Below are 56,495 nucleotides of genomic sequence, written 5' to 3'. Positions count from 1 at the left end.
ACCGCCCGCGTGCACGTCGACCTGGTCCGGCACGCGAGCGCGCTCTGTTGAGCTGACGCCCGTCCGCGTCCCGTCACCTTCTTCACCCGCACCGCCGCACCGACCGGCCCGGCCCACGACGGCCCGACGCCGGGCGCTGCGGCGTACCTCCGCGCGCCGCGCGGCCCCTACCGTGCACCAGATCAGGAGACTTCCATGTCCCCACTTCGTCGTACCCTCGCCGCCGTCGCGGCCCTGCTCACCCTGACCGCCGCCACCGCCTGCGGCACCGACGCCGAGGCGGCCGGACAGACCACGACCCTGCGCTACCAGGGCTCCGTCGGCCAGGTCACCCTCCCCGAACTCGCCGCCGACCTCGGCTACCTCGGCGACGTACGCCTCGACTGGATCGGCAACGTCACAGGAGGTCCGGCCGACATCCAGGCCACCGCCACCGGGCAGAGCGACTTCGGTGGCGCGTTCAACGGCGCGATCGTCAAGCTCGCCACCGCGGGCGCCCCGATCACCGCCGTGGTCAGCTACTACGGCTCCGACGCGCAGACCTTCCAGGGCTACTACGTCCTCTCCGACAGCCCGATCAAGGGCCCGCGCGACCTGATCGGCCGCAAGGTCGGCATGAACACCCTTGGCGCGCACGCCGAGGCGGTGCTCAAGACCTGGCTGGTCAAGGGGGGCCTGACCGCCCCCGAGATCGCCAGGGTCGAGCTTGTCGCATTGCCCCCCGTCAACACCGAGCAGTCGCTGCGCGCCCGGCAGATCGACGTCGCGGTGCTCGGTGGCGTCATCCGCGACAAGGCCGTCGCCAACGGCGGAATCCGTACCGTCTTCACCGACTACGAACTGCTCGGTGCGTTCAGCGCCGGCGCCTACGTGTTCCGCGACGACTTCATCAGGCGCAACCCGGAGACCGTCAAGGCGTTCGTCGGCGGGGTCGGCCGGGCCGTCGAGTGGGCCCGGACCCAGCCCCGGGAGACCGTGGTGACCCGGCTCGAACAGATCATCGCCAAGCGGGGCCGCAACGAGGACCCGTCCCTGGTGCGCCTCTGGAAGAGCAGCGGCGTCGCCGGCAGGGGCGGTGTGATCACCGACCGGGAGTTCACCACCTGGATCGACTGGCTCGCCGACGCCGGTGAGCTCAAGGGCGACCGGCCGAAGCCCGGTGACATCTACACCAACGACTACAACCCGTTCGCCTCCGGTGGGGGTGCCGCGTGAGCACCGACAAGGTCCTCTTCGACCGGGTCACCAAGACCTTCGACGTCCGTGCCGGGCGGCGTGCGCCCACCGGCGCGGTCACCGCCCTGGACCAGCTCACCCTCGGGGTACGCCCCGGCGAGTTCCTGGTCGTCGTCGGCCCCAGCGGCTGCGGCAAGTCCACCCTGCTCGACCTGCTCGGCGGCCTGTCCCGGCCCACCTCCGGTCAGGTCCTCGTCGACGGCCGGCCGGTCACCGGCCCCGGCCTCGACCGGGGCATCGTCTTCCAGCAGTACGCCCTGCTGCCCTGGCGCACCGCCGCCGGCAACGTCGCCTTCGGACTGGAGGCCAAGGGGGTGCCCCGCGCCGAACGCGCCGACCTGGTCGCCCACCACCTGGAACTGGTCGGGCTGAGCGGGTTCGCCGCGCACTACCCGCACGAGCTGTCCGGGGGCATGAAGCAGCGGGTGGCGATCGCCCGCAGTCTCGCGTACGACCCGGACATCCTGCTGATGGACGAGCCGTTCGCCGCCCTGGACGCGCAGACCCGCGACTCGCTCCAGGACGAGCTGGTGCGGATCTGGCAGGCCACCGGCAAGACGATCGTCTTCATCACCCACGGCATCGACGAGGCCGTCTACCTCGGCCGACGGGTCGCCGTGATGACCTCCCGCCCGGGGCGGATCAAGCAGGTCGTCGAGATCGAGCTGGGTGACCGGGGCGCGGTCGACGACGTGCGCTCCTCCGACGCCTTCCGGCACCACAGGCACCACATCTGGACGTCGTTGCGCGACGAGGTACGCGCCGCCCAGTCCACCGAACGCCGCCCCGACCGCCCCACCCGGCCCACCCGCCGCCGGTGGCCCGGCCGCTCCGCCGCCCCCGTCGCGGCGTCCACCGCCACCTCGGCCGGGGCGTCCACTGCCGTCCCGGTCGGGACGTCCACCGTCGACACCGAGGAGGCCCGCGTTGGTTGACATCGCCGACCGTCCCGTCCGACTGGCCCCGCCGGCCGTCGTACCCCCGGCGGTGCCCACCGTCGCCCGGTCCGGTCCGTTCGCCCGGCTCGCCGGCCTCTCTGGGCGGGTGCTGCACCGCACCGCCGCGCTGCTGGCGCTGGCCGCGATCTGGGAGACCGCACCCCGGGCCGGGCTGGTCGACCGGGTCTTCCTGCCGCCGCTGTCGGAGGTGCTCGTCGCCTGGTGGGCGCTGCTGACCAGCGGGCAACTCGCCGACCACGTCGGTGCCAGCCTGACCCGGTCGCTGACCGGGCTCGGCCTGGCGGTGCTCACCGCCATCCCGCTCGGCCTGCTGATCGGCTGGTACCGCCCCCTCGCGGAGCTGCTCAGTCCGCTGCTGGAGGTGTTCCGCAACACCGCCGCGCTGGCCCTGCTGCCGGTCTTCGTGCTGATCCTCGGGCTGGGGGAGACCTCCAAGATCGCCCTGGTCGTCTACGCCTGCTCCTGGCCGATCCTGCTGAACACCATCGCCGGGGTGAAGGGCGTCGACCCGCTGCTGGTGCGCTCGGCCCGGTCGATGGGCCTGGACCACCTGCGGCTGTTCCAGAAGGTGATCCTGCCGGCGGCCGTGCCGACCGTCTTCACCGGCGTCCGGCTCGCCGGGGCCTACTCGATCCTGGTGCTCGTCGCCGCCGAGATGGTCGGCGCCAAGGCCGGGCTGGGCTACCTGATCAACTACGCCCAGTACAACTTCGCCATCCCCGACATGTACGCCGGGATCATCACCATCTCCGCCATCGGACTGGTCGTGAACCAGCTTCTCGTCATCGTCGAACGCCGCTTCTCCACCTGGCGCGTCGACGTCACCGCCGGATAGGACGGACACCCATGACCCGCACCCTGCACCTCAACGCCTTCCTGCTCGGCGTCGGCCACCACGAGGCGGCCTGGCGGCACCCGCGTACCGACCCGCGTCGGGTCACCGACCTGCGACACTTCCAGGAGCTGGCCCGTACCGCCGAGCGGGGCACCCTCGACTCGGTTTTCCTCGCCGACTCGCTCGCCGTCGGCCCGGCCGTCCGGCACAACATCCAGGCCGTCTTCGAGCCGCTGACCCTGCTCGCCGCGCTGGCCACCGTCACCACCCACGTCGGCCTGATCGCCACGGTCTCCACCAGCTACAACGAGCCGTACAACCTGGCCCGCAAGTTCGCCTCGCTGGACCATCTCAGCGGCGGCCGGGCCGGCTGGAACATCGTCACCTCCGCCCAGGCGCGGGAGGCCTGGAACTTCAACCTGGACGACCACCCGGCGCACGCCGACCGGTACCGGCGGGCCGCCGAGTTCGTCGACGTGGCGGTGAAGCTCTGGGACAGCTGGGAGGACGACGCGCTGGTCCTCGACCCGGCCGCCGGGATCTTCGCCGACACCGACCGGGTGCACGAGGTCGGCCACGTCGGTGAGCGGTTCCGGGTACGCGGCCCGCTGAACACCCCGCGTCCGCCGCAGGGTCGACCCCTGCTGGTGCAGGCCGGCTCCTCCCCGGACGGGGTCACCTTCGCAGGCCGGTACGCCGAGGCGGTCTTCACCGCCCAGCAGACCCTCGCCGACGGGCAGCGGTTCTACGCCGCACTGAAGCAGGCGGCGGTCGCCGCCGGCCGCGACCCGGAACTGGTGAAGGTGCTGCCCGGGATCGCCCCGGTGCTCGGCGGCACCGAGGCCGAGGCGCGGAGGCTCGCCGACGAGCTGGAGGCGCTGATCGTCCCCGAGCACGCCCTGGCGCAACTGTCCGGGATGACCGGCGTCGACCTCACCGGTCTGCCGTTGGACGGCCCGCTGCCGGAGTTGCCCGACGCGACAAGCGTGCAGTCGCACCAGAGCCGCTACCAGCTCGTCGTCGACCTGGCCCGGCGGGAGCGGCTGACCATCCGGCAGCTGATCGGCCGGCTCGGCGGCGGACGCGGGCACCGGGTGGTGGCCGGCACCCCCGAACAGGTCGCCGACCAGATCGAACTGTGGTTCACCGAGGGCGCCGCCGACGGCTTCAACATCATGCCGCCGCTACTGCCCAGCGGACTCGACGACTTCGTCGACCACGTGGTGCCGTTGCTGCGCGCCAGGGGCCTGTTCCGCCACGAGTACACCGGCCGGACGCTGCGCGAGCACTACGGGCTGCCCCGACCGGCCTCCCGCTACGCCACCGACCGGGAGCTGGTGACCGCATGACCACCCTGGACCGTCCGGTCGACCCGCTCCGGCTCGACCCCGACCTGCGCGAGCGCCCCGGCCACCGGCCCGTCGACGCCGACCTGTTGCCGCCCGCCCCACCGACCCGCCCCACCGACCTGCTGCCCGTCGACGCCGACCTGTTCCGCAGCCTGCTGCGCCGGCAGGCCAGCACGGTCACCGTGGTCACCGCCGTGGCCCGCCGACCCGACCCGACCGGCCGCGGCCGGGACCTCGTGCCGATCCGGGCCGGCTTCACCGCCACCTCGTTCACCTCGGTGTCGCTGGATCCGCCGCTTGTGTCGTTCTGCCTCGGCGTCACCTCGTCGAGCTGGCCGGTGTTGGACCGCGCCGAGCACGTCGGCGTGCACCTGCTCGGCACCGGGCAGACCGGGGTGGCCCGGATCTTCGCCACCAGCGGCATCGACCGGTTCGCCGCGCACCGGGCCTGGACGCCCGGCCCGTTCGGGGTGCCGCTGCTCGACGGCGTGCTGGTCAGGTTGCTGTGCCGGGTGGTGCACCGGGTGCCGGCCGGCGATCACACCCTGGTCATCGCCGAACCGCTCGCGCTCGGTCCGGGCATCGACGGCGACCCGCTGGTCCACCACCGGGGCGGCTACACCACCCCCGGCACGCCGGTGCCGGCGTGACCACCGTCGAACCCCCGCTCGCGCTCGACCGGGCCGCCCAGGACCTGCTGTTCCGGGCGGCCCGGACGGCGAACACGTTCACCGCCGAACCGGTCGACGACGCGCAGGTCGCCGCGATCCACGAGCTGATCAGGTACGGCCCGACCGCGCTCAACGGCCAACCGCTGCGGGTGCTGCTGCTCCGGTCGACGGCGGCCCGGACCCGGCTGCTGCCGTACGTGTCGAGTGGCAACCGGGTCAAGACGGCCGATGCGCCGCTGGTGGCGGTGCTCGCCGCCGACGTCGACTTCCACGAGCGGCTGCCGGAGCTGTTCCCGCACCGGCCCCAGGCGCGGGAGTGGCTGGCCGACCGGGCGGACCGGGTCGCCCAGGCCCGGTTCAACGCCACCCTCCAGATCGGCTACTTCCTGATCGGGGTGCGGGCTGCCGGCCTGGCCGCCGGGCCGATGGCCGGCTTCGACGCCGGCGGGGTACAGCGGGAGTTCTTCCCCGACGGCCGGCACGAGGTGCTGCTGCTGGTCAACATCGGCCACCCCGGGCCGGACGCCTGGCAGGACCGGCTGCCCCGGCTCACCGCCGAGGAGGTGATCCAGACGCTCTGAACGCAGCGAATGTCCGCACGCGGTGGGATCAGCGTGGCTCCCACGCGTCGGGCAGGGTGGTCAGCCTCCGCACGTGCGTCGGGAGTCGGCCGCTGACCACCTCGGCGAGGCTCACCTCGTCCAACACCTGCCGGACGGCGGCGCGGACGGCCACCCAGAGCCGGGGGAGGTTCTCCGCCGAGCCCTCGTACCTGGTCTCCTCGGGGCGCATTCCGCGTACCCCGGCCAGTGGACCCTCGACGGCGCGCAGGATCGCCCCGACGGTGACCTCGCGCGGCGGTCGGGCCAGGGTGTAACCGCCCTCCGCGCCGCGCTGCGCGCGGACCACGCCGGCCCGCCGCAGGTCGGCCAGGACGGCTTCGAGGAACTTGCGCGGCATGTCCTGCTCGCTGGCGATCGACTGGGTGGAGAGCAGGGAGGGGTAGGCGGTGGCCAGGCTCAGGGCCGCTCGGACCGCATAGTCGCCGCGCGCGGAGATCTGCACCATGCCATCATGCCTGCCGGTCGGGGGTGGCGGGGTCGGCGGGTCGACGTGGCCGGGCGATCCGCGACGGCGGACGGCCCCGGGCGGCCCGGAACGCACCCGGGCTCACCCCCACCTCCCGGGTGAAGAACCGGCCGAAGTTCGTCGGCTCGGGGAAGCCGAGCTGCCGACCGATCCGGGCCACCGGCTCGTCGGTGGCGGCGAGCAACCGGCGGGCCTGGAGCGCGACCCGCTCGTCCACCACCTGCTTGGCGCTGCGCCCGGTCACCGCCAGACAGGCCCTGGTCAGGGTACGCACCGAGCAGCCCAACCGGGCCGCGTAGTCCTCCACCCGGCGGGTGCCCTGGTAACCCGACTCCACCTCGCGGCAGAACCGGTGGAACGTGACCACCTCGGCGCGCTGCGGATCGGCGTCGTCGGGCGTCCGCCCGGAGTCCCGGGCACCGGGCAGCAGGGCCAGCCGGATGAGCAGCACCGCGAGCTGGTGCCGGAGCAGGGCGCGGGCGGCCGGATCGTCCCGGTGCCGGCGGTGGTCCACCACGAGCTGGGAGACCTCGTTGATGACGGCGTCCTCGTCCTCACCTGTCAGCTGGTGGTGTTGCGGCACGGCGTCGGGGTCGACGTCCAGGCCGCGCAGCGCTTCGACGTGCCAGCGGAGCACGATCGCGTCGAGACGCGCGGGGCAGCGCAGCACCTGACCGGGAGCGGCCCGCAGCAGGGTGCCGGGCCGGCAGGGCAGCGCCCGGAAGTCCAGCTCGATGATGCCGTGCCCGCCGGTGACCAGCACGAGCAGGTCGGTGTCGAGCAGGGACGGCCGGGGTGGACCGGTGGTGGGGGTGAGGTCGCCCAGCTCCAGGATGTCGATCTCGGCGCGGGGCAGGTCGGGACGGGTTGCCGGGGAGAGCTGACCGGAAGGGACCATCGCCTTCGACCGTAACCGCGGACGCCTCAGGCCGCATCCCGGCGACGGGACTCTGTCGCGCTCGCGGCGACGGGGCTCTGTCGCGCTCGTGCCGTGGCGGCGGGATGCTGTCGTGAGCGCGGCGGGTCCGCGTGGTGCCGGCCGGGGTGGCGGGGTTGTCCGGTCGCCGGGGCCGGGCTACGTTACCGCTCGGTAAGGGCGGCGGCACGCGAGGGGATGCACATGACGGACCTGTTCTCAGTCGACGGCAAGACGGTCCTGGTCACCGGTGGTTCCCGGGGGATCGGGCTGATGATCGCCCGAGGCTTCGTCCGGGCCGGGGCCACCGTGATCATCTCGTCCCGCAAAGCGGACGTGTGCGCGGCGGTCGCCGAGGAGCTGTCCGCCGAGGGGCGCTGCGAGGCGATCCCCGCCGACCTGGGCGACGACGCGGGCGCCGAGGCCCTCGCCGCCGCCGTCCGCGAGCGGTACGAACGGCTCGACGTGCTGGTCAACAACGCGGGCGCGACCTGGGGCGCGCCGCTGGAGTCGTACCCGGGGGCGGCGTTCGACAAGCTCTGGGCGGTCAACGTGAAGGCGGTGTTCCGACTCACCACCGCGTTGCTGCCGGTGCTGCGCGCGGCGGCCAGCGACGACGACCCGGCCCGCGTGATCAACATCGGCTCGGTCGACGGCCTCCGGGTGCCGATGATGGAGGTGTACGCGTACTCCGCCACCAAGGCGGCCGTGCACATGCTCACCCGCAGCCTCGCCCACCAGCTCGCCGCCGAGCGGATCACTGTCAACGCGATCGCCCCCGGCCCGTTCGAGAGCAGGATGATGGCCTTCGCCCTGGACGACCCGGCATCCCGGGCGGCGGTCGAGCAGCAGGTGCCGCTCGGCCGGATCGGTCGTCCCGAGGACATGGCCGGCGCGGCGATCTACCTGTCGTCGCGGGCCGGGGCGTACCTGACCGGCGCGGTGATCCCGGTGGACGGCGGCATCACCACGCACGGCTGACCGGCGTACCCGGTGGTGGACGGCCGGAGCCGCGCGGACTCGGCAGATCCGCGCGGCTCCGGTGCAGGCTGGTCAGCGACCGGCGAGCAGCCGGGTCACCGCCGTGTCGACGTCCAGGTGCTCGGCCTCCCGGCCGCGTGGGACGACGACGTAGGTCCGGCGCAGGAAGCGCACCAGCACGCTGCGCGGGACCTCGAACAGGGCGTTGCCGTCGGGTGACGACAGGGCCAGCGCGACGAAGTCGCCGCGCGGGGTGGCCCAGGGCCAGACCCGCACGTCGCCGATGCCGGCCGGCTCGTCCAGGCCGGTGACGAGCAGTTCGCGGGCGAAGGACCAGCTCACCGCCTCGCCACCGGCCGATTCGGCGTGGAACAGGACATGGACCGCATACGGGTCAGCAGGGTCGTAACGCAGACTGGCACGCACCGGCAAGGCGGTGGCGTCAGGCGCGACGAGCCTTAGCGACGTCTCGACCTCTACGGTCGTCGGTCGGATGACACTCATGGACGTTCTCCCCCCGGCACCGCTGCGGAACGCGCGTGTCCCGCTTTTCCCATCCTCAGGTGCTACTGCTGGCTACGCTCCGCCATACGCTGACTTCACCCAGTGGTGGGAAGGAGGTCCGAATCGCCGCGAGAATGTGAGAATTCTTGTAGGATTTCCGGTTCTGCCCAGTCGGGAGCCCGTCCGAAGTCGGGTGGTTCAGTCGTCGACTTACTCCGGTAACGTCCAGTGGTCTGCGCAAGTGACGGGCCGGGACGACACTGGGGGGTGAAATGGCCACGAAGCGTTCCTCAATGGATGCGGGGAGTACTGCCGAGTCACCGAAAGTAGGGGCCCGAGCAGCCAAAAGGCGGGGTGACAGGGTGCCGATCAACCCACCGGACCGAGACGGTCGGACGACCTCCGACGCCGGTCGCGCCTCCCGGGCTGTCCGTGACCGGTCCCGGCCTGTGGCCAACGGCGGCCGACGTCGATCCGGCGGCACCGCCCTGGCCGCCCGGCCCACCGGCTGGCGGTGGCGGCTGCGCACCACCCTCGACCTGATCCGGGCCAACCCCACCGGCCGGGTCGCCCTCAAGATCTTCATCGCCGTCGCCGGGGCGCTCGTGGTGACCGTCGGCATCGCCCTCATCCCGTTGCCCGGCCCCGGCTGGCTGATCGTCATCGCCGGGCTCGCCATCTGGGCCGTCGAGTTCCACTGGGCCCGCCGGCTGCTCGGCTTCACCCGCCGACACGTGCACGCCTGGACCCGGTGGGCCACCACCCGCTCGCTGGCCATGCGGTTCCTGCTCGGCTCCGTCGGCCTGGTCTTCGTCGCCGTGGTGCTCTGGCTCTCGCTCAAGTACAGCCTCGGCATCGACCTGGTCGCCCAACTGCTGCACTACCTCGCCACGACCTGACCCACCCCCCGGGTTTTTGGCTCCGTCGCACGATCGGGTAGAGTCAACAGCGCTGAGGGCGATTAGCTCAGTGGGAGAGCGCTTCGTTCACACCGAAGAGGTCGCTGGTTCGATACCAGCATCGCCCACTCTCAGTTCCGCAGGTCAGAGGCCGCTTCCCGATTTCGGGAGGTGGCCCTTCTGCTGTCGTGCGGCAGCCCGTCAGTCCCGCGTGAGTCGCCGGGGCGCTTGAGCGCCTCCCGGGTCACCGTGGACGAGACCTGGGTGTAGATCTCCGTCGTCACCGAGAATCGGGCGTGCCGGAGGATCCGCATGGCGACCCGTGGATGCACATCGAGGTCGGTCAGGAGGGTGGCGCAGGTCCGCCGGGCATCGTGGATGGTGACCGGCCTGACGTTGGCTCTCTGGCACCTCGTCTGCCAGGAGCGTGGGAAGTTGCGTGGCTGGACGGGGTGCCGTAGCGGGTGGTGAACACGAGGTCGTTCAGAGGGCGACCTCATCCACCCGGCTGCCGGCGTCCATCAGCGCATCCTGACCTGGCCAGTACGACTGCCCCGGTGCGGATCACCGCATGGACCCATCACCCGCAGCACCGTCCCATCGGCCGGCGACCGCAGTGCCTTCGGGCCTCGTTCACGTCCGTGTCCCGGGCGCGTAGGGTCAGCGACGTGAGCGTCGCCCTCGACACCCTGCCGAAGATCGGTGCGCCGGCGACGCGTGCGCTGACCGAAGCCGGCTACCCGACGTTGCGCGACCTCGCGGGTGTGCCGCGCGCAGAACTGGCCGTACTGCACGGGGTGGGACCGAAGGCACTCGGGATCATTCAGAGCGCTCTGGAGCAGCACGATCTGAGTCTCGGTTAGGGATTCCTCGGCAGCAGTGCCAGTCGGGCACATAGGCGGAGGCCTCCCGTCGCCGGGCTGTACCGGGTCTGCTGGCGATGTGAGCCCGACCGGGGTGTCCACTCAGGCTCCGAGATCAAGGACGAGCGGCCCATGGTGAGGCCGGCGACGTCGCCGGTAGCGTGAGGCGAATTCGTGCCAGGACCGCGAGGAGCAGCCCGGAAGTAGCGAGGAATCCTGACCGAGCAGGTCGTACGCGTGAATGGGGGCCTGCTGTAGGGAAACCGGAGCCAGCGCCGTTGCCAATAGCGCCAGGACCCGATCGGCAACGCGGAGCAGGCGCGGCAGCTCATCGTCACCCACCTGCTCGACCCGCCCCGTTCGGACGTCGCCGCCTGGCACGGTCTGCTCGGCGAGCTGCTGATCGCCGGCGGGGAGACCGGTGCCGCCGCGACCGCGCTCGACCAGGTCGATGCGGGCGGCGTTCCTGCGCACCCGCCGGGCCGAGCGGTTCCTCGCCGAGCTGGCGACCCGGCCCACGCGATAGCGACGGTGGGTCCGGTGTGCGTCGTACCGGCATGACCGGTACGTGCCGTACGACGCCGGCACCTGACGGCCGCGCGGGTTCGGCCCGGCCCCGGCGGCGAGGGGGTTGCCGGGGCGGTGCCGGGAGAGCATGGCTTGACAATCCGCCGGGTGCGGTGTGGACGATGAGACGTGAAAATTCTTGTGCTGGGTGGCAGTGGCCTGATCGGCACCCATGTCGTCGACGTGCTGCGCGACAGGGGCCACACCGTGACCACGGTGGCCCGTACCGCCCGCCCGGGCGTCGATCACCTGCTCGATCTCGGGTCCGCCTCGACCGACGACCTCCGGCCGCTGCTCGCCGGCCAGGACGGGGTCGTCGTCGCCACCCGCGCCGACGAACAGCGGGTGCTGCCCAAGCCGATCCGGCCGGTCCTGCACCGCGAGCTGGTCGACCCGGTGGTACGCCTGCTCACCGCCGCCCGCGACGAAGGGCTCAGCCGTGCGGTCGTGTTGGGCTCCTACTACACCTACTTCGACCGGCTACATCCACAGTGGCGGCTCGCGGAGCGGCACCCGTACATCGGATGCCGTCGGGAGCAGGCCCGGCAGGGACGGCTGGCCGCCGGCCCGGAGCTGCCGGTCGCCGTGCTGGAGTTGCCGTTCGTCTTCGGCGGGGCCGGTGACCCGCTCCCCAACTGGGCCGGTCCGCTCTACCGGTGGGCGCGGTCGCGGGGACCGCTGGTGGCCCCCGACGGGGGGACCGCCACCGTCGCGGCGCGCAGCGTGGCCGAGATCGCGGCCGACGCGCTCGCACAGGCACGCGGCGGGGACATCCCGGTCGCCGACGAGAACCTGAGCTGGGCAGAGATGATCACCCGGATCGCCGAGGAGGTCGGCCGCCCCCGCCGGGTCCGTCGGCTGCCCACCGGCGTCGTACGGGTCGCGCTGCGAGGCGTTGGCATGCGGCACGACCGCACGGGCCGGGAAGCGGGCCTCCACCCCACCCACCTCGCCGACCTCCTGCTCACCGAACTGTTCATCACCGAGGCGGACCGGGAGAGCGGAGATCGCTAGGCCACGGGTGTGCCTGGGAGTGCAGCCGGCGAGGGTGCCGGCTGCCCTCCCGTCTGGTGTGCCGCTCAGTGCGTCGGCTTGGTGGACCGGACGAAGGTGGTCCAGGCGGTGGGGCTGAAGGTGAGGGCTCACGGGTTGCCCCGTACAGCTCGCACATGAACCGGGCGTCGATGGGGCGCACCGGACCGGGGCCCGCCTCGATGCGCCACATCTTCTGCCGGCTGCAGTGCAGCGCCTCGGCCACACCGTCGAGCGTCATGCACGCCTCGGTGCGCAGGTCGCGCAGCGCCCGCCCGAGCTGCCGTCGGGGGACTGTCGAGCCCATGTCCTCGGCCATCCGCCACTCCTGTCCACGTTGCATTTTGTTACATGCTTCTCGGTGTCGGTGAGACATCGAAATGGCACCCGGGGAATTGTCGGGACGTGGGATGCCATTCCATCGGAACGCGTTTTCGACCCTACAAGAAAGGTGTGACAACAGCCATCACCGCGCAATTCCCATGCAATGGCCGTCGCATTGTGGGCACCTGTTGCCGCAGGGCCTCGCGGGGCGGCGGCAGCCACTACGCTCCAGGCGTGATTCGCATCGTCGCCACCGTGTCCCTGCTCCTCGTCGCCGGTTGCGCGCCCACCGAACCGGCCGCCCCCGCAGCCGCCAGCCCGACCGAGCCCTCGGACCGGTTCGCCGCCGGCGCGTGCCTGTCGGTGGCCCGGGCGATCGAGGAGAACGACCTGAGCTTCAGCGCGGCCACCGGTCCCGCCTCGCGGGCCGTCCTGTCGACCGACCCGGGCATCCAGCAGGCCGGTCGGCGACTGGCCGTGGTCGGTAAGGAGGCCGGGGACCTCTTCGTCGAGGACGATCCGAAGGTCGACCCGGGGCCTACCAACGCCCGGGTGGCCGAGGCGCAGCGTCAGTTGCTCTCGGCGTGCACCGACCTGTTCGGCCCGCAGCCGTGGAAGTTCGACAGGTAGCCGAAAACCGGTTACCCGACCGCCGGCAAGCGGCGATCGGGTAACCGGTCTCACGGTGCCCCGGCTACCGGGGCCGACGGTTCAGCTGCGGCTCCACCGCTGGCCGGCGGCGCCGTTGCAGTCCCAGATCTGGGTACGGGTGCCGTTCGCCGTGCCGTTGGACACCAGATCCAGGCAGCGCCCCGAGCCGACCGCCGTGATCGTGCCGTCGGTGTTGAAGCGCCACTTCTGGTTCTGCTGGCCGTTGCAGTCCCAGATGATCACCGAGGTGCCGTTGGTGGTGCCGGCGTTGTTCACGTCCAGACACTTCGTGCCGTAGACCCGCAGCTCCTGGCTGCCTGTCGACGTCCACGACTGGTTGGTCTGGCCGTGGCAGTCCCAGATGATGGCCGTGGCCCCGTTGGTCTGGGTCGCGCCGTTGACGTCCAGGCAGCGGCCGGCGGCGACGTTGCGGACGGCCGTCGTGGTGCCCGGAGGGGGAGTGGTCGGCGGCGGGGTGGTCGGGGGCGCGGTGGTCGGCGGGGCGGTGGTCGGGGGCGCGGTGGTGGGCGGGGGAGTGCCGCCGCCGGTCACCAGGAACATGGCCGCGCCGTGCGCCGGCACCGAGGCGCTGATCGTGCCGGTCGACGTCGAGTTGCTGTGCGCCCACAGGTCGCGCACCGCGTAGGACGACGCGCTGCCGAGGCCGAGCGCACTGGCCGTGGTGGAGACCGTGGCCGTGCCGCCGCTCCGGTTGAGCAGCACGGTGGCCACCGCGCCGGTGGACATCGGCTTGCGCCAGACCTCCAGGTCGCCGGAGTCGCTGATCTTGTAACCCTGCCGGCCGCCCCAGTCCTGGTTGACCGCGATGACGTCGGTGTTGGTCAGGATCGTCCGGGTGGCCGCCGACATGGTGCGCAGGTCGTTGCCGGCCAGCAGCGGGGCGTTCAACAGCGCCCAGAGGCTGAAGTGTGCCCGCGACTCGGTCTCGGTGGGGCCGTTGCCGACCTCCAGCATGTCCGGGTCGTTCCACGAGCCCGGCCGGGCGTACGAATCCTTGCCGACCTGCTGGTCGAGGATGCCCATGATGGAGTTCCAGTTGCCACCGATGTCCCCGGTGTTGCGCCAGGAGTTGCCCACCGACGCGCCCCAGGTCCAGACGCTGTCCTGACCCCAGTTGCACAGGCTGTAGAGGATGTTGCGGCCGGTGGCCGCCAGCGCGTCCCGCATCGCGGTGTAGCGCTGCTGCCCGCTGCGACCGAGGTGGTCGCCGCAGTTGTCGTACTTGAGGTAGTCGATGCCCCAGGACGCCCAGAGGTTGGCGTCGCGCTGCTCGTAGTTGATGCTGGCCGGGTAGCCGGCGCAGGTGGTCGTCCCGGCCGACGAGTAGATGCCCAGCTTGAGGCCCTTGCCGTGCACGTAGTCGGCGAGCGCCTTCATGCCGCTGGGGAACTTCGCCGGGTCGGCGACCAGGTCACCGCTGGCGTTGCGCTGCTTGGTCGACCAGCAGTCGTCGATGTTGACGTACTCGTACCCGGCCGCCGCCATGCCGCTGGAGACCAGCGTGTCGGCGGTCTGCCGGATCAGCGTCTCGTTGACGTTGCAGCCGAACGAGTTCCAGTCGTTCCAGCCCATCTGCGGGGTCCGGGCCAGGCCGTTCTCCAGCGCCTGCGCGGGCGGGGCGTTGCTGAGCACCGCCGCGCCGGTGACGACCGCGGTGCCGAGGCTCGCCGCCAGCAGTACCGGGAACAGCAGGGCGACTCTACGTCTGGACATGTGCACGCTCCTCGTCGGAGTGCAGGCCACGATAGGAAATATATCGACGACCGCCAACGTAATTCGTCTGACATCTGCCGTCAATACGCGCCCGTCGACCGCACCCGGTGCCGGCTCCCGTCTCCCGCGCCCTGCGTCCGGGCCGTACCGCCCGCGCCCGCCCGTCCAGGGGCCGGTCACCGTACGTCCGGGCTGCACACCTTCCAGTCGCCGTCCTGCTGCTCGACGTTCAGCTGCACCGTCCGGGGTGCCTGGTCCGAATAGGTGACCTCGGCGGTCGCCCAACGCAGGGTCGGTGTCTCGCTCGGGCGCTCGATCGTCACGTCGGTGATCCGGAACCCGGTCACCCCGTAGCCGGCCGCCGGGCGGTCCAGCCAGTCCGCCCGTGACTCCCGGCGTCGGTCGGCCGCGCACAACATGTCGTACGCGCCGTTGTAGTCATGCCTGACCACGGCGGACAGGTAGGCGTCGGCGGCGGCGCGGATGCCGGGCTCGTCCCGGGTGTCCTTGCGGTAGAGGTAGACGCTGCCGGCCGGCACGCCGCAACAGAGCAGCACGCCGACGCCCAACATCATGATCACGAAACCACGGCTGGAGAGCTCTGTCTCGGTGGCCACAGCACGACGGTACGGTCTCCCGGCAACCCCGGTCATCGGCGGCCCTCGGCGGGACCGGTGACCTGCGGCCTTCGGTGGGACCGGTCACCGGCGGCCCCCGGCGGGACGGACGCGCAGAGCGCGACGGGGGCGTCCGGTGCGGACGCCCCCGTCGACGAGCCGTGCGGTCAGGAGACCGAGGCGGGGAAGCGTTCCCAGACCCGGTGCGCGGCCATCAGGGTCTGCGCGTCGGCGAGCACGCCGGCCCCGGAGTCACCGGTCACCACGCCCACCGCGCCGACCACCCCGGCCAGCTCCAGCACCCGTACGCCGTCGCCCCAGGCGCCGATCACCTTGGCGTGCCGCCAGCACTCCTGCACCAGCAGCAGCACCCGCGGGTCGACGACAGTGGCGTCCGCCGCACCCGCCTTGGCGTCCCGGGCCGGCAGCGCGTCCGGTGCCGGCGCGGGTGCCCCGGCCAGCAGCAACGCGTCCAGTTCGACCGAGCGGCCGGTGGCGAACGTACGCTGCACAGTCAGGCCGCCCACAGTGCCGCCGTGCGCGGCGATCACCAGCGGCACCATGCCGGCGGCGAACACCTCGCGGCGGACCTGCTCGACACCGTCGGCGTCGGCCCCGGCGTCGACCACGATGCCGACCGTCCGGCCGTCGGCGGGCCAGGTGCGGCCGAGCTGGGACAGCGCCGGGCTGGGCGCGACGTCGGCAAGCGGCACGGTCGGCTGCGGTGCCGGCAGGCCCAGGCCGGTGGCCACCTCGGCGCAGAGCACCGGGTCGATGTTGGCCAGGCACTGCAACTGCCGTTCCCGGATCGCCTGGTGGTAGCACTTGCCCAGCTCGAAGGTGTAGGCCCGGACGATGTGCTCCCGCTCCACCGGCGACATGCTCAGCCAGAACAACCGGGCCTGGCTGAAGTGGTCGTCGAAGGAGGCCGGGTTGGCGCGTACCTTCGGGGCCTCGGCCACGGTGACCGGCACGTCGAGGAACGCGTGCTCGGCGTCCCCGGCCGGGAACGGGTTGCCCCCGTCGAGCGAGTTCGGCCGGTAGGGCGCGACACCCGCGTGTACGGCGTGCTGGTGGAACCCGTCGCGGAGCATGTCGTTGACCGGGGCGTGCGGCCGGTTGATCGGAATCTGCGAGAAGTTCGGGCCGCCCAGCCGGGTGAGCTGGGTGTCGACGTAGGAGAAGAGCCGGCCCTGCAACAGCGGGTCGTTGGTGACGTCGATGCCCGGGACCAGGTGGCCGAGGTGGAAGGCGACCTGCTCGGTCTCGGCGAAGAAGTTCGTCGGCGTCCGGTTGAGCACCAGCCGCCCGACCGGTTGCACCGGGGCCAGCTCCTCCGGGACGATCTTGGTGGGGTCGAGCAGGTCGATGCCGGCGAAGGTCTCCTCCGGGGTGTCCGGGAAGACCTGGAGGCCGAGCTCCCACTCCGGGTACGCGCCGGCCTCGATGGCGTCGTAGAGGTCGCGCCGGTGGAAGTCCGGGTCCATGCCGCTGAGCATCTGCGCCTCCTCCCACTCCAGGGAGTGCACGCCCAGCTTCGGCTTCCAGTGGAACTTCGCCAGCACCGTCGCCCCGGCCGCGTCGACCAGCCGGAAGGTGTGCACCCCGAACCCCTCCATGGTCCGGTACGAGCGCGGAATGCCCCGGTCGGACATGTTCCACATGGCGTGGTGCTGCGCCTCGGTGTGCAGCGAGACGAAGTCCCAGAAGGTGTCGTGCGCGCTCTGCGCCTGCGGGATCTCCCGGTCCGGGTGCGGCTTGCCGGCGTGGATGATGTCGGGGAACTTGATCGCGTCCTGGATGAAGAAGACAGGCATGTTGTTGCCGACCAGGTCGAAGGTCCCCTCGTCGGTGTAGAACTTGGTGGCGAACCCACGGGTGTCCCGGACGGTGTCCGCCGAGCCCCGGGAGCCCAGCACGGTGGAGAACCGGACGAAGACCGGGGTCTCCTTGCCCTTGCGCAGGAAACCGGCCCGGGTGACCTCGTCGGCGCCGTACCCGGTGAAGACGCCGTGCGCGCCGGCGCCCCGGGCGTGCACCACCCGCTCGGGGATGCGTTCGTGGTCGAAGTGGGTGATCTTCTCGCGGAAGTGGTGGTCCTGGAGCAGCGTCGGGCCGCGCGAACCGGCCTTCAGCGAGTGGTCGGTGTCGCGCAGCCTGGCCCCCTGCGAGGTGGTCAGGTATTCACCCTGCTGACCGTTGGCCACCGTCGGTGCGCCGGTTTCGGCACCGGTCGGGGTACGGGTCTCCGGTGCGCCCTGCTCCTTCTTGGGCGGCAGCGGGTCGTGCGGGGTGGTGGGCTCGTCGACGGTCGGCGGAGCGCTACCCGGCGCACCAGGCACGTCGGGGGTCATCAGGTCGGACACCTTCTCGGCTGCGGCGTCCACCACGTCCTTGACGACCTCGGTCGGCTTGCGGGATTCCATCTGGGCGGCACCTCGATGTGTGGAGCGGGGAACAGGTCGTCTCCCCCTACCCGGGCATCCCCCCGCAAAACACGCCGATGCCACCCGGTGTTTCCACCGTCGGACCGGGTCGCCGGCGCTTGGCGAGGGCCTCAGCGCAGGGCGGTCGAGTGGCTCAGCGCAGGGCGGTCGAGTGGCTCAGCGCAGGGCGGTCGAGTGGCTCAGCGCAGCGCCCTGAGGGTGACGGCGGTCACCGCGCCGTACGCCAGGTGCGGCACCAGGTCGGTGATCCAGTCGGTGGCGGACCAGGTCCGTGGATCGGTGACCCGCAGGACGGTCAGCGGGCCGTTGGACCCGATCATCGCCAAGCCGGTCAGCGCCAGGACGGACACGACTGTGGGGAGCCGGCGACCGCCCGCCGCCGCGTAGCCGGCGGCGGTGGCCACCGAGGTGACGTAGCCGAGCAGTGGCCCGAGCCCGGACCGCCGGTTCGGGGCGGTCCGCTGATCACCGAGGTCGACGTGGGCCAGTTCGGCCAGCCGGCCGGCGCTGTCCTCGGCGGCGCTGCTGGCCGGGCGGGCCCGGATCGCCATGTCGAGGTAGGTGACGGCGTTGAGGGCGGACGCACCGGCCGCGCCGGCGATCAGGGCTCTGCTGGTCGGCGTCATCCTCGCCGGGTACCCGCCGGGGTGGCGATGACACCCGCCGGTGCCGCTGTGCCGGGGCGGGCCGGCGGCGGGCCGCCCCGGCACGGATCAGGAGATCGCCGCCGTCACCAGTTCCCGGACCCGCTTCTCCACCGTGGGGCTCCAGGCCAGCAGCGCGTACGACACCGGCCAGAGATCACCGTCGTCGAGCTGCGCCGCCTCCTGGAAACCCAGTGTCGAGTACCGGTAGTTGAACTTGCCGGCGTCCTGGAAGAAGACGACGATCTTGCCGTCCTCGTTCGCGTACGCGGGCATCCCGTACCAGGTCTTCGGGGACAGCTGCGGAGCCGCCGTGATCACCGTCAGGTGCACGCGCTCGGCGAGCGCCCGGTCCGCCGGGGCCATCTGGGCGATCCGGTCCAGCACCGCCTGCATCCCGTCGGCCTTCCTGGCGCCCTTCTTCCCCTCGGCGCGCAACTCGGCGGCGCGTTCCTGCATCGCGGCCCGCTCCTCCGCGCTGAACCCGGTGGCATCGGCCCCGGCGGCCTTCCCGGCGGTGTCGCCGCCGGACGTGGTGGTCGGACTCTTCGTGGGCACGCGGGCTCCCTCACTGGGTGGGACGAGGCGCGGCGTCCTGCCGGCCACCTGGACAAAGGCTATGACCAGGTGACGGCGGTGGCTTCTCGATTCCTGACCGGCCGGGGCCGACTGTCACACCGGATTCCGCCGTACCACCCGGGCGGGACGGCTGACCGGCCGATTCACCGTGGCGACGGCAACCGGCCCGGTGCGCCCGGTGCCGTCGGTCGGCCCGGTCGTGGACACGTCGCCGTCGATGCGTCTATGGTCACCGCATCCTCCGCCCGTGCACGCCGTACGAGGAGCGCCATGGGTTTCTCCGTATCCCTCGACGACCTGCTCGGCGACGAGGTGCGCCGCGATCCGTACCCGTACTACGCCCGGCTGCACGAGCTGGGGGAGGCTGTCGCGCTCCCCCCGACGGCCCCGTACGCCGTGCTGGTCCACGGCCACGACGCCGCCCACCGGGTCCTGCGGGATCCGGTCTTCCGGGTGCTCGACGCGGACCACCTGGACCGGTCCGGCCTGCGCTGGCGCGAGCACGCGGTGATCCGGACCCTGCAGGCCAGCATGTTCAACGCCCCGGCCGACGACCACGCCCGGGTGCGCCAACTGTTCGGCCAGGCGCTGACCGCCCGCCGGGTCGCCGCGCTGGAGCCGACGATCCTGCGGATCGCCGACGGGTTGCTCGACGGGCTCGCCGAGGCGGGCGCGGGCGGGCGACCTGTGGACTTCATGGCCGCGTTCGCCCTGCCGCTGCCCAGCGCGGTCGTCGGCGAGCTGCTGGGGGTGCCGCAGCGGGACCGGGACTGGTTCCCGTCCCGGGTGCGGGCGTTCGACGCGGTGCTGGAGATCGGGCCGCGCTCGTTCCGGGAGATCCGGGCCGCCAACGCCGCCGCCGAGGAGCTGACCGGCTACTTCGCCGCGCTGCTTGCCGCCCGGCGGGCGGAGCCCCGCGACGACCTCGTCTCGGCCCTCGCCCGTAGCCGCGACGAGCACCCCGACCAGTTGTCGGAGGCGGAGCTGCTGGCCAACCTGATCGTCACGTACAACGCGGGGTTCCGGACCACCGCGAACCTGTTCGGCAACGGGTTGACCCTGTTGCTGGCGCGGCCCGACGCGCTTGCCGCGTTGCGCGCCGACCCGTCCCTCGCCCCGGCGTACGTCGAGGAGATCCTGCGGTACGAGCCGCCTGTGCACTTCGCGGTGCGCTACGCCGCCGAGGACACCGAGATCGCCGGGCTGACCGTCGGCAAAGGACGGTCGGTGCTGGTGCTGACCGGGGCGGCCAACCGCGACCCCCGCCGGTTCACCGATCCGGACTCCTTCGACCCGTCCCGCCCGGACAACCGGCACCTGGCGTTCAGCGCCGGGCCGCACTACTGCCTCGGCGCGGCGCTCGGCCGGGCGGAGGGCCGACTCGTGCTGCCCCGGCTGCTGGACAGGTTCCCGGCGCTGGCGCTCGCGGCGGCACCCGGCGAACGGCGTGAACTCATGCTGCGCGGCCACGACCGGCTGCTGGTGCGCCTGGCCGATCCGCGCGCCGATCGGCTCGTCGGCACGGCCCAAGTGGACCTTGCGAAACCGGCTTGATTGAGTAAGGTCGATTCAAACGGAGCGGCTGCTCCGGTGGCCAATCGGCGACGGTCACGCAGACGTCGCACCTGGTTCCCGGCCGCGTCCCCGGCCACCTGCCACGCCTCACGCGTCCCACCGGCCGCCGGGTCCGCCGACGCCGACCTCCGGAAAGGAGACCCACGGACATGACCGACGAGATCCGCGCCTTCCTCTTCGCCGCGCTGACCGAGATGAAGTACGACATCGAGGACGCCGACGACGACACCGTGTTCGGTCCGGCCGGCCTCGACGTGGACTCCCTCGGCCTCGCCGAGCTGGCAGTCCGGGTGGAGGACCGGTTCGGGGTGGCATTCGACGACGACGAGGCCGAGGCCCTGGCGATGATGACCGTCGGAGAGTTCTGCCGCGCGGTGGCGCTGCGCATCCAGCCCGCCTCGGCGCACTGACCGTGCCCGCCGCGCCACCCCGCAGCCAGGTCCCCGACCGGTCAGTGGCCCGGGGCGTCGCCGTGGCCGGGCGGGAGGGACGCGCGTGCGGGCCGGCGTGACGGTGACCGGGATCGGGCTGGTGAGCCCGGTCGGCAGCTCCGCCGCCGAGGTGTTCGACGCGGTCTGTGCGGGCCGCTCCGGCCTGCGCAGACCGCCCGAGGGGCACCCGGTCGACGGGGTCGTCGACGTCGCGGCGTTCAGCCCGGAGATCGACCCGGCCAGTGTGCTGCCCGGCCCCGAGTCCCGGGTGGTGGACCGCTCGATCGTGATGGCGCTGCGGGCGGCCGGGGACGCGTTGGCCGACGCCGGTGTCGAGGTGGGCCGGGACGTCGACCCGTACCGCATCGCCGTGATCGTCTCCGGCGTCGGCGGGCTGTCGACGCTGGCGAGCCAGGTGCTCGCGCGGGCCGAGCGGGGCCGGTTCGGGGTCAGCCCGTACCTGCTGCCCGGGACGCTGCCGAACATGGGCGCGGCGCGGATCGCCATCAGATACGGCATCCGGGGCTACACCTCGTCGATCGGCACGGCGTGCGCCGCCGGGGCCCAGTCGCTGGGTGAGGCGGTGCGGATCCTCCGCGCCGACGAGGCCGACCTGGTGGTCTGCGGGTGCAGCGAGGCACCGCTCTTCCCGACCTTCGTCGACGCGTTCGGCAACGCCCGCGCGCTCGCCCGGGGCTGGTCCGACCCGACGGCCGCGAGCCGCCCGTTCGACAGTCGGCGCAACGGCCTCGTCCTCGGTGAGGGCGCCGGGGTGTTCGTCCTGGAGCGCACCGCGCACGCCGAGGCGCGCGGTGCGCGACGGCACGCCGACCTGCTCGGCTGGGGCGCGAACAACGACGCCTACCACCCCACCACCCCCCGCCCCGACGGGTCCGGTGCCGCACACTGCATGCGGACGGCCCTGCGCGACGCCGGCCTGGCCCCCGCCGACATCGGCTACCTCAACGCCCACGGCACCAGCACCAGGGCCGGTGACGCGGCCGAGGTGGCCGCGATGCGGGACGTCTACGCTGCGGCCGGCCCGCCGGTGAGCTCCACCAAGGGGGTCACCGGGCACCTGCTCGGCGTCTCCGGGGTGATCGAGGCGGCCATCGGCGTCGAGGCGCTGCGACGCGGGGTGCTGCCGCCTACCCACAACCTCGACGACCCGGACCCGGCCGACGGGGTCGACCACATCCGCAAGCAGCCCCGGACCGGCCCGGTGGCCACCGTCATGTCCAACTCGTTCGGCTTCGGCGGCCACAACGTCAGCCTGATCCTCGGCCCTCCCGGGGCGTGACCGGCCGCCGACCGCCGGCACGGGTCGGGGTGTCTGCCGTCCGGCGGCCCCGCGTCGGGGTGCCTGCCCTCCGGCGGCCTCGCGTCGGGTGACTCAGCGGATGGTGAGCAGGGTCGCGGTGTCGTGCCGGTCGACAGTGACGTCGAAGTGCTGGTGCAGCATGTCGGTCAGGTAGTCGAGATCCGCCACCAGGGGCACCGGCAGCATCGCCCGCTGGTCGACCGGGCCGTGGGTGGCGACCAGTTCGAGCCGGTCGGCCTTGAGCAGCCCCCGGGTCAGGAAGGCCGGCAGGTCCTCGGGGAGGAGGCAGCGCCACAGGTCGACGTTGACGATCAGATCCAGCGCGCCGGCCTTGAACTGCTGGAACACGGTGCCGAGCAGGTGCGAGTTGGTCGGGCCGGGTGGCGCGTCGTGGTCGTAGGTGTGCGACCCGGGGCCGAGATCCAGGGCGGACACCCCGTTGCCGACGACCAGCGCCGCGCTGGTGGCCAGCTCCGCGCGGAGCGCGGCGGGCAGCGCCGCCGGTCGCCCCAGCCCCTGCCGCCGGTACGCCTCGATGGCCTCGCCGTAGAGCCGGATCCGGCCCAGGTGCCGGCCGAACGTGTTGATCGCGTACAGCACCTCGACGTCGTAGCGCAGGTGCTTGCGCAGCAGGTACTTCATGTTGTCCATCGAGGCGAGCCCGTTGGACGTCTTGCGGAAGTGCGGCAGATGGTAGGACAGCGCCTCGACGTCCAACCGGAACAGGTCGGGCCGGGCCCCGTGCAGGTGGAACACCCGGTAGAAGAACTCCAGATCCTCGAAGCCCCACTTGACCATCGCCTCGTCGAAGCCGCCCACCCGCAGGAACGAGTCACGGTCCACCGAGGCGTTGTGGGTCAGCCCGAGCACCCAGGGGGCGGCGGGGAAGTCCCGGATCCGCTGCGGGTGGGAGATGTCCTCCAGCCGGGGGTCGCCGCGCTCGGCGTCCAGCATCTCCGACCCGATCGGTTCACCCCGGCGCAGCGCGTCCGCGCCGGCCCAGTCGAGGTCGTAGCGCTGACCCAGCAGGACCCCGGGCCGACCGTCGAGGGCGGCGTGGTGATCCCGGTGCCGGGCCAGCAGGGTGGGGTGCGCCACCGTGTCGGCGTCCAGGAACAGCAGGGTGTCCGCGCCGGCACGCGCCGCCGCCGCGTTGCGGTTGGCACTGCGGCCCCGGTTGGCTTCGCTGCGTACGCAGCTGATCCGCAACCGGTCGGCGTAGCGCTTGACGACCGGGGTCAGCGGGACGGCCGAACCGTCGTCGCCGACGACGACCTCGAACTCCTCCGCCGGCAGGGTCTGCCGGGTGAGCGACGCCAGCGTCGTGTCGAGCGCCGAACCGTTGTTGTGGGCGGGGATCACCACGCTCAGGCGGGGCTGGTCCATGGTCGGCACACGACTCCTTCGGAAACGCCGGCCAGGCCCCGTCGCGGGCCGTCAGCGGGGGGTGCAGTGCTCGGTGATGTAGTCGGCCAGGTCGCCGACGGTGGTCATCCGGTCCTCGTCGAGGTCTTCCACGTCGATCTGGATCTCCAGCTCGTCCTCCAGCTCGAGCAGCAGCTCGAGCGCGAGGGACGAGCTGAGGCCCAGATCGTCCATGAGCTGGGTCTGCTCGGTGACCGGCGCACCGGGTTTGAGCATCCGGGTCAGCAGCGTGGTCATGCTGTCGACGACCTGCGCACGCAGCTGCGGCGCGGTGACCGTGTCGGGCTCTGTCACTGGACCCTGCGCTCCACCATGGAGTCATCAGAGCAAACCGGATCGGCGGGTGTCAACGGGTGCGCCGATCTTCGTCCGCGGTGCCGATCCGCCTCACCCGACTGGCCCCCGGTAGGACTCGACGACGTACCGTGCCTCACCCGCCAGGGCCACCGCGACCCGGTACCCGGCCGGGGTCACCACGTCGGTGACCCGGTGTACGCCCACGGGGTCACCGCACTCCACCACGTCGCCCTGGTGCACCGGCATCGCCAGATGGGGCCAGAGCCGGTCGCCGGCGGCCTTGACCACCGCCTCCTTGCGCGCCCACAACCTGGCGAACCGGTCGGCCCGGGTCGCCGGGGTGGACCCCGAAGCGACCTGCCGCGCCTCTTCGGCGGCGAAGAACCGGGTGGCCAGGGCCACCGGGTCCAGCCCCGGCGACGGATGCTGGATGTCGACCCCGATCGCCCGGTCACCGCCCACCGCCACCGCGACGAGGTCGGCGGAGTAGGACAGGCTCGTCTGCGGCCCGCCCTCGGGGTCGACCAACGTCGGCTTGCCGTGCCGACCCCGCCGCCAGGTGAGCCGTTCGGGTGGCGCGTCCAGGGCCCGGCCCACCAGGAGGCGCAGCGCGCCGTGCGCCACCGTGAACCGGTCCCGGACGGTCGCCTGGGTGAGCGCCGCCGCCCGGGTCCGCTCCCCGGCGTCGAGCACCGCGCGGTACCGGGCCAACTCGTCCGGGCCCACCCGGGCCGACCCGATCCAGATCCGGACGGTGTCGGGCATGGGCCGTACTCTAGCTCCGTCGTCGCCGGGTCGACGGGCGGCGATTTGTGGCGTTGACACGCGCCGATCCACGTTGCTCTGATTGACCGATGTTCGCGCAGACCGCCGAGGCACAGGTGCTCGTCCCGTTCGCCGGCCCGGGGGCCGGGACCGCGCCGCTGACCTGGGGTCAACTGGCGATCATGCAGGACATGCGGGAGACCGGGTGGACGCACAACGTCAGCGGCGCGCACCCGGTGCCGGCGGGGGTCACCGTGGCGCAGGTGGCGGCGCAGCTCGGCGACCTGATGAGCCGGCATCCGGCGCTGCGGATGCGGCTGGGCACCGACGAGCGGGGCGAACCCTGCCAGGTGGTGTCCGCCGCCGGGGAGATCGCCCTCGACGTGCTCGACGTCCCCGACGACGCCGACCCGGCCGACGTGGCGAAGTTCGCCTACGAACTGGGCCACGCCCGGCTGCTGGCCCACTACGACCTCTACCGGGACTGGTCGGTGCGGATGGCGGTGGTCCGGCACCGGGGCGCCCTGGTGCACCGGGTGCTGACCCTCGACCACCTGGTGGTCGACGGCACCGCGACGGCCCTGCTGATGGCCGACCTCGGGCTGGTCGACCTGGCGGCCCGTCGCAACTACGACCCGCGTACGGTGCAGCTGCTCGACCTCGGCCGGCGGGAACGCACGCCGGCGCTGCAACGGGTCAGCGACCGGGCGGTCCGCCACTGGGAGGCGCACCTGCGCACCATCGCGCCGACGACCTTCGGTGAGGTCACCAACCCGGCCGGACGGCACGGCCGGCGGTTCTGGCACGGCCGGTTCAGCTCACCCGCCGCCTACCTGGCGGTGCAGGCCATCGCCCGACGGACCAGGACGGACACCTCCCGGGTGCTGCTCGCGGTCATCGCCGTGGCGGTCGGCCGCGCCACCGGGGTCAGCCCGTTGACCGCCAAACTCATCGTGGGCAACCGGTTCCGGCCGGGCTTCGCCGAGGCGATCGCCCCGCTGAGCCAGAACGGCGTGCTCACCGTGGACGCCATCGACACCACAGTGGACGAGGTGGTGACCCGGGCCCGGCGCGCCTCGGTCGCCGCCGGGATGTACGCCTACTACGACCCGGAGCAGCTCGCCGAGGCCAGCGCCCGGCTGGACGACGAGCGTGGCCATCCGGCCCGGGTCACCCTGCGGATCAACGACCGGCGGGTGGTGACCCGGCAGGCGGCCGAGGACGCCGCCCGCGCCGGGGAGGTGACCCCGGAGCAGATCCGGCGCAAGGCGGGCGAGACGTTCCTGGTCTGGGACGGCACCCTGGACCACCTGCCCGAGCAGGCGTTCATCACCGTCGAGGACCACCCGGACACCATCTTCCTCCAGGTCATCTTCGACCTGGGCTGTTTCACCGAGGCCCAGGCCGAGGCGCTGCTGCGCGGGGTGGAGGAGGTGGCCGTCGAGGCGGCCTTCGACCCGGCCGCCCCGACCCGGGTCACCCCCGGCCCGGCCACCGGCTGACCGCCGGCTGGCGCGGCGCAGCCCGGCCGGACCGACACCCCGGGCCCGCCAGGGTCACCGGCCGCCGGGTCACCGGCCCCAGGTCACCGGCAGCGACTCCAGGCTGCGGACCACCAGGCCGGGCTTGAACCGCAGCTCCTCCTCGGGCACGGCCAGGCGCAGGCCGGGCAGCCGGCGCAGCAGCGCGCCCAGCGCCTCCTGCAACTCCATCCGGGCCAGCGCCGCGCCGAGGCAGTGGTGCGGGCCCGCACCGAACGCCAGGTGCGGGTTGTCGACCCGGGTCAGGTCGAGGGTGTCCGCCCCGGCGAACACCGACGCGTCACGGTTGGCCGAGGCGATCGCCGGGAGCACCGGGGTGCCCGCCGGCAGGCGTACCCCGCCGAGCTCCACCTCCTCGGTGGTCACCCGGGGCAGCAGTACGCCGTTGTCACCGAGCTGGATGAACCGGGACAGCTCCTCGACCGCGCGGGCCACCGCGACCGGGTCGTCACCACGCAACCCGGCCAGCTGCTCGGGGTGCCGGGCCAGCACCAGCAGGAACAGGTTGAGCTGGTTGGTGGTGGTCTCGTGCCCGCCGACGAAGATGCCGGCGGTGACCGAGACGAGCTCCCGTTCGGTGAGGTCGTCGTGGGTGTCCCAGGCGTTGATCAGCGCGCTCATCAGGTCGTCGCCGGGGTTGCGGCGACGCTCCACGATCATCTCGCCGAACGCGTCCAGGGCGGCCTGCGGGGCCGCCGGGTCGGCGTCCCAGTCACCGACGAGCGCGTCGGACCACTGGCGTACCCGGTCCTGGTCCTGCTCGGGAATGCCGAACAGCTTGCTGATCACGTAGATCGGCAGCGGCGCGGACAGGTGGGGGATCAGGTCGGCCGGCGGGCCCGCCGCCATCATCTCGTCGATCGACCTGTCGACGAGCGCGGCCACCGTCGGGCGCAGCGCCTCCACCCGGCGGACGGTGAACGCGTGCGACACCGCCCGGCGCATCTTCGTGTGCCGGGGCGGGTCCATCCCGATCAGCGAGTCCTCGGCGAGTGAACCCAGCTCCCGGGTCGGGCGGTCCGGGCCGGCAGCGGCGGCCCGGCTGAACCGGAGGTCGGTGAAGACCCGGCGGACGTCCGCGTGCCGGGTGGCGAGATAGGCCGACGCCCCGTCGGGCAGCGCGATGGGCGCCACCGGGCAGGTCTCCCGCAGCCTGGTGTAGTCCGGCGACGGGTGGTAGATCGTGGGCGCCGGAGCGAGCGGATACGGGATGGGCGACGGCTGGGTCATCTGTGACTCCTCAGGGTGGTCCGACAGGGTGGTCCGACAGGCCGGTGGATCAGCTCCGGGTGCGCGCGGCGAGGGCCACCAGCGCCGGCACCACCTCGGCGGGGGCGGGCATCGCGTGGACCCGGTCCCGCATCAGCGCCGCGGACTCCCGCCAGTGGCCGTCGCCGATCAGCTCGCCGACCAGCTCGCGGAGGGTGTCGTCGTCGGCCTCCGTCGGGGACAACCAGGTCCCCGCGCCGGTGACCGCCAGCCGCTCGCCGTTGAAGTGCTGGTCGCTGACCTGCGGCAGGATCAGCTGCGGGACCCCGAAGCCGAGCGCCGTCATGGTGCTGCCGGCGCCGCCCTGTTGCACCAGCGCGGCGCAGGTCGGCAGCACCAGCCGCAGCGCCAGCGGGGCGTCGACCAGCCGGACGTTACCCGGCAGCGGGCCGAGCCCGGCCTGCTGGGACCGCTCGACAAGCACCACGACCTCGACGTCCAACCCGGCGACCGCCCGGATGACCCGGGGGAGGCCCAGCCGGTCGTCGAGCCCGACCCCGGCCATCATGGTGCCCGCCGTGACGCAGACCCGGGGCCGGTCCGCCGGGCCGTGCAGCCAGGACGGCAGCACGGCCGGTCCGTTGTACGGGACGAACCGGACCGGCCGACCGGGGCGGGCCGACGGCACCTGCATCGGCGGCGGTACCGGGTCGAGCGTCAGCACGCCGGTGAGGTCCACGTCGGAGGCGGTGAGCCCGAACCGGCCGGCGAGCGGGCCGAGTACCGACTCCGGGTCGAGCCGGAGGGTGACCGAGGAGTCCGGCCCCCACAGGTGCAGCACGCCGGGCACGTCCAGCGCGGCGGCGGCCACCGGGGCGGCGAGGTTGAACGGCTCCCAGACCATCAGGTCCGGTCGCCAGGACCGGCCGAAGTCGACCAGGTCGTCGAGGAGGGCGTCGGCGAACCGGACCACGCCCCCGTCGGCGGTGATCGCCGGTTCGAGCGTGTCGGTCGGCTCCGGGGCGGCGGACACGGCCGGGTCGAGGGCGCCGACCGCACCGATCCGACCCGCGAACGCCTCGGCGAAGTCGAGATCACGGCCCAACGGCACCGCCGCCAGCCCGGCCGAACTGATCGCCGGCACCAGCGAGGGATGGCTGGCCACCCGCACCTCGTGCCCGGCCGCCTGGAGCGCCCAGGCGAGCGGGACCAGGCCGTAGAAATGCGACCGCCAGCCCCACGTGCACAACAGAATCCGTAAAGCCGCAGTCAAGTCCGCCCCATCCGCGCACCAACCGGCAGTCCTGGTGCACAGATGCTAGGCGATGGACGTCCGTACCCGGAAGGTCGCCGGTCGTACCAATGGATATTGACGGCGGCCGTCCCCATGGCCGAGTCTTACCCGGTGCCCGATGTGGACCGCCGACCGGCGGGTGGTGGCCCGTCATGACCGTCGTCTCCGAGCTGCGGGGCTACCCGTTCGAGCCGTTCACCGGTGACCTGCCGGGCGAGCTGCTCGACATGGTGGTGTCCGACCCGGTCAGCCGGGTGCGGTTGCCCGATGGCCGCCCGGCCTGGCTGGTGCTCGGCTACCAGGACTGCTGCACCGTCCTGGCCGATCCCCGGTTCTCCCGGCTCCCACTGGGTGCGACCGGGGCTCCCGACGGCGACGGCCCCCGCGAGCTGAACATGGACGGTCCGGCGCACGCGGTCGTCCGCCGGGTGGCCAGCCGGGCGTTCACCGCCCGTCGCATCGACACCTTTCGCCCCCGGGTGCAGCGGCTCGTCGCCACGCTGATCGACGACCTGCTGGCCGGCCCGCGCCCGGCCGACCTGGTCGCCGCGCTCGTCGCGCCCCTGCCCGTGTACGTGGTCTGCGACGTGTTGGGGGTTCCGGTGGCCGACCGGCCCCGGTTCTACGGGTGGATCGAGGGGCTGAACTCGGTCACCGCGTACGGCTCGGCCGACGCCGCCGTCGCGCAGGCGGAGCTGCGGGAGTACCTGGCCGGGCAGTTGGCGCACAAGCGGGTGACCCCCGGCGACGACCTGCTCTCGGCCTGGGTGATCGGCCGGGACGCGCACGAGCTGGTCGACGCCGAGCTGGTCGAGCTGGCGATGGGGGTGCTGCTCGGCGGGCTGGAGATCAACTCCACGAGCGCCGGGCTGCGCGCGCTGTTCCAACACCCCGAGCAGTTGGCGAAGCTGCGGGCCGACCCGGGGAAGCTGTCCTCGGCGACCGACGAGATCCTCCGTTACACCTCGGTGAGCAGCATGTTCCGGGTCCAGGTGGTGCGCGAGGACCTGACCCTCGGCCCGGTGGCGATGCGCGCCGGGGACTGCGTGATGGCGATCCCGTGGGCGGGCAACCGGGACCCGCGGGTCTTCCCCGACCCCAACGTCTTCGACATCGACCGGGTGCCGGGCGCGCCGCACCTCACCTTCGGCTTCGGACCGCACTTCTGCCTGGGCACCGCGCTGGGCCGGATGCAGGTGGAGCTGTCGATCGGCGAACTGCTGCGCCGCCTGCCGGGGCTGACGCCCGCGGTGCCGGTCGAGGAGATCCCGTGGCGGCACGACCGGATGAACGGCGGCATCGCGTCGTTCCCGGTCACCTGGTGACCGGGAAGCCGCTCACCGCCCGCCGACTCCGGCGTTCCGCCGCCGGACCGGCCGGGAGCCCGCCCCACCGACGTCGCCGCGCCGGCGGGGCGGTCAGTAGTTGTCCACCGCGTTGACCCGGTCCGGCCAGTAGCGCTGGCCGGGGGCGGCGACGTAGTGGTCCCACCGGGGCGCGTCGCCGGTCGGGTGGTCGCCGAGCACGGTGATCCGCTGCCCGCGCCGTACCCCCTCGTAGTCGTTGATCGCGTAGTGCTGGGTGACCCGGTTGTCCCAGATCGCCACGTCGCCGACCCGCCAGCGGTAGCGGCAGGTGAACTGCGGCCCCTCGGAGAACGCGAACAGGTATTCCAGCAGCGCGTCGCTCTCGTTGCGGCTGAGCTGCGGGATGTGCGAGGTGAACAGCCGGTTGACGTAGAGCGAGCGGCGGCCGGTCTCCGGGTGCACCCGGACCACCGGGTGCTCGGCCCGGCTGGTGAACTCGTTGCCGATCCGGATGACGTGGATGGCGGTCAACCCGTCGAGCAGGTCCCGCAGCGGCGCGGAGAGCGCCTCGTACACCCGGCACTGGTTGGTCCACATGGTGTCGCCGCCGGTCTCGGGGAGCTGGACCAGGTGCAGGATGGAGGCGATCGGCGGGCTCTGGTGGAAGGTCATGTCGGTGTGCCAGACGTCGACCTTCCCGCCGTTCTCGGAGTCGATGACGACGATCTCCGGGTGCCCCTCCAACCGGGGCAGGTACGGGTGCAGCTCGACCTCGCCGAAGCGCCTGCCGAAGGCGACGTGCGCCTGCGGCGTCAACCCGGTCTGGCCGGCGACGAAGACCACCTGATGGGCGAGTAGCAGCCGGTGCAGGTGGGCGAAGCCCTCGTCGGTCAGGGTGTTCAGGTCGATGCCGTGGACCTCGGCGCCCAGGGCGCCCGCGACGAGCCGTACCTCCGGCACGAGGGAAGTGGTCATCGGTGGTTCCTCCGGTCTGGGCGGGGGGCCGTCGGCGCATTCTTCCACGGCGGTGAATGGGTTCTCCACCGTCGATGTTGACGCCGTCGCGCCGACCCTGAGAGCATTCGGGGCCGATGGACGACGGCCAGGGCCCCGGGCGCGACCATTGTGGACGCGGGGTGCGACGGGGAGGCTGTCCGGGTGACGATCGATACCTCGACCGAGAACGACCCGGCCACCCGGCTCGCCCGGCTGACCGACCTGGCCACCCCGTTCGCCGTACGCACGGCGGTGACCCTGCGGGTGCCGGAGCGGATCGCGGCCGGGGTGACCCGCCTCGACGAGCTGGCCACCGCGTGCGACGTCGACCCGGACGCACTGGGCCGGCTGCTGCGCTACCTGGTGCACCGGGGGGTGTTCGTCGAGTCGTCGCCTGACGAGTTCGCGCTGACCGACGTCGGCGAACTGCTCCGCGACCGCGACGGCGGCGGGCACGGCGGCTACCTGGATCTCGACGGTCTGGGGGCACGGATGGACCTCGCCTACACCGGGCTGCCGCACGCCATCCGCACCGGTGGGCCCGGCTACCGGGCGGTGCACGGGCGCGACTTCTGGGCGGATCTCGACGCGCACCCGTCCTACCGGGCCTACTTCGACGCGTTGATGCTCAGCCAGCAGCGGTTCACCGCGCCCCAGGTGGCGGCGCTCTATCCGTGGCACCGGGTCGGCCATGTCGTGGACGTCGCCGGAGGTGCCGGCGGGTTGCTGCGGGAACTGCTCGGCACCCACCCGCACCTGCGGGGCACCCTGGTCGACCGGAGCGAGCCGGTGGCGACGGCGGCCCGGACGTTCGCCGCGCACGGGCTGGCGGACCGGGTCGACACGGTGGTCGGGGACTTCTTCGCCGAGTTGCCGGCCGGCGCCGACGTCTACGTGGTGTCCCGGGCGCTCACCGACTGGAGCGACGCCCACGCGACGGCGATCCTGCGCCGGTGCGCCGAGGCGGCCGGGGGCACCGGTCGGGTGCTGGTGGTGGAGGTGCTGCCGACCGACCCGTACGTGCCGCACCGGTCCCCGTACGACCTCCAGATGCTGGTGCTGGTGGGTGGGCGCGAGCGGGGTGAACCCGAGCACGTGGCGTTGGCCGCGGCGGCGGGCCTGGCGCCGGTCGGGGCCTATCACGGCACCGGTGGACTGACCCTGTTGGAGTTCGCCGCGGATGCCCGATCCGACGGCCGGTGATCAGACGTTCGTACCTAATCTCATCGATCGGTGTGACGCACGGTGAGCAGGTCGGCAGATTTCTCTGCGCATCGACCGATTTGATGGCGAACATGTTCGCGGCATTCGTGTCCCTCCATCGTGGGCCCATTTTTCCCATGGTTGTTCGGGGCGGGGTCGGCAGGTAACGTCTCGCGTGCCGGCTGGGCCGAGCCTTTGCGAAAGGGTCGACACGCTATGACGGTTACTGGTTTCACGCGCTTTCCGCCCTTCATCGACGACCTTGCCCGCAGCGAATCGGGGCGGCTGCTGCACGCGGAACTCGAACGCCGGTGGCCGGAGACGACCGACCCGTTGGTCACGATCGCCCGCTACGCTCTGCTGCCGGCGGGCAAACTGCTCCGGCCGATGATGACGCTGCACGCGGCGGAGGCGGTGGGCGGGTCGCCGTCCGACGTCCTGCCCGCCGCGCTGGGGATGGAATACCTGCACGTCGCCACGCTCGTGCACGACGACATCATCGACGCCGACACGCTGCGGCGGGGCCGCCCCGCAGTGCCTGTCGCCTTCGGGATCCCCGACGCCATCGTCGTGGGTGACCACCTCATCTTCACGGCTTTTCAGTCCATTGTGGAAGCAGGTGCGGCGGCACCTCCCGGGCACGTCGCGGCCGCCGTCGCGGCGTTGGCCGAGGCGGGGCGGGACCTGTGCCGGGGCCAGATGCTCGAAACCCAGCTCGTCGGCGACCTGGACGCGGGCGCCCGGTGGTACCCGGAGATGATCCGGTTGAAGACCGGCGCGTTGTTCCGCGCCGTGTGCCACGTCGGCGCATTGCTCGGTGGTGCCGACCCGCAGGTCGCGGCCGGGCTGGCCCGCTACGGCGAACACCTGGGCATCGCCTTCCAGATCCGCGACGACCTGCTGTCCTACGTGGCCACCCCGGAACAGACAGGTAAGCCGGCGACCAGCGACCTCAACAACGGCCGGCCGACCCTGCCACTGCTGCTCGCCTACGACGCGGCCACCGACGAGTCCCGGGTCGAGCTGATGGCGGTGCTGCACCGGCGGGGGGCCGGCCCGGGTGACGTCGAGTGGGTCGCCGGCCTGCTCGACGAGGTCGACGCGGTGCGGGGTGCCCGTCGGCAGATGGTGGAGCACGCCGAACGGGCACTGGCCGAGCTGGTCGCGCTCACCCCCTCCGCCAGCGCCGACGTGCTCGCCGGCATCGCGCACTGGATGACGAGCGAGGCGGCGTGAGCACGACCGGCGCGGTACGGGCGCTGCGGGCACACGTCGAGACCTGGCGGCCGTACACCCTCTGGTATGTCGGGCTGGTCGGCCTCGCCGGGGCGGCCCTGGCCGACGGCCCGCACCACCCGTGGCTGCTGGCGTCGGCGTGGGCCGCGCCGACCGCCGGCTGGCTCGGCGGCCACTACCTCGGCGACTACTTCGACAGGGAACTCGACGCCGGCAGCAAACCACACCGACCGATCCCGTCCGGCCGGCTGCCCGCCCGCACGGCACTGTGGTGCGGCGGTGCCTGCTTCGCCCTCCTCGCGCTGCTGGCGGTGCTCGGCGGGTGGGGCACCACCTCGGCCGCGCTGCTCGCCGCGTTCGGCATCGTCGCCTACAGCCGCTGGGGCAAGGCGCGCGGTATCGCCGGCAATCTCGTCCGGGGTGCGCTCGGTGCGATCGCGCTGCTCTACGGCGCGCTGACCGTCGGGCTGTCCCCGGACGTCCCCTCGACGGTGCCGGTGCTGCTCGCGTCGACCGTCGTGTTCTGGTCGCACGACACGATGTCCAACCTGGTCGGGGCGTTACGCGACATCGACGGCGACCGGGCCGGCGGCTACCTGACGCTGCCGGTGCGCCGGGGCGTGCCGTTCGCGGTGCACACCGTGCTGGCCCTCGCCGCCGTCACCGTCACCGCCGCGGTCACCGCCGGCCTGCTGGCCGGGCCGGACCGGCGGGTCGGCTACCTGGCGACGCTGGTCGTCGTCGTGGCGCTGGGGGTCGCCGCCCTCGCCCCGCTCGTCGCGCACCGCGCCGGGATGCCCGTCCTGGTGGCGCTGCGGGCACACGCCGTCCTGGTCGTCGAGCGGGTGGTGCTGGCCTCCGCCCTGGTCGGGCTGGGGCTCGGCGTCGGTGTGCAACTGGCGCTGGCCCTGCCGATGGTCGGGTTGACCTGGTGGTCCCAGCACCTGATGCGTGCCCGCCACGAACTCGGCACCGGACGACCGGCGCTGGCCCTGGCCACCCCCCGTCGAGCCGCCCTGGAGGACGTGTCATGACCGCTGTGCCCACCGAGGCCCTTGACCGGGCCATCGCCGACGGCGCGGAGGCGCTGCTGCGTCGGCAGCGCCCCGACGGGGTCTTCGGTGACGACCCGCCGGCCTCGGTGCTGGGCACCGCGGGAACGGTGGCCGCCCTGCACGCCGCCGACCCGGTGGGCAGCGCCGACCTGGTCGACGCCGGCACCGGGTGGCTGCGCCGGCACCAGCACGACGACGGCGGCTGGGGTGGCGTGGTGGGGGCCGACAGCGAGGTCGTCGCCACCGCCGTCGCGGTCGCGGCGCTGGCCCTGACCGCGCCGGCCGCCAGCGCCGAGGCGATCGCCGCTGGCCGCGCCCGGCTGGCCGCGATGGGTGGCGTCGACACGGTGACCGACCCGGCCATCTCACTGCTCTGCCGCCAACTGCTCACCATGGCCGGGATGACCGCCGAGGCCGGCCCCCTGCGCCGGCTGCCGCTGGAGATCGTCCTGTTCGACCGGGTACGCCGGCAGCGGCTGTCGTTCCGTACCGCGCCGTTCATCGGGCTGGCCCTGATGCAGGCGGACCTGCTGCCCACCGGTCGGCTGCGCCGGGCCACCCTGCGTCGGGCCCGCCCGGCGGCGCTGCGGCTGCTGCGCGCGATCTACGACCACGAGGGCCGGACCGGCGCGCTCAGCGAGGACCCGTGGCCCGCCGCCCTGGTCCTGCTCGGCCTGGCCCGCTCCGGCGAGGCCCCGGACATCGCGGCGGCCGTGGTGGGCTGGCTGCGCCGCGCGGTCCGCCCCGACGGCGCCTGGGACGCGGTGACCAACCTCGACCTGACCCGCTCCGGGTACGCGGTGACCGGGCTGATCGCCGCCGGCTACGCCGCCGACCCCCGGCTGGGCCCGACCCGGGACTTCTTCCACGCCACGCGGAAGCCGACCGCGTTCACCGTGCTGGACGTGCCGCCGGGCGGGTGGAGCTACTCCAACGTGGGCGGCTGGCCGGTGACGCTGGAGTCCGCCGAGATCCTCTCGGCGCTCGCCGGCTACCCCGACGCCGCCGCCGATCCGGTGCTGCGCAGCGGCCTGGCCTGGCTCGTCGGCCGCCAGGACAGCCGGGGTTCGTGGAGCCTGTGGGTACGCGACACCAAGCTCGCCAACGACGGCCCGTGCCCCGCCATCACCAGCCAGGCCGTGCTCGCCCTGCACGAGGCCGGCCACCCCGACGACCACCCGGCGATCGCCGCCGCAGCGGCCTGGCTGCTGACCGCCGCGCGCCCCGACGGCAGCTACGAGAACCTCTGGTACCGCGACCACACCTCCGGCACGGCCGTGGTGGTGGCGGCGCTGTCCCGGGTCGGCCACGCCCGGCACGACGTGGTCCGCCGGGCGGTCCGCTGGCTGCGCGACACCCAACTGCCGGACGGGTCGTGGGGGCCGGGTGACGGCACCGCCGGGTCGGTGGAGGAGACCGGCTGGGCCGTCCAGGGGCTGCTGGCCACCGGCGACCCAGGGCACGCCGACGCGATCGACCGGGGGGTCGGCTGGCTGCTTGCCGCCGCCGGGTCGGACGGCGGTTGGCCGCCCACCCGGGTCTGCAACTACATCCGCCACCACCTGCGCTACCCCAACGCGGTGATCACCCAGGCGGTCGCGCTGCGGGCGCTCGGGGAGTACCGGCGTACCGTCGCGGGACGGGCGGGCGTCACACCCGGCGCGGTCGTCCGATGAGCGCCGACGTCGTCGTGGTGGGCGCCGGGGCGGGCGGCCTGGCCGCCGCCCGCGCGCTCGGCGCACGGGGGCTGCGGGTGCTGGTGCTCGACCGGCAACGCCGGCCCGCGTCCATCGCGAAGGGCGAGATCCTCCAACCCGAGACGGTACGCATCCTCGACGGCTGGGGCCTGCTCGACGCCCTGCGGGCCACCGGCGCGTGCCCGGTCGACCAACTGGCCATCCGCGACCCGCAGGGCCGACCGCTGCTCGCCCTCGACTACCGCACCCTGCCGGGGCGGCACCGGCAGATCCTCTGCGCCGACTACGGCGACCTGCGTGCCGTGCTCGCCGACGGGCTGCCCGCCACCGTCGAGATGCGCTGGGGGCAGCGGGTCACCGGCCCGCTGCGCGCCGCCGACGGCCGGGTGACCGGCGTCCGGGTCACCGGCGGCGACGGCGAGCAGGAGATCCGGGCGGCGCTGGTGGTCGCCGCCGACGGGATGTCATCGCCGCTGCGCAAGGCGGCCGGCATCGACGTCGACCGGCAGGAGTACCCGCACGGTCTGGTCGCCTTCGACGTGGCAGGGGTCGAGGTGGCCGACGAGGTGTCGGCCTACCGCACCGAACGGGGACTGTGCCTGGTCTACCCGCTGCCCGGCGGGCGCTGCCGGCTCTACGTCCAGGTGACCCCGGACGAGTTCCGCGGACGCACCGCCGCCGACCTGGCCGGCTGGTGCGACAGGCTGCTCGCCGAGGTGCCCGCGATCCGGCCGCTGGGGACGGCGCTGCGGGCCCACCTGGACCGACGGCAACTCCTGGCGGTCTACCGGCTGCGGGCGGCCCGGCTGGCCGTGCCGGGGCTCGCCCTCGTCGGCGAGGCCGCCCACGCGGTGCACCCGATGGCGGCGCAGGGCGTCAACAGCTCACTCGCCGACGCCGAGACCCTGGCGGCGACCCTCACCGTCGCCCGGGGGCGCCCCGACGACGCCGGGGTGGACCGGGCGCTGCGGGACTACGACGCCGCGCGCCGGCCCCACCTCGACCACGTCGCCACGGTCAGCCACAGCGCGGCCCGCATGCTCACCAGCGTGTCGGGGCTGCCCCGGCTGCTCGGGGGGCGGATGATGCGGCGCACCGCGGCCAACCCCCGGCTGCTCGCGCTCACCGCCGGCAACCTGTCCGGCACGACCGTCCGCCCGCTGTCCCCGGTCGACCGGATGTACCAGCTCGGGCTGCTCGTCGACCGGCACGCCCACCAACCCGTCCCGCCGGCCCCGCAACGAAGTGAGCGACGATGACCAGTGCGACCACCGTGGGCACCTACCCGCCGGCCGACCTGTCGATGAACGAGACGCCGTACCCGCCGCTGCCGAGCATCCGGCGGATCGTCGAGGACGCGGCCGGTGCCCTCCAGCGGTATCCGGACCGCACCTCCGCCGCCCTGGTGGGCGCGTTGGCGGCCCGGCTGGGCGTGGGGCCGGAGTCGATCCTCGTCGGGCCCGGTTCGGCCGGGCTGTGCCAGCACCTCGTGCAGTCCCTCGGGCCGCGCCCGGAGGTGGTCCGCCCGGCGCTGTCCTTCGAGGGCTACCCGCTGATCATCCGCAACGTCGGGGCCCGGGACGTGCCCGTACCGATGGACGGGTACCGCCACGACCTGTCCGCGATGGCCGCCGCGGTGACCGACGAGACCCGGTGCGTGCTGCTGTGCAACCCCAACAATCCGACCGGGGCGGCGCTGCGCCGCGACGAGGTCGAGGAGTTCCTGGGCCGGATTCCGGCCGACGTGCCGGTGATCGTCGACGAGGCGTACCGGGAGTTCGTCACCGATCCGCAGGTGCCCGACGGGATGGAGCTGTACCGCGCCCACGACAACGTCTGCGTCCTGCGGACCTTCTCCAAGGCGTACGGGCTGGCCGCGCTGCGGATCGGCTATGCGGTGGTGCCACCCCGGCTGATGCCGTCGGCCGCGATGACGGGTGCGGTGTTCTTCCCGAACAGCCTGGCCCAGGCGGCGGCGGTGGCGAGCCTGGACGAGGCGGTCACCCCCGAGCTGACCCGGCGGTGCGCCGAGCTGGCGGCGTCGCGTACCCGGCTGGTCGACGAGCTGCGCGGCCTCGGCCTCACCGTGGCCCCCAGCGAGGCGAACTTCGTCTGGCTACCGCTGGGGGAGCGGGCGGTCCCGTTCGCCGAGCGGGCCCGGGAGGCGGGCATCCTGGTGATGGCGCTCCCCGGCGCGGGGGTACGGATCACCGTCGGCACGGACGAGGCGAACGCGCGGCTGTGCGCCGTCGTCCGTACCGCCCTGGCTACCGGACTCTGACGGGCCGGTAGGGGCCGCTCACCGGCCGGAGGGCGGCGGTGGGTGGTCCGCCGTGCCGCCCGCCCACTCGACCAGGCAGAGGTAGCGCAGGTCGGGGTCGTAGTCGGCGGCCAGCACCGGCCGGGGCCGGCCCGGGTCGGTGGCGAGCAGGTCGAGCAGGGTCCACCACAGGCCGGTGGTCGGCTGCCCCGGGGGCGTGACCGTCACCCGCTCGACGGGGTGCGCCGGCCAGGCCGTGGCGAGGTCGGCGCTCAGCAGCACCCGGACGTCGGGGCGTCCGGCCGCGAGCGCGGCCAGTTCGGACCCGGCCAGCGCGGCGACGTCGTCGGCCGCCACGTCCGGGTGCTGGCGGAGCACCGACACCCGGGCCGACGCAGCCACCACGTCACCTGTGGACGCCGCCGGGCCACCGGATCCGGGGAGCGGCCCCGCCCCGGCATCCGGCGCCGGGTCGGCTGCTGCGGTGACGCCCGCCGACACCGGTGCCGGGCTGTCGCCGGGTGCCGGGCCGTGCTCGTCCGGTGCCTGCGGTGCCGTGGTGGTGCGGTAGAGCAGGGCGACCCCCTGGTGCCGGGCCGGGCCGGGCGTCGGTGGATCGTAGGGCAGGACGGCCTGCTCGACGGCGATCAGCAGGACCCGCCGGCAACCGGCCGACGACGCGTACGCGTGGGCGATCCGCAGCGCGCTGAAGGCCGCCGCCGAGCCCTGGTCGCAGACGGCGAAGGAGAGCGGAGTCCCCGGGCAGACGTGACTGAGGTAGGTGGCGGTGGCCCGGCCGGGCAGCATGTCGTGCCGGGAGAACGCCAGGACGAGCAGGTCCACCGGTTCGTCCGGCCCGACGAGCGCCCGGATCAGCGCCTCGGCCATCTCCGCGTAGGACTGACCCAGCGAGTCGGACGCCGTGTCGAACAGGTCGGCCGGCACCTCCCTACCGTCCTGCCGGGCCAGGTCCGTCAGGTAGTGCCGGGACTGCTCCCGGTGGGCCGGGTCGTGCATCAGCCCGGCCGGCCCGGTGAAGGCCCGCCGGGCGGCCCGGATCAGGTGCAGGTCGGTCGACGGGACTGCCGGCACGGCTCTCCTTCCTCACATCGGTCGGGTGCGCACAGGGCGGTGCCGGGGCGTGGTCAGTGGACGAAGACCATCGCGGCGAAGGTCGCGCCGTCGCCGGCCCCGACGGCGGCGACCAGGTAGCGGTCACCCGGGCGCAGCAGGTCGCGGTCGCACGCGGTCAGGTAGTTGACGAACGCGTCCGCGCAGAAGACGTGGCCCGTCTCCCGGACGTTGTCGAGCAGCACCCGGTCGCGGGGGAACCCGAGCAGCCGGCAGAGCCGGTGCCAGGTCACCACGTTGACGTTGTGCGGCAGGATCAGCCGGACGTCGTCGAGGGCCACCCCGGCCACCGCCAGGGCCCGCCCGATCACCTCGGCCAGCGCCGGCCGGTACTCGCGCTGGAACTGGGCGCCGGACGCGCCGCCGGCGACGTCGAACTCGCCCCGCTGCGCGCACGCGTAGCCGAGCAGCCGGTCCCGGGGGCCGTCGGCGCTGACCAGGCACGCGGACGCCCCCTCGCTGAAGACCGAGGTCTCCGGGATGAACTGGGCGTCCCGGGTGAACGCCTTCTCCCCGGTGAGGACCAGCGCCAGCGGACCCTCGCCCGGCCCGTGCCGCCCCGCCGGCTCGGCGGCCAGGAGCCGACCGGCCAGCTCGATCGCGAGCAACGCGCTGGCACAGGACTGCTGGGTCAGGGTGAAGGCGACCGCATGACCGAGCCCCAGCGCGCGGCAGACGTCGTGCAGCGGGTTGACCGGGTACGGCACCACGACGGGGAACGCCCGCCCGTACAGCACGAACCGGACCCGGTGCTCCTGCCCGCGCAGTGCGGTGAGCCCGGTCGCCGCGTGCAGCAGCAGGTCGTGCAGGGAGAGTTCGGGATCGCGGCGGACCTGGTCCAGGCCGTGGAACCGACGGAACAGCCGGACCTGCATGTCGGTCAGCCCGAGCGGGCCGGCCAGGCTCTCGATCGGGACGCGGCGCTGCGGCAGGTGGACCGAGACCGCGTCGAGCGCCGTCATGCTGCCGGTGCCGGGGCCACCTGGCGACCAGCCACGACCGGGACCACCCGGTTGTCGAACACAGTGGACGGTGCCGTCCGTGCCCGTCGGTCGTCGATAGCCACGAGCTGAATCCCATCAGCGGCATGCGCCGATGTCAACGCGTGCCAGAATATCGACGTGGCCCGCTTCCTGTTCGTCGTACTGCCTGTGGTGTCCCACCTCAACGCCCCGCTCGCCATCGGCCAGGCGCTCCAGGCCGCCGGGCACGAGGTGGCCTGGTGCGGGCCGCGCAGCGACCTGCGCCCGCTGATCGGCCCCGACGCGACGCTCTACCCGACCGGCAAGCGGTACTTCCGCCTCGACGGCGAATCCGGCATGGCCTCGGTGCGCAGCCTCTGGGAGGGGCACGTGCTGCCGGTCAACCGCTTCATCCGGGACGCCGCCGACCGGGCGGTCGCGGACTACCGCCCCGACGTCGCCGTCGTCGACCAGTACGCGCTGGCCGGTGCGTTGGCCGCCCACCGGCACGGGGTGCCCTGGGCCACCTTCTGCGTCGGCACCCTGGAGCTCACCCCGCCGCCGGAGTACCTGCCCGAGTTCACCGACCGGGTCCGTGCGCAGTTGCCCAAGGTCTGGGCGATGACCGACCTGCCCGTCGACGAGACGATCGACCTGCGGTTCTCGCCGTACCTGGTGATCGGCCTGACCAGCACGGCGCTGACCGGCGCGACGCCACTGCCGGAGCAGTGTGTGTTGACCGGCCCGGCCCTGGGTCACCGCCCAGGCGCCCCGGGCTTCGCCTGGGACGCCTGGGACCCGACCCGCCGGCACGTGCTGGTCACCGTCGGGACGATGGCCGAGCACCTGGCCCGGGACTTCTACCAGCGGGTGGTGGCGGCGACGGCACCGCTCGCCGACCGGGTGCAGGTGGTGCTGACCGCCCCACCCGACCTGGTGCCCGACCCGCCCGCGCACGTGCTTGTCGCGCCCCGGGTGCCGGTGCTGGAGCTGATGCCCCGGCTCGACGCGCTGGTCTCCCACGGGGGGCTGGGCACCGTCACCGAGGCGCTGGCCCACGGCGTTCCGGTGGTCGTCGCGCCGATCCGGCACGACCACCCGGCGGTGGCCCGCCAGGTGACCGAGGCGGGCGCCGGAATCGAGGTGTCCTTCCGGTCGGCGACCCCGGCCGACCTCACCGCCGCGCTCACCGCCGTCCTCGACGAACCCGGCTACCGGGCGCGGGCCCGCCGGGTCGGCGAGTCGTTCGCCGCCGCCGGCGGGGCGGTCGCGGCGGCCCGGCACCTCGCGGCCCTGGCCGCCCGACGCATCGACCATTGTCCTACGGGTACGGCCCCACTAGCCTGACCTGACGCACGGCGCAGGTGTCGCCGTCCACGGTCGACACCGACGTGGCCCGGCGTCGTCGCCGTACGAGGAGGCTCGATGATCGAGGCCACCGGCCTCCGCAAGTCCTACCGGGTCGGGCGTGGTCGCCATGCCAGCACCGTCGAGGCGGTGCGGGGGGTGGACTTCGCCGTGGGGCGCGGCGAGATCGTCGGCTTTCTCGGCCCCAACGGCGCGGGCAAGTCCACCACCCTGCGGATGCTTGCCACGCTGATCCGCCCGGACGGGGGCCGGGCGGCGATCGCGGGCGTCGACCTGCTGCGGGACCCCGCCCAGGTACGCCGGCGGATCGGCTTCGTGGCCCAGGCCAGCGGCACCTACGACGACTCGACCGCCCGCCGTGACCTGGTGCTCCAGGCCCGGCTGTACGGCCTGGCCAAGGCCGACGCGCAGCGCCGGGCCGAGGCGGCGATCGGGGCGTTCCAGCTCGCCGACTTCGCCGATCGCCGGATCCGGACCTACTCCGGGGGGCAGCGGCGTCGGCTCGACGTCGCGCTCGGGGTCATCCACTCGCCGCAGATCATCTTCCTGGACGAGCCGACCGCCGGGCTGGACCCACCCAGCCGGGTACGCATGTGGCAGGAGGTCAGGCGGTTGCGCGAGGAGGGCATGACGATCTTCCTCACCACGCACTACCTCGACGAGGCCGACACCCTGTGCGACCGCGTATCCATCATCGACGGTGGGCGGATCGTCGCCGAGGGCACCCCGTCGGATCTCAAGCGGGAGATCTCCGGGGACGTGGTCGCGATCGACCTGAACCGCACCGACGTCGCGGACGGTCCGGCCGACGCCGAGCTGCCGATCGCCACGAAGTTGCTCGCCGAACAGCCCTACGTGCACTCGTCGGAAGCCGTCGACGGCACCCTGCGGCTCTATGTGGACAGCGCCGCGACCGCCATCCCGCAGATCATGCGTACCCTGCTGGGCCGGGGGATCGAGCCCGGGGCGATCGAGGCCCGCCGACCCAGCCTGGACGACGTCTTCCTGGCCAAGACCGGCCGGTCGCTCGAGGAGTGACCGCCGGTGCGAGAGGAGCCGCAGTGAAACTGGTCCGGGACACCTGGTTGATCTTCCAGCAGGAGGTCGGCCTGATGGTGCGCAACCCGGTGATGGTGGCGTTCAGCCTGGCCCAGCCGATCACCTATCTCGTCCTGTTCGCCCCGTTCCTCAAGGTGGTGATGGTGGACCGGGGCGCCTCCACCTACGCCGACGCCTACCGCATCTACGTACCCGGCCTGTTCGTGGCGATGGGCCTGTTCGGTGGGCTGTTCGCCGGCTACGGCCTGCTGAGCGCCCTGCGCGCCGGCATCATCGACAGGTGCCGGGTGACCCCGGTCAGCCGGACCGGCCTGCTGCTGGGCCGGGCCATGATGCACGTCTGCCTGAACGTGGTGCAGGCGGTGGTCATCACGCTCGTGGCGTTGCCCTTCGGGCTGCGCGTGCAGCTGGGCAACCTGCTCGTCTCGTACGCGCTGCTGTCGGTGATGGTGCTGTTGAGCACCTCGATCTCGTACGACATCGCGCTGTTGGTGCGCAACGAGAACAGCCTCGGCGTGCTGGTCAACACCGTGGGCCAGCCGGTGTCACTACTCGCCGGGGTGCTCATCCCGCTCGTGCTGGCCCCGCTGTGGATCCAGCAGGTCGCCTTCTGGAACCCGTTCGCCTGGGCGACCAACGGGATGCGGGCGTTGTTCAACGGCCAGCTCGCCGCGCCTGTGGTCTGGCAGGGTGCTCTCATCATGATCGGGCTGGCCGCGGTCAGCCTGGTCTGGTCGTCGCACCTGTTCAACCGCGAGGTCTCCTGACGTCTGCGGATCGCGGCCTGCCGGGGCGGATCGCGGGCTGCGACGGGCGGATACCGGGCCGGCGTACCCAGAATTGATGTTGGCCATTGTCTGCCGGGGGTCGGCGCTCTAGCCTGAGCGTGTCCCAGATCGGCCGTCGCGCCGGGGTGCGGCGGCCGTGAGCGTGTCAGATGAGGAGACAACTCGTTGGGTGCCGACAACTTCCGGGCGACCCTGGCGGCCGACATGGAGCTGGGGGCCGGCAACGTGCTGCTCAGACTGGCCGAACACGGCGTCGACCCGGACTCACCACGGATCACCTTCGACGTCGACGTGGACGGCATCCCCGCCTGGACGCCGCTGTCCCTGGCCACCCTGACCGAGCGGGTCGCCGCCCGGGCGGACTGGTTCCGGCGACGCGGCATCGGCTGGCGGGACCCGGTCGCGGTCTACGTGACGTCCGCGCCCGACGTGTTCCTCAACTTCCTGGCCCTCACCCGGCTCGGCGCGATCCCGGCCCTGATGAACGGCAACATGCCGATCGAGTTGGCGGCCGAGTTCATCAGGCGGCTGCGCGGCGTCGGGGTGGTCGTCGACGCCGACCACGCCGCGCTGCGCGAGCACGACCTCGGGGTGCCGATCCTCGGTGACGCGGCGGAGACCGGCACCGGCGACCCCGACCAGGCCCCACCGCACTACCGCCACCACCCCGAGGACCCGGTCGTCATCACCCACTCGTCGGGCACCACCCGGGTACCGGCCGCGATCGTCCACTCGCACCACGGGCTGTTCGCCGCCATCCGGGCGGTCCGGCTCACCGAGTCCCGCCCGTACGGCGAGGTGCGGGAGCTCTCCGTGCTGCCGGCCGCGCACACCGCCGGCATCATCACCGTCAACCAGGCGCTCTGCAACGGTTACCAGTTGCTCTACCTGTCAGCGCAGGGCGGCCCGTTCGCGCGCAGTGCCGAGACGATCCTCGACGCCATCGAGCGCTGGCGACCGACCGGCGTCTTCGGCTTCGCGGTGACCTGGTCCGAGCTGGCCCGGTACGACCTGACCACCCGTGACCTGAGTTCGGTGCGCAACTGGTTCAACACCGGGGACTGCGCCCACGAGTCGCACGTCCGCCGGCTGGTCGCGGTGGGCAGCCACCCCACGTACACCCGGGAGGGCATGGTCGACGTGCCCGGCTCCAAGTTCGTCGACATGCTCGGCTCCACCGAGATGGGCCACGGCGCTTTCCGGATCAGCCACCGCCTCGGCAGCGACCACTACGACCGCTGCGTCGGCAAGCCGTACCCGTTCGCGCAGATCGCCCTGCTCGACGTGACCACCGGCGAGGAGGTCGCCGAGGGGGAGGTGGGGCACGTCGGGCTCAAGTCACCGACGTTGGCGCTCGGGTACTGGAACGACTCGGTCAACACCTTCCGCACCAGGCTCAACGGCTACTACCTGACCGGTGACCTGATGTACCGCGACCCGGAGGGCAACTACCACCACGTCGACCGGGCCAGCGACGCGGTCGACCTGGGCGACGGCAACTGGCTCTACACGGCGCTGTCCGAGGAGCGCCTCCTGAAACACTGCCCGGACGTCCGCGACTGCACCGTCATCGCGGCCCGGGAGGCCGACGACCGGATCGTCACCGAGGTGCTGCTCCTGCTCGCCGAGGACGCCGACCCGGCGCTCGACCGGTCCGACCAGGTCCGCACCGCGCTCGGCCCGGTGGTCGGCGGGACGCTCCGACGGGTGGTCACGGTGCCCGCCGACGGGGTGGTGATGGGCCCGACGGGCAAGGTCCGCAAGTTCCTGATGCGCCAACGACTGCTGGCCGACGCGGGGACCCCCGCCACCGGCTGACCCGTCGCCCCGCTGCGTTCTCGCCGTGGTCGGCCTGGCTGCCCTTCGTCGTGCTCGGGCCGGCTGCACTCTTGTCGTGGTCGGGGGGCACCTTGGTTGTGGTCGGGCCGGCTGCGCCTGTCGTGGTCGGGGCCGGCAGCACCTTGGTCGCGGCTGCCTGGCTGGGCCGCCTGGTCGTTCTGGCTGTCACCCGGCCGGTCGCTGTAGGCGACGTCGGTGCCCGGCCCCCCTCGCACCGGGCGGGCCGGCCCATGCCCGGACAGCCTTATGTCCCACCGTCATAAATATGACGGTGGGACATAAGGCTGTCCGCGACAACACCTTCCGGGCGGCCAGCCGGCACACTGGCAGTTCGGCCCGAGCCGCCACGCCCACGACACTTTCTGGCCTGCCCGGGCACTGGCAGTTGGTCCGAGCGCCGCGCCCACAACACTCCCGGGCGGGCGGGCGGGCGGCAGCCGGCATCGGCGGCTCGGGGCCTGAGCCGCCACGCCCACCGACCGGCCGCTCGCGGGCACCCGTGCACCCGCCGGTCCGGTTAGACCTGCCGGACCTGCCGGACCTGCCGGACCTGCCGGACCTGCCGGACCCGGCGGGCCTGGTGGACCGGTCGGGCCCGGCGGGCCTGGTGGACCGGTCGGGCCCGGCGGGTTGGCCGGGCCCGACCGGCGTCACCGCAGTCGGGACTCGATCGCCTCGATGATGCGGGGGCGGAGTTCGGCGGCCCGGATCACCGCGTCGACCGAGCCGACCTCCACCGCCCGCTGGATGTTGTGCACCCGGTCGAACTCCGCCGCCACCTCGCCGAGCTTCTCGGCGCGGACCGACGAGCGGATCTCGTCGAGTTCTGCGGTCAACGACGCCCGCTCGGTGCCGGCAGCCGCCGCGACCCGGGCCTCCAGGTCGCGTACCCGCAGGTCGGCAGCGGTACGGGCGTTGACGTCGCCGGAGAACACCACCGCCGCGGCCGGGGCGCCGCCGAGCACCGAGGCGAACGAGCCCTCCAGCGCCAGCACTGTCATGTTCGGGTTCAGCGCCTTGGAGAAGACCACGAACGCCCCACCGTGGTACCGGGAGATCACGCAGAACACGATCGGCCCACGGAAGTTGACGATCGCCCGACCGATCTCGGCACCGTACTCCAGTTGCAGCTTGCGCATCGACTCGGGTGAGCCGTCGAAGCCCGACAGGTTGGCCAGCACCACCAGCGGCCGGTTGCCGCTTGCCGCGTTGATCGCCCGCGCGGCCTTCTTGGACGAACGGGGGAACAGGGTGCCCGCGGTGTAGGTGTCCGGGCCGTCGGTGGGCGGGAAGCCCCGGCGGGGCACCGACCGGGACTCGATGCCGAGCAGGCAGACCGGGATGCCGCCGAGGTGGACGTCCTGCACCACCGCGGTCTCCGCGTCGGCCATGCCCGCCCAGCGCTCCAGCACCGGGTGGTCCTGGTCGGCAAGCGCCCGCATCACCGTACGGATGTCGAACGGCTTCTTGCGGTCCGGGTTCGCGGTGGCCGAGAAGATCTCGCCGACGGTGCTGAAGTCGCTGCCGGCCACGGTGTGCGGGAAGGTGGAGACGTCCCGGTCGACCGGGTCGGCGGTGGTCGCCCGGCGCGGCGCGTCCTCCCCGGGCGCGACGTACGTGTGGTCGTAGTACGACATCAGCACGTCCCGCGCCGCCGTCAGGTTGGGCGCCCAGTACTGCGCCTGCCCGTTCGGACCCATCACCCGGTCGTAGCCGCCGATGCCGAAGTTGTCCTCGGCGGAGACCCCACCGGAGAAGTCGAGCGACTGCTTGCCGGTGAGCACCATCGCGGCCTCCGGCGTCATCACCAGGATGCCCCGGGTGTGCATGAGCATCGTCGCCTCGGCGTTCCAGTACGGCTGGGCGCCCACGTTGATCCCCGCGACGACGATGTTGATCTCGCCGCCGTCCTGGGTGAACTCGACGATCCGCTTGAGCGCCGCCGCCACCCAGTCCATGTTCTCGGTGCCGGAGCTCATCGAGATCCGCGCGCCGGCCGACAACGCGTACCACTCCAGCGGCACCCGCAGCTGCTCGGCCAGGTCCAGGGCGGCGATCACCCGGCGGCACTCGGCCTCGGACAGCGCGCCGAGCGACTTGGTCGGGTCACCGAGCAGCACCACCCGGGTCACGCCCTGCGGATGCCTCGGCGTCGGCGTGGTCACCACGCCCGCCACGATCGCCGCCGTGTTGCGGCCCCGGGGCCGGTCCACCGGCACCAACGCGTGGTCGCCGTCGAGGTCGTGCTCGACGAACTGACCGAGCAGCCCGGTCAGTTCGTACGGGTAGACCGTGTTGCGGCTGCTGGCCCGCAGCACCTTGAGCCGGTAGTCGTCGAGCGGCTCGACCGGCTCGACAGGCGGCTCGCCCATGCTCAGTTCGGCTCCGCCGGTGGCGTCGAAGGAGATCCGTACCGCGATCTTGTTGAGCTCGCCGGTACGGCGGTCGCGCTGCCGCGCGATGAACAGGATCTCCTCCAGGCCGGCACCGACCGTCGTCGGGCGGACCCGCCCGGCGATCATCTCCATCTCCTCGCGGGTCAGGTCGCTCGGCGGCCAGACGTAGATGACGATCCGGTTGGTGTGGAAACGGGTCTTCGACGGGCGGCGGGTCTGCGCCCGGCGGATCGAGTCCAGGCAGGTGGCGACGATGTCCTCGGCCGTCGGCAGGGCGACCAGCCGCCCGTCCTGCTCGCGTAGCGGGGTGAGGTCACGCACCTGGGCGAACGCGACGAGCCGCTCGTCCGACGGGTTCTCCCGTGCGACGGCCTGGAAGAGGTAGACCTCCTCGTCCGACGACGGCAGCCGGGTCAGGTCGAACTTGCGCAGCCGCTCCAACTGCATCCGCTGTGCGATGTACGGGTGCAGACCCCGGATCAGCCGCTCCTCGCTCATCCCGGTGCTCGACGGGCGGAACGTGAAGTGGTGGTGCATCACCGCGCCGCCGCGCCCGGCGACGGTGGTGGTGAGCCGGCGGACCTGGGCCGGCAGCGGGTGCGCGTTGACCACCTCCAGCAGCGCGGCGGCCATCGCGTCGAAGTCCTCAGGCTGGTTCTCCCAGCCGAGGTAGATGTCGGCGTCGACGGCGGACCCGTCACCGGCCAGCTCGCCGAGCCCGCGCAGCGCGTCGCCCAGCGCGTCGAACCGTACTGCTGCGGAGAGCAGGCTGGAGTCGGCCCGCTCGGCGACCACGAACGTACAGTCGGCGACCCGACGGGTGCGTACGTCGGCGAGGCCCTTGTTGCCGTAGTACCGCCGGGTCAGCACCTCCAGCATCACCGCGTTGTCGAGGTGGTCCCGGACGAGCCGCTGGCCGAGCACCCGGACCAGTGGCTCGGTGCTGCGGACCATCTCCGCGACCCGCTCGGTGCGGTCCGCCGAGTCCGGGTGGGCGTCCAGGTGGCGCAGGTGCCGGCGGACCGAGGCGTACAGGCGGGCGCGGTTGCGCAGCAGCAGCGGCTGGGCGAACCAGGCGAACACCACGCCCCGCGCCAGGTCGGCGACCACCGGGAAACGGACCTGGGTGGCCGCCACCAGCCGCTCCAGTGCGAGGCCGGCGGGCTCGCGCAGCACCGAGTCCGGCGGGGGCTCGCGCAGCCAGGTGCGCAGTAGCGTCGCGACCACCGTGGCGTCGGCAGACGCCCGCTGCTGGGCCAGGAAGATCCGGAACACGGCCGCCTCGACCGCGGGGGTGCGCTCCAGGTCGGTGACGCCGTAGTGCCCGAGCGCCTTGGCCAGCTTGGCCTGGAAGGGCGCGGGCAGCCCGGCCCGCTCGACGTCGAGGCTCTGCAGATAGGTGTGGAAGTACTCGCGGGCGCTGGGGGCGTGGCTGTCGCCGCTGCCGTCCTCACCGGTCAGCCGGTTGCGGCTGAGTTCGGCGAGGTCGGCGAAGACGTCGACGAGGTCGATCTCCTCGGCCAGCGGGCGGTGGCCGTCCTCGACGGCGGCCCGGCGCGCGGAGAGGTACTCGTCGAGCACCCGGCCGTCGTCGTGCGGGTCCACGTCGAAGCCCAGCAGCAGGCCGCGCAGGTCCTCCTGACCGCGCCGGGAACGTTCGATGGCCGGGGCCTGGTCGGGTGCGGTGGGCAGGTCCAGCGCGACCGGGGCGGCGGTGGGGGCGTCGGTGGGCTCGTCGGTGTCGTCGGCGAGCGGCTCCAGCCGCAGCAACGCCGCACCGGCCTCCACCTGGCTGCCGACGGAGACCCCGCACTCCTTGAGCCGGGCCCGGAACGGTGCCCGTAGCACCGTCTCCATCTTCATCGCCTCCAGCACCAGCACCGGTGCGCCCGCCTCCACCTCGGCGCCGACCTCCACCGGCGTCGCGACGACCAGCGCGGGCATCGGCGAGCGGACCACGCCACCCTCGTCGCGGCCGACCCGGTGGGTCACCCCGTCGACCTCGACCAGGTGGATCGCCCCGTGGGTCCCGGTGAGCAGCCGGTACCGCACGCCGTTGACGGCGATCTGGCCGGTGTGCCGGTCGAAGCGGTCCAGCTCGACGTCGGCGGTGTGCACGTCGCCACCGGCCTCGATGCCGACCCGGAACCGGTGCGCGCCGACCCGGGCCACCCGCATCCGGTAGCCGACGCCGCGCAGTTTGAGGTCCAACGGCCGACCGCTCGTGTGCTGCACCTGCGGACGCCCGCCGGACGCCGTCGACAGCAGCCGTTGCTGTTCGGCGCGCTCCTGCTCCTCGTACGCCTCGATGGCGGCGGCGGCGAGCGCGACGGCGGAGTGCCGGTGCGAGACGAGCCGGCCTTCGGCGCGTACCCGGTCGATCCATCCGGTGTCGGCGCTGGCGTCGATCACCTCGGGCTGGTCGAGCAGGTCGAGCACGAAGCTCTTGTTCGTCGCGCCGCCCTCGATGATCACCGTGGTGTTGGCCATCGCCCGGCGCAGCCGGCCGAGCGCCTCGTCGCGGTCCCGGCCGTACGCGATGATCTTCGCGATCATCGAGTCGAAGTCGGCCGGGATGGTGTCGCCCTCGCTCACCCCGGTGTCCACCCGGATGCCCGGCCCGGCGGGCAGGTCCAGCCGGGCGATCCGGCCGGGGGCCGGTGCGAAGTCGCGGTCCGGGTCCTCGGCGTTGAGCCGGGCCTCGATGGCGTGCCCGCGCTCCAGCGGCGGCACGCCGTCGAGCCGGCCACCCGCGGCGACGTGCAGTTGCGCCTTGACCAGGTCGAATCCGGTGGTCAACTCGGTGATCGGGTGCTCCACCTGGAGTCGGGTGTTGACCTCCAGGAAGGCGAACAGCCGGTCACCGGGGTGGTAGAGGAACTCGACGGTCGCCGCGCCGCGGTAGCCGACCGCGACGGCCAGCCGCTCGGCCGACGACTTGAGCTCGGCCGTCTGCTCCGGGCCGAGCACCGGCGAGGAGGACTCCTCGATGACCTTCTGGTTGCGCCGCTGCACCGAGCAGTCCCGGACGCCGAGCGCCCAGGCGGTGCCCTGACCGTCCGCGATCACCTGGACCTCGACGTGCCGGGCACCGGTGACCAGGCGCTCCAGGAACACGATCCCGCTGCCGAAGGCCCGCGCCGCCTCCTGGCTGGTGCGTTGGTAGGCGTCGGCCAGCTCGGCGTCGCTGGTGACGACCCGGATGCCCCGCCCACCGCCACCGGCGGTCGCCTTGAGCATCAGCGGGTAGCCGATCTCGGCGGCGGCGGCGATCGCGGCCTCCAGGGTCTCCACCGCGCCCCGGCTCCACGGCGCGACCGGCACGCCGACCTCCTCGGCGATCAGCTTCGCGCCGATCTTGTCGCCGAGCTTGCGCATCGCGTCCGGGCTGGGCCCGACGAAGGTGACCCCGATCTTCTCGCACAGCTCCGCGAAGGCCGGGTCCTCGGCCACGAAACCCCAGCCGACCCAGGCGGCGTCGGCCCCGGTCTCGACCAGGGCGTGCTCCAGCTTCTTCAGGTCGAGGTACGGTCGGGCGGCGGCGGGACCGAGGTCGTAGGCGATGTCGGCCTCGCGGACGAACGTCGCGGTGCGATCGACGTCGGTATGCAGGGCCACTGTCTCGATCCGGGTGTCGGTCTGCGCGGCCAGCTCTCGGACCGCGTGGATGAGGCGCATCGCGGCCTCACCCCGGTTGACGATGGCGACACGGCTGAACACCCGACCGACTCCTCCGGTAGACCCACGAGTACGCGCCGCAAGGCATCGACCCCCGACAGCGATCACCCTGCCGGGTGCCGGCCGGTAGCGCCATGTCGTAATCACCGAACCCTGAGCGGTGACCGTTGTAGGAACCCCACAAAAGTTTTTGGCCTTCCCCGCCCGTGGTGGCGGCATGGAGCCGCCCACCGCAGGTCGTGGGGTCAGGCGTCCGCCCGCATGTGCTCCCGTGCCCACGCGTCGAAGCTGGTGAGGGGGAGGCCGAGCGCCCGCGCGTCCTGCGGGCGGGCCGGCTGGGGGACCGCGTTCAGCCACTCGTGGCTGGCACCCATCGCCGGCATGCCCGCGGCGAGGGCCTCCTGCTCGGTCATCCGTGGCGCGGACAGTCGGACGCCCAGCGCCCGGGAGAGCACCTCGGCGATCTCGGTCATCGACAGGTGGTCGCTCGCCAGTTCCAGCTCGACCCGGTCGAAGCGCTCCGGGTCGGTGAAGGCCGCTGCGGCGGCCCGCCCGATGTCGTCCGTCGCGACAAGCGACAGCCGGGTCTCCGGGCGTAGGACGCTGACCAGCCCGCCCTCGACGCCACGCGGGAACAGGAAGGCCATGGACGGCAGGAAGTTGTCCATGAAGAAGCCTGGTTTGAGCAGCGTCCAGTGCCGGAAGCCGGCCGTGCGGACCCGGTCCTGGATCGCGCTCTTGGCGCCCAGGGTGGGTGCCATCGAGGCCCAGCGACCCTCGGCCCAGCCGGGCGCCTCGACGTGCTGACCGGCACCGGTGACGGAGGTGTGCACGAACTGCGGTACCCCGGCCGCCTGCGCGCCCTCGACCAGGTTGACGCCCTGGGCCACCTCGCCGGGGAAGTCGAAGCCCGCCGCGTTCATCGGGGGCATCTGCACCGAGAAGACGGCGCGGGTGCCCTCGGCGGCCCGCACCACCGAATCGCGGTCGAGCAGGTCGCCGGTGACCAGCTCGACGCCGAGCGCGGCGACGGCCCGGGCCCGTTCGGTGTCCGGATCACGGACCAGGGCGCGGACGGGGACCCCGGCGGCGCGCAGGGCGCGGACGGTGGCACCGCCCTGCCTGCCGGTCGCGCCGGTGACCAGGACGGGGGCGGAAGCTGCGAACATGGCACTCCTTCGGTTAAACGGCGGGGCCCGCCGTTTATTGTCGGGTACGATACGGCGGGCCCCGCCACTTAGCAAGCTCGGAGAGGACGCCATGCCCGACGGCCAGCGCGCCGACGCCCGGCGCAACTACGCCCGCATCCTCACCGTGGCCGAACGGGAGGTCGCCGCCCACGGGGCCGGTGCCTCCCTGGAGCAGATCGCCCGTACCGCAGGGGTCGGCTCGGCGACCGTGCGCCGGCACTTCCCCACCCGACGGGCGTTGCTGGAGGCGGTCTCCCGGGAACGGATCGAGGCCCTGCGGGTCCGCGCCGGGGAGTTGACCGACCGGGGCGACAGCCGGACGGCGCTGCTGGAATGGCTCGGTGACGTGGTCACCTACTCCGTCTCCGCCCGGGGGCTGGCAGCCGCCCTGGCCTACGACGGCGCTCCGGCCGACCCGGTGCACCAGAACAGCTGCTCGGCGGCGCTGGAGGAGGCGGCCGGGCCGTTGCTGCGCCGGGCCGTCCGCGACAACGTGATCGCGGCGGACGTCACGGTCGGGGATCTGATCACGCTGGTCGTCGGCATCGTCCTGGCCACCGAGCACCACCCCGACCCCGCCGCCCGGGCGAACCGGCTGTTCCGGATGGCCGTGGCGGGACTCAGCCCGCAGACCTGAACCCCGACAGCGGGCCGAACCGGTGAGCGTGGGAGCGGCGGGCCAGCGCGCGTGGGTGGGCCGGCCGTGGGCCGAGGGCGGGCGGTCAGCGCCTGGTGGCCGGTCGGCGGACCGGTGCGTTGTGGGTGCCGGGGTCAGGGACCGGTGGGGGCCGGTCCGCCGTCAGCCGACGCCGCGGCGGTGACCTCCCGGTGGCGGATCACCGCGATCAGCGTCGTGCCGACCGTCAACAACACGCCGGCCACGACAAGCGCCACCGCCCCGTTCACCCGCAACGTCAGCACCGCGGAGACGAAGGCGCCCAACCCCATCGCGGTGATCGCCCCGAACCGTCGCGCCCAGGCCGTACCGGGGCCGCCGGCGGCCCGGCTGTCGGTGGAGAGGTTCACCATGGTCATGGTGACCACCACCGTGGAGAGGTCCCGGATGCCGATGTGCTTGACCGCTGCGGCCTGCGCGCCGAGCACCAGGGCGAGCAGCCCGGTCGTGACCAGCATCGCCCCGTGGGTCGGCGGGCCGGTGGCGAGCCAGACCCCGGCCAGGACGAGCGTCAGCACGCTGCCGCCGACCAGGATGGCCAGGCCGGCGGCGGGCAGCGTCGCGGGACCCGACGCACGGCGGGTCAGCCGGGCGGCGAGCACCGCGCCGACCATGAACGCCAGCAGCGCCACCAGGTTGTTGAGCACCGGCAGGCCGGACACCCCGGCCAGCCCGAAACCGATGAAGAGCACGTTGCCCGTCATGTTGCCGGTGAAGACGCGGTCCAGGGCGAGGTAGCTGACGCCGTCGACCGCCCCGGTCGCCGCGGTCAGCACCAGCAGCGGTAGCTCGTACCTCTTCGTCATGGGCCCTTCCGGTGATCGTTTCCGGCCGGGAGTCTACCCATGAGCTGCGGGAACGTCCCGGGCGGCCGGGACGCCGGTCCCTGGTGGCCGGGACGCCCCGGCCCGTTGACTGGGCCCATGACCACTCTTCCGGACCATTTCCCCGCCCACGTCAAGGGCTCCTACGTCAACTGCGAGGAGTACGCCCGCGAGGCGCGGCTCACCCCGCCGCCGGACCACATCCCGGCCCACGTCAAGAACTCCTACGTCAACTGCCAGGAGTACGCCCGCGAGGCGCGACCGACCCCGTCGCCGGCCGCCGAGCACTTCCCCGAGCACGTGAAGAACTCGTACCCGACCTGCCAGGAGGCGGCGCGACCGGCCCGGCTCACCGCCGTCCCGGTGGCCGTGGCATGACCACGCTCGTCCCACCCCGGCTCGACCCCGCGTGGCGGGAGTGGCTGGTCGAGAACCTGGCCATGGGCGTGTCGGTGGCGCAGGCACGGGCCACCGCCGTCGCCGGGTCCGGCACCCCCGAGGCCGTCGACGCCGAACTGCGGGAACTGACCGACCACCCGTACTTCGCGGTGTGCCGCCGGCTCGCGCTGCGCTACGACTGGCTGGAGTCGGTGCTCGACACGTACCGGACGCTGCGCGACAGCGACGGGGGGCGGACCCTGGACCGGCGTGCGGACCTCGCGCCGGAGGAGTTCTTCTCCCGGTACTACTTCGGCAACCGACCTGTGGTGCTGGACGGCCTGATGGCCGACTGGCCCGCCCTCGGCTGGACGCTGGACGGCCTGGCGGCGGCCTGTGGCGACGCCGTGGTCGAGGTGATGACCGGGCGGGACACCAACCCGGACCACGCCTGGCAGTACGACAGGCACCGCACCAGCATGCCGTTCCGCGACTACCTGGCGCTGCTCGGCTCGGGCACCCGCACCAACGACTACTACATGGTGCCGCGCAACGAGAACTGGTCCGGGGCGCTGCGCCCGCTCGCCGCCGACATCCGCACCCCGGAGGGCATCGTGGACCCGTCGGGGCTCGGGCACCTGCTGTTGGGACCGGCCGGCACGGTGACCCCGCTGCACGTGGACAACAGCTCGGTGCTGCTCGGCCAGGTGCTCGGCCGCAAGCACGTCCGGCTGGTCCCGTCGTACGAGCGGCACCTGGTCTATCCGCGCGGCGGCACGTTCAGCGCGGTCGACGCGGCGCACCCGGACCTCACCCGGCACCCCCGGTACGCCGAGGCGACGGTGCTGGAAACGGTGCTGGAACCGGGCCAACTGCTGTTCGTCCCAGTGGGGTGGTGGCACTGGGTGGAGGCCCTGGACGTCAGCGCCACGGTCAGCTTCCACCACTTCCGCATCCCCGGTCAGAACCACAAGATGGCGACCCCGCCGGCTGCGGGGCAGAACCGGTGAGGTGGGGGCGGTCCGACCGCCCCCACCTCGGGTGGTCCCGCCGCCCGTCGTCGACATGCATTATGGTCGATCGCACTGTGGGTGATCCGGCGGGCCGGATCCGAGCGCGAAGGTGGCGACGTTGCGTTATGTCGATGGGCCGGGTGTGACCTGCGAGGTCCACGTCGAGGCGACTCCGTCCCGGGTCTGGGAACTGGTCACCGACATCCATCTGCCGGCCCGGTTGAGCCCGGAGCTGCAGCGGGTGGAGTGGCTCGACGGCACGGAGGGCCTGAAGGTGGGGGCAGGCTTCGTCGGCTACAACAGCCACTCGCACATCGGCGACTGGCGGACCGCCTCCTACGTCACCGAACTGGAGCAGCAGCGGGTCTTCGGGTGGGTCGTCACCGACCCGGACGGCACGTTCGTCAGCCCGGACGGCACCGGTCGGGCCGATCTCGCTTCACCGGCGGCCACCTGGCGCTTCGAGGTGGAACCGGAGGAGAACGGCACCCGGCTGCGGCAGTCGGTGCGGGTCGGTCCGGGCCGCTCCGGGCTCAGTCACGTGATCGACCAGGCCCCGGAGCACGAGGAACAGATGGTCGAGTTCCGGCTCGGCCAGCTCCGCTCCCACATCGACTCGGTCCTGCACGGCATCAAGGCCCTCGCAGAAGACCGAACCCCCTAACCCCCCACCCCCCCCAACCC

At 73.0% G+C, this 56,495-nt stretch carries 52 protein-coding genes, 1 tRNA gene and 1 pseudogene (1 of these 54 running past the window's edge); 32 read left to right on the top strand and 22 right to left on the bottom strand.

The window, feature by feature from the left end; genetic code table 11:
• The 7 genes from AC0AIB_RS19920 to AC0AIB_RS19890 all read left to right on the top strand — a co-directional run.
• On the top strand, positions 1-51 hold the 3' portion of the coding sequence (locus AC0AIB_RS19920; RefSeq protein WP_350938629.1) for a putative leader peptide. 27 nt of this gene lie to the left of the window's left edge; the window shows 51 of its 78 coding nt (coding positions 28-78); its start codon lies beyond the left edge, outside the window; its stop codon occupies positions 49-51.
• Positions 52-195: 144 nt separating this feature from the next.
• The gene (locus AC0AIB_RS19915) at positions 196-1,215 is read left to right on the top strand and encodes an ABC transporter substrate-binding protein (protein WP_328338531.1); all 1,020 of its coding nucleotides are present in this window, start codon (positions 196-198) and stop codon (positions 1,213-1,215) included.
• Positions 1,212-2,171: an ABC transporter ATP-binding protein gene (locus tag AC0AIB_RS19910; RefSeq protein WP_328338529.1), complete on the top strand. Its 960-nt coding sequence runs from the start codon at positions 1,212-1,214 to the stop codon at positions 2,169-2,171. Before AC0AIB_RS19915 ends, AC0AIB_RS19910 begins: the two co-directional genes overlap by 4 nt.
• Entirely contained in the window at positions 2,164-3,030 is an 867-nt protein-coding gene (locus AC0AIB_RS19905) for an ABC transporter permease (protein WP_328338527.1), read from the top strand. The genes AC0AIB_RS19910 and AC0AIB_RS19905 overlap by 8 nt, the downstream gene beginning before the upstream one ends.
• Positions 3,031-3,041: 11 nt before the next feature.
• Positions 3,042-4,379 (top strand): LLM class flavin-dependent oxidoreductase, encoded by a 1,338-nt coding sequence (locus AC0AIB_RS19900; RefSeq protein ID WP_328338525.1) that lies wholly within the window; start codon positions 3,042-3,044, stop codon positions 4,377-4,379.
• On the top strand, positions 4,376-5,029 hold the full coding sequence (locus AC0AIB_RS19895) for a flavin reductase family protein (protein ID WP_465097224.1): 654 nt from the start codon (positions 4,376-4,378) through the stop codon (positions 5,027-5,029). Before AC0AIB_RS19900 ends, AC0AIB_RS19895 begins: the two co-directional genes overlap by 4 nt.
• Positions 5,026-5,631: a malonic semialdehyde reductase gene (locus tag AC0AIB_RS19890; RefSeq protein ID WP_328338521.1), complete on the top strand. Its 606-nt coding sequence runs from the start codon at positions 5,026-5,028 to the stop codon at positions 5,629-5,631. The genes AC0AIB_RS19895 and AC0AIB_RS19890 overlap by 4 nt, the downstream gene beginning before the upstream one ends.
• Positions 5,632-5,659: 28 nt before the next feature.
• Here AC0AIB_RS19890 and AC0AIB_RS19885 read toward each other — a convergent pair whose 3' ends face one another.
• Positions 5,660-6,115, bottom strand: a complete 456-nt coding sequence (locus AC0AIB_RS19885) for an RrF2 family transcriptional regulator (RefSeq protein WP_328348864.1) — start codon at positions 6,113-6,115, stop codon at positions 5,660-5,662.
• Between the two features lie 7 nt (positions 6,116-6,122).
• Positions 6,123-7,037, bottom strand: a complete 915-nt coding sequence (locus tag AC0AIB_RS19880; protein WP_328338519.1) for a helix-turn-helix transcriptional regulator — start codon at positions 7,035-7,037, stop codon at positions 6,123-6,125.
• Between the two features lie 222 nt (positions 7,038-7,259).
• On the opposite strand from AC0AIB_RS19880, the gene AC0AIB_RS19875 reads away from it, so the two are divergent.
• The gene (locus AC0AIB_RS19875) at positions 7,260-8,036 is read left to right on the top strand and encodes a glucose 1-dehydrogenase (protein WP_465097223.1); all 777 of its coding nucleotides are present in this window, start codon (positions 7,260-7,262) and stop codon (positions 8,034-8,036) included.
• A gap of 72 nt (positions 8,037-8,108) precedes the next feature.
• On the opposite strand, the gene AC0AIB_RS19870 is transcribed toward AC0AIB_RS19875, so the two are convergent.
• Complete coding sequence (locus tag AC0AIB_RS19870) at positions 8,109-8,540, bottom strand: SsgA family sporulation/cell division regulator (protein ID WP_053653619.1); 432 nt, start codon at positions 8,538-8,540, stop codon at positions 8,109-8,111.
• A gap of 293 nt (positions 8,541-8,833) precedes the next feature.
• On the opposite strand from AC0AIB_RS19870, the gene AC0AIB_RS19865 reads away from it, so the two are divergent.
• Both AC0AIB_RS19865 and AC0AIB_RS19860 read left to right on the top strand, forming a co-directional pair.
• On the top strand, positions 8,834-9,439 hold the full coding sequence (locus tag AC0AIB_RS19865) for a TIGR02611 family protein (RefSeq protein ID WP_442930458.1): 606 nt from the start codon (positions 8,834-8,836) through the stop codon (positions 9,437-9,439).
• A gap of 56 nt (positions 9,440-9,495) precedes the next feature.
• Positions 9,496-9,567 (top strand) — tRNA-Val (locus tag AC0AIB_RS19860).
• Between the two features lie 78 nt (positions 9,568-9,645).
• Here AC0AIB_RS19860 and AC0AIB_RS19855 read toward each other — a convergent pair.
• Positions 9,646-9,923 (bottom strand): annotated as a pseudogene (locus AC0AIB_RS19855) (tyrosine-type recombinase/integrase); the annotation flags it as partial.
• 184 nt (positions 9,924-10,107) lie between these two features.
• Between AC0AIB_RS19855 and AC0AIB_RS19850 the strand changes: the two are divergent.
• A complete protein-coding gene (locus AC0AIB_RS19850; RefSeq protein WP_465097222.1) occupies positions 10,108-10,302 on the top strand; it encodes a helix-hairpin-helix domain-containing protein in 195 nt (64 codons plus the stop codon).
• A gap of 102 nt (positions 10,303-10,404) precedes the next feature.
• Here the strand turns inward: AC0AIB_RS19850 and AC0AIB_RS19845 are convergent, their stop codons facing one another.
• Positions 10,405-10,959, bottom strand: a complete 555-nt coding sequence (locus AC0AIB_RS19845; protein ID WP_465097221.1) for a hypothetical protein — start codon at positions 10,957-10,959, stop codon at positions 10,405-10,407.
• A 39-nt stretch (positions 10,960-10,998) separates the two neighbouring features.
• Between AC0AIB_RS19845 and AC0AIB_RS19840 the strand changes: the two genes are divergently transcribed.
• Positions 10,999-11,883 (top strand): NAD-dependent epimerase/dehydratase family protein, encoded by an 885-nt coding sequence (locus AC0AIB_RS19840; RefSeq protein ID WP_328338504.1) that lies wholly within the window; start codon positions 10,999-11,001, stop codon positions 11,881-11,883.
• Here the strand turns inward: AC0AIB_RS19840 and AC0AIB_RS19835 are convergent.
• Complete coding sequence (locus AC0AIB_RS19835) at positions 11,849-12,208, bottom strand: helix-turn-helix domain-containing protein (RefSeq protein WP_442930831.1); 360 nt, start codon at positions 12,206-12,208, stop codon at positions 11,849-11,851. The two genes, AC0AIB_RS19840 and AC0AIB_RS19835, sit on opposite strands and share 35 nt — an antisense overlap.
• A gap of 251 nt (positions 12,209-12,459) precedes the next feature.
• Here AC0AIB_RS19835 and AC0AIB_RS19830 point away from each other — a divergent pair, with 251 nt between their 5' ends.
• Complete coding sequence (locus AC0AIB_RS19830) at positions 12,460-12,855, top strand: hypothetical protein (protein ID WP_328338502.1); 396 nt, start codon at positions 12,460-12,462, stop codon at positions 12,853-12,855.
• An 81-nt stretch (positions 12,856-12,936) separates the two neighbouring features.
• Here AC0AIB_RS19830 and AC0AIB_RS19825 read toward each other — a convergent pair whose 3' ends face one another.
• The 5 genes from AC0AIB_RS19825 to AC0AIB_RS19805 all read right to left on the bottom strand — a co-directional run bounded on the left by AC0AIB_RS19825 (position 12,937) and on the right by AC0AIB_RS19805 (position 18,876).
• A complete protein-coding gene (locus AC0AIB_RS19825) occupies positions 12,937-14,610 on the bottom strand; it encodes a ricin-type beta-trefoil lectin domain protein (RefSeq protein WP_465097220.1) in 1,674 nt (557 codons plus the stop codon).
• A gap of 176 nt (positions 14,611-14,786) precedes the next feature.
• Positions 14,787-15,227, bottom strand: coding sequence for an Rv0361 family membrane protein (locus tag AC0AIB_RS19820; protein ID WP_465097219.1), 441 nt, complete (start codon positions 15,225-15,227; stop codon positions 14,787-14,789).
• Positions 15,228-15,394: 167 nt separating this feature from the next.
• On the bottom strand, positions 15,395-17,653 hold the full coding sequence (locus tag AC0AIB_RS19815; RefSeq protein ID WP_465097218.1) for a catalase: 2,259 nt from the start codon (positions 17,651-17,653) through the stop codon (positions 15,395-15,397).
• A gap of 200 nt (positions 17,654-17,853) precedes the next feature.
• Positions 17,854-18,300, bottom strand: coding sequence for a hypothetical protein (locus tag AC0AIB_RS19810; protein WP_328338497.1), 447 nt, complete (start codon positions 18,298-18,300; stop codon positions 17,854-17,856).
• 87 nt (positions 18,301-18,387) lie between these two features.
• Positions 18,388-18,876: an iron chaperone gene (locus tag AC0AIB_RS19805; protein ID WP_328338495.1), complete on the bottom strand. Its 489-nt coding sequence runs from the start codon at positions 18,874-18,876 to the stop codon at positions 18,388-18,390.
• Positions 18,877-19,167: 291 nt separating this feature from the next.
• Here AC0AIB_RS19805 and AC0AIB_RS19800 point away from each other — a divergent pair, with 291 nt between their 5' ends.
• The 3 genes from AC0AIB_RS19800 (at position 19,168) to AC0AIB_RS19790 (ending at position 22,203) form a co-directional block, all read left to right on the top strand.
• Positions 19,168-20,451, top strand: coding sequence for a cytochrome P450 (locus AC0AIB_RS19800; protein ID WP_328338493.1), 1,284 nt, complete (start codon positions 19,168-19,170; stop codon positions 20,449-20,451).
• A gap of 170 nt (positions 20,452-20,621) precedes the next feature.
• Positions 20,622-20,882 carry an acyl carrier protein gene (locus AC0AIB_RS19795; RefSeq protein WP_328338491.1) on the top strand — a complete coding sequence of 87 codons (261 nt, stop codon included), beginning with the start codon at positions 20,622-20,624 and terminating at the stop codon, positions 20,880-20,882.
• Positions 20,883-20,967: 85 nt separating this feature from the next.
• A complete protein-coding gene (locus AC0AIB_RS19790) occupies positions 20,968-22,203 on the top strand; it encodes a beta-ketoacyl-[acyl-carrier-protein] synthase family protein (protein ID WP_328338489.1) in 1,236 nt (411 codons plus the stop codon).
• Positions 22,204-22,296: 93 nt separating this feature from the next.
• Here AC0AIB_RS19790 and AC0AIB_RS19785 read toward each other — a convergent pair whose 3' ends face one another.
• The 3 genes from AC0AIB_RS19785 to AC0AIB_RS19775 form a co-directional block, all read right to left on the bottom strand.
• Positions 22,297-23,610 carry a glycosyltransferase family 2 protein gene (locus tag AC0AIB_RS19785; RefSeq protein ID WP_465097217.1) on the bottom strand — a complete coding sequence of 438 codons (1,314 nt, stop codon included), beginning with the start codon at positions 23,608-23,610 and terminating at the stop codon, positions 22,297-22,299.
• 51 nt (positions 23,611-23,661) lie between these two features.
• Complete coding sequence (locus AC0AIB_RS19780; protein ID WP_328338485.1) at positions 23,662-23,943, bottom strand: phosphopantetheine-binding protein; 282 nt, start codon at positions 23,941-23,943, stop codon at positions 23,662-23,664.
• Between the two features lie 93 nt (positions 23,944-24,036).
• Positions 24,037-24,711: a 4'-phosphopantetheinyl transferase family protein gene (locus AC0AIB_RS19775; RefSeq protein ID WP_465097216.1), complete on the bottom strand. Its 675-nt coding sequence runs from the start codon at positions 24,709-24,711 to the stop codon at positions 24,037-24,039.
• 89 nt (positions 24,712-24,800) lie between these two features.
• Between AC0AIB_RS19775 and AC0AIB_RS19770 the strand changes: the two genes are divergently transcribed.
• On the top strand, positions 24,801-26,213 hold the full coding sequence (locus AC0AIB_RS19770) for a condensation domain-containing protein (RefSeq protein WP_328338481.1): 1,413 nt from the start codon (positions 24,801-24,803) through the stop codon (positions 26,211-26,213).
• A gap of 69 nt (positions 26,214-26,282) precedes the next feature.
• Here the strand turns inward: AC0AIB_RS19770 and AC0AIB_RS19765 are convergent, their stop codons facing one another.
• Positions 26,283-27,482 carry a cytochrome P450 gene (locus AC0AIB_RS19765; protein ID WP_328338479.1) on the bottom strand — a complete coding sequence of 400 codons (1,200 nt, stop codon included), beginning with the start codon at positions 27,480-27,482 and terminating at the stop codon, positions 26,283-26,285.
• Positions 27,483-27,531: 49 nt separating this feature from the next.
• A complete protein-coding gene (locus AC0AIB_RS19760; protein ID WP_328338477.1) occupies positions 27,532-28,710 on the bottom strand; it encodes a nucleotide disphospho-sugar-binding domain-containing protein in 1,179 nt (392 codons plus the stop codon).
• A gap of 197 nt (positions 28,711-28,907) precedes the next feature.
• Between AC0AIB_RS19760 and AC0AIB_RS19755 the strand changes: the two genes are divergently transcribed.
• Positions 28,908-30,080 (top strand): cytochrome P450, encoded by a 1,173-nt coding sequence (locus AC0AIB_RS19755; protein ID WP_465097215.1) that lies wholly within the window; start codon positions 28,908-28,910, stop codon positions 30,078-30,080.
• Positions 30,081-30,173: 93 nt separating this feature from the next.
• On the opposite strand, the gene AC0AIB_RS19750 is transcribed toward AC0AIB_RS19755, so the two are convergent.
• On the bottom strand, positions 30,174-31,037 hold the full coding sequence (locus tag AC0AIB_RS19750; RefSeq protein WP_328338471.1) for a TauD/TfdA dioxygenase family protein: 864 nt from the start codon (positions 31,035-31,037) through the stop codon (positions 30,174-30,176).
• A 183-nt stretch (positions 31,038-31,220) separates the two neighbouring features.
• On the opposite strand from AC0AIB_RS19750, the gene AC0AIB_RS19745 reads away from it, so the two are divergent.
• The 6 genes from AC0AIB_RS19745 to AC0AIB_RS19720 all read left to right on the top strand — a co-directional run bounded on the left by AC0AIB_RS19745 (position 31,221) and on the right by AC0AIB_RS19720 (position 38,530).
• Complete coding sequence (locus tag AC0AIB_RS19745) at positions 31,221-32,261, top strand: methyltransferase (protein ID WP_328338469.1); 1,041 nt, start codon at positions 31,221-31,223, stop codon at positions 32,259-32,261.
• Between the two features lie 216 nt (positions 32,262-32,477).
• Positions 32,478-33,497, top strand: coding sequence for a polyprenyl synthetase family protein (locus tag AC0AIB_RS19740; RefSeq protein ID WP_328338467.1), 1,020 nt, complete (start codon positions 32,478-32,480; stop codon positions 33,495-33,497).
• The gene (locus AC0AIB_RS19735; protein WP_328338465.1) at positions 33,494-34,531 is read left to right on the top strand and encodes a UbiA family prenyltransferase; all 1,038 of its coding nucleotides are present in this window, start codon (positions 33,494-33,496) and stop codon (positions 34,529-34,531) included. The genes AC0AIB_RS19740 and AC0AIB_RS19735 overlap by 4 nt, the downstream gene beginning before the upstream one ends.
• Positions 34,528-36,228 carry a prenyltransferase/squalene oxidase repeat-containing protein gene (locus AC0AIB_RS19730; RefSeq protein ID WP_465097214.1) on the top strand — a complete coding sequence of 567 codons (1,701 nt, stop codon included), beginning with the start codon at positions 34,528-34,530 and terminating at the stop codon, positions 36,226-36,228. The genes AC0AIB_RS19735 and AC0AIB_RS19730 overlap by 4 nt, the downstream gene beginning before the upstream one ends.
• Positions 36,225-37,508, top strand: coding sequence for an FAD-dependent oxidoreductase (locus tag AC0AIB_RS19725; RefSeq protein WP_328338462.1), 1,284 nt, complete (start codon positions 36,225-36,227; stop codon positions 37,506-37,508). The genes AC0AIB_RS19730 and AC0AIB_RS19725 overlap by 4 nt, the downstream gene beginning before the upstream one ends.
• Positions 37,505-38,530, top strand: coding sequence for an aminotransferase class I/II-fold pyridoxal phosphate-dependent enzyme (locus tag AC0AIB_RS19720; RefSeq protein ID WP_328338461.1), 1,026 nt, complete (start codon positions 37,505-37,507; stop codon positions 38,528-38,530). The genes AC0AIB_RS19725 and AC0AIB_RS19720 overlap by 4 nt, the downstream gene beginning before the upstream one ends.
• An 18-nt stretch (positions 38,531-38,548) precedes the next feature.
• Here the strand turns inward: AC0AIB_RS19720 and AC0AIB_RS19715 are convergent, their stop codons facing one another.
• Positions 38,549-39,601 (bottom strand): beta-ketoacyl-[acyl-carrier-protein] synthase family protein, encoded by a 1,053-nt coding sequence (locus AC0AIB_RS19715; protein WP_328338459.1) that lies wholly within the window; start codon positions 39,599-39,601, stop codon positions 38,549-38,551.
• A gap of 53 nt (positions 39,602-39,654) precedes the next feature.
• Positions 39,655-40,602, bottom strand: a complete 948-nt coding sequence (locus AC0AIB_RS19710) for a 3-oxoacyl-[acyl-carrier-protein] synthase III C-terminal domain-containing protein (protein ID WP_328338457.1) — start codon at positions 40,600-40,602, stop codon at positions 39,655-39,657.
• A gap of 159 nt (positions 40,603-40,761) precedes the next feature.
• Between AC0AIB_RS19710 and AC0AIB_RS19705 the strand changes: the two genes are divergently transcribed.
• The 4 genes from AC0AIB_RS19705 (at position 40,762) to AC0AIB_RS19690 (ending at position 45,635) form a co-directional block, all read left to right on the top strand.
• Positions 40,762-41,949, top strand: coding sequence for a glycosyltransferase (locus tag AC0AIB_RS19705; RefSeq protein WP_328338455.1), 1,188 nt, complete (start codon positions 40,762-40,764; stop codon positions 41,947-41,949).
• A 78-nt stretch (positions 41,950-42,027) separates the two neighbouring features.
• Positions 42,028-43,008 carry an ATP-binding cassette domain-containing protein gene (locus AC0AIB_RS19700; protein ID WP_328338453.1) on the top strand — a complete coding sequence of 327 codons (981 nt, stop codon included), beginning with the start codon at positions 42,028-42,030 and terminating at the stop codon, positions 43,006-43,008.
• A gap of 23 nt (positions 43,009-43,031) precedes the next feature.
• Positions 43,032-43,796: an ABC transporter permease gene (locus AC0AIB_RS19695; RefSeq protein WP_328338452.1), complete on the top strand. Its 765-nt coding sequence runs from the start codon at positions 43,032-43,034 to the stop codon at positions 43,794-43,796.
• 225 nt (positions 43,797-44,021) lie between these two features.
• Positions 44,022-45,635 carry a class I adenylate-forming enzyme family protein gene (locus AC0AIB_RS19690; RefSeq protein WP_465097225.1) on the top strand — a complete coding sequence of 538 codons (1,614 nt, stop codon included), beginning with the start codon at positions 44,022-44,024 and terminating at the stop codon, positions 45,633-45,635.
• Positions 45,636-46,306: 671 nt separating this feature from the next.
• Here the strand turns inward: AC0AIB_RS19690 and AC0AIB_RS19685 are convergent.
• Together AC0AIB_RS19685 and AC0AIB_RS19680 are read right to left on the bottom strand one after the other, a co-directional pair.
• Positions 46,307-51,772, bottom strand: coding sequence for an ATP-binding protein (locus AC0AIB_RS19685; RefSeq protein ID WP_465097213.1), 5,466 nt, complete (start codon positions 51,770-51,772; stop codon positions 46,307-46,309).
• A 203-nt stretch (positions 51,773-51,975) separates the two neighbouring features.
• A complete protein-coding gene (locus AC0AIB_RS19680; RefSeq protein WP_465097212.1) occupies positions 51,976-52,899 on the bottom strand; it encodes an NmrA/HSCARG family protein in 924 nt (307 codons plus the stop codon).
• A gap of 91 nt (positions 52,900-52,990) precedes the next feature.
• On the opposite strand from AC0AIB_RS19680, the gene AC0AIB_RS19675 reads away from it, so the two are divergent.
• The gene (locus AC0AIB_RS19675) at positions 52,991-53,557 is read left to right on the top strand and encodes a TetR/AcrR family transcriptional regulator (RefSeq protein ID WP_465097211.1); all 567 of its coding nucleotides are present in this window, start codon (positions 52,991-52,993) and stop codon (positions 53,555-53,557) included.
• Between the two features lie 134 nt (positions 53,558-53,691).
• Here AC0AIB_RS19675 and AC0AIB_RS19670 read toward each other — a convergent pair whose 3' ends face one another.
• Complete coding sequence (locus tag AC0AIB_RS19670; protein WP_328338447.1) at positions 53,692-54,402, bottom strand: YoaK family protein; 711 nt, start codon at positions 54,400-54,402, stop codon at positions 53,692-53,694.
• A gap of 117 nt (positions 54,403-54,519) precedes the next feature.
• Here AC0AIB_RS19670 and AC0AIB_RS19665 point away from each other — a divergent pair, with 117 nt between their 5' ends.
• The 3 genes from AC0AIB_RS19665 (at position 54,520) to AC0AIB_RS19655 (ending at position 56,475) form a co-directional block, all read left to right on the top strand.
• Complete coding sequence (locus AC0AIB_RS19665; RefSeq protein ID WP_328338446.1) at positions 54,520-54,798, top strand: hypothetical protein; 279 nt, start codon at positions 54,520-54,522, stop codon at positions 54,796-54,798.
• Entirely contained in the window at positions 54,795-55,808 is a 1,014-nt protein-coding gene (locus tag AC0AIB_RS19660) for a cupin-like domain-containing protein (RefSeq protein WP_328338445.1), read from the top strand. Before AC0AIB_RS19665 ends, AC0AIB_RS19660 begins: the two co-directional genes overlap by 4 nt.
• 121 nt (positions 55,809-55,929) lie before the next feature.
• Positions 55,930-56,475, top strand: coding sequence for an SRPBCC family protein (locus tag AC0AIB_RS19655; protein WP_328338444.1), 546 nt, complete (start codon positions 55,930-55,932; stop codon positions 56,473-56,475).
• Positions 56,476-56,495: the final 20 nt, after the last annotated feature.

The sequence above is a fragment of the Micromonospora sp. DSM 43699 genome (assembly GCF_055517075.1).
Note: the sequence above shows the minus strand (reverse complement) of the source record. Positions and strands in the feature narration are given on the sequence as shown.

Coding starts and splice junctions, on each gene's coding strand:
- AC0AIB_RS19915 (WP_328338531.1), top strand. CDS start 196: ATGTCCCCACTTCGTCGTACCCTCGCCGCCGTCGCGGCCCTGCTCACC.
- AC0AIB_RS19900 (WP_328338525.1), top strand. CDS start 3,042: ATGACCCGCACCCTGCACCTCAACGCCTTCCTGCTCGGCGTCGGCCAC.
- AC0AIB_RS19895 (WP_465097224.1), top strand. CDS start 4,376: ATGACCACCCTGGACCGTCCGGTCGACCCGCTCCGGCTCGACCCCGAC.
- AC0AIB_RS19880 (WP_328338519.1), bottom strand. CDS start 7,037: ATGGTCCCTTCCGGTCAGCTCTCCCCGGCAACCCGTCCCGACCTGCCC.
- AC0AIB_RS19875 (WP_465097223.1), top strand. CDS start 7,260: ATGACGGACCTGTTCTCAGTCGACGGCAAGACGGTCCTGGTCACCGGT.
- AC0AIB_RS19870 (WP_053653619.1), bottom strand. CDS start 8,540: ATGAGTGTCATCCGACCGACGACCGTAGAGGTCGAGACGTCGCTAAGG.
- AC0AIB_RS19865 (WP_442930458.1), top strand. CDS start 8,834: ATGGATGCGGGGAGTACTGCCGAGTCACCGAAAGTAGGGGCCCGAGCA.
- AC0AIB_RS19845 (WP_465097221.1), bottom strand. CDS start 10,959: ATGCTCTCCCGGCACCGCCCCGGCAACCCCCTCGCCGCCGGGGCCGGG.
- AC0AIB_RS19835 (WP_442930831.1), bottom strand. CDS start 12,208: ATGGGCTCGACAGTCCCCCGACGGCAGCTCGGGCGGGCGCTGCGCGAC.
- AC0AIB_RS19825 (WP_465097220.1), bottom strand. CDS start 14,610: ATGTCCAGACGTAGAGTCGCCCTGCTGTTCCCGGTACTGCTGGCGGCG.
- AC0AIB_RS19815 (WP_465097218.1), bottom strand. CDS start 17,653: ATGGAATCCCGCAAGCCGACCGAGGTCGTCAAGGACGTGGTGGACGCC.
- AC0AIB_RS19810 (WP_328338497.1), bottom strand. CDS start 18,300: ATGACGCCGACCAGCAGAGCCCTGATCGCCGGCGCGGCCGGTGCGTCC.
- AC0AIB_RS19800 (WP_328338493.1), top strand. CDS start 19,168: ATGGGTTTCTCCGTATCCCTCGACGACCTGCTCGGCGACGAGGTGCGC.
- AC0AIB_RS19795 (WP_328338491.1), top strand. CDS start 20,622: ATGACCGACGAGATCCGCGCCTTCCTCTTCGCCGCGCTGACCGAGATG.
- AC0AIB_RS19785 (WP_465097217.1), bottom strand. CDS start 23,610: ATGGACCAGCCCCGCCTGAGCGTGGTGATCCCCGCCCACAACAACGGT.
- AC0AIB_RS19775 (WP_465097216.1), bottom strand. CDS start 24,711: ATGCCCGACACCGTCCGGATCTGGATCGGGTCGGCCCGGGTGGGCCCG.
- AC0AIB_RS19770 (WP_328338481.1), top strand. CDS start 24,801: ATGTTCGCGCAGACCGCCGAGGCACAGGTGCTCGTCCCGTTCGCCGGC.
- AC0AIB_RS19765 (WP_328338479.1), bottom strand. CDS start 27,482: ATGACCCAGCCGTCGCCCATCCCGTATCCGCTCGCTCCGGCGCCCACG.
- AC0AIB_RS19755 (WP_465097215.1), top strand. CDS start 28,908: ATGACCGTCGTCTCCGAGCTGCGGGGCTACCCGTTCGAGCCGTTCACC.
- AC0AIB_RS19750 (WP_328338471.1), bottom strand. CDS start 31,037: ATGACCACTTCCCTCGTGCCGGAGGTACGGCTCGTCGCGGGCGCCCTG.
- AC0AIB_RS19740 (WP_328338467.1), top strand. CDS start 32,478: ATGACGGTTACTGGTTTCACGCGCTTTCCGCCCTTCATCGACGACCTT.
- AC0AIB_RS19730 (WP_465097214.1), top strand. CDS start 34,528: ATGACCGCTGTGCCCACCGAGGCCCTTGACCGGGCCATCGCCGACGGC.
- AC0AIB_RS19725 (WP_328338462.1), top strand. CDS start 36,225: ATGAGCGCCGACGTCGTCGTGGTGGGCGCCGGGGCGGGCGGCCTGGCC.
- AC0AIB_RS19720 (WP_328338461.1), top strand. CDS start 37,505: ATGACCAGTGCGACCACCGTGGGCACCTACCCGCCGGCCGACCTGTCG.
- AC0AIB_RS19710 (WP_328338457.1), bottom strand. CDS start 40,602: ATGACGGCGCTCGACGCGGTCTCGGTCCACCTGCCGCAGCGCCGCGTC.
- AC0AIB_RS19700 (WP_328338453.1), top strand. CDS start 42,028: ATGATCGAGGCCACCGGCCTCCGCAAGTCCTACCGGGTCGGGCGTGGT.
- AC0AIB_RS19690 (WP_465097225.1), top strand. CDS start 44,022: ATGGAGCTGGGGGCCGGCAACGTGCTGCTCAGACTGGCCGAACACGGC.
- AC0AIB_RS19680 (WP_465097212.1), bottom strand. CDS start 52,899: ATGTTCGCAGCTTCCGCCCCCGTCCTGGTCACCGGCGCGACCGGCAGG.
- AC0AIB_RS19675 (WP_465097211.1), top strand. CDS start 52,991: ATGCCCGACGGCCAGCGCGCCGACGCCCGGCGCAACTACGCCCGCATC.
- AC0AIB_RS19670 (WP_328338447.1), bottom strand. CDS start 54,402: ATGACGAAGAGGTACGAGCTACCGCTGCTGGTGCTGACCGCGGCGACC.
- AC0AIB_RS19665 (WP_328338446.1), top strand. CDS start 54,520: ATGACCACTCTTCCGGACCATTTCCCCGCCCACGTCAAGGGCTCCTAC.
- AC0AIB_RS19660 (WP_328338445.1), top strand. CDS start 54,795: ATGACCACGCTCGTCCCACCCCGGCTCGACCCCGCGTGGCGGGAGTGG.